38 protein-coding genes and 7 pseudogenes (1 of these 45 running past the window's edge) are annotated in these 57,671 nt (G+C 63.5%); 25 read left to right on the top strand and 20 right to left on the bottom strand.

The window, feature by feature from the left end; translation table 11 throughout:
* From ACQVLG_RS29960 to ACQVLG_RS29975, 4 genes are all read right to left on the bottom strand, one after another.
* Position 1, bottom strand: a 1-nt sliver of a protein-coding gene (locus ACQVLG_RS29960) for a TetR/AcrR family transcriptional regulator (protein WP_474292176.1). Its footprint begins 614 nt before the window's first position; just 1 of its 615 coding nucleotides falls inside the window; only part of the start codon is in view: it crosses the left edge, with 1 base visible at position 1; the stop codon falls past the left edge of the window.
* Between the two features lie 69 nt (positions 2-70).
* Positions 71-1,519, bottom strand: coding sequence for an AdeC/AdeK/OprM family multidrug efflux complex outer membrane factor (gene adeC / locus ACQVLG_RS29965; RefSeq protein WP_230541036.1), 1,449 nt, complete (start codon positions 1,517-1,519; stop codon positions 71-73).
* Between the two features lies 1 nt (position 1,520).
* Positions 1,521-4,685, bottom strand: coding sequence for an efflux RND transporter permease subunit (locus ACQVLG_RS29970; protein WP_474292177.1), 3,165 nt, complete (start codon positions 4,683-4,685; stop codon positions 1,521-1,523).
* Between the two features lie 15 nt (positions 4,686-4,700).
* Positions 4,701-5,915: an efflux RND transporter periplasmic adaptor subunit gene (locus tag ACQVLG_RS29975; protein WP_474292178.1), complete on the bottom strand. Its 1,215-nt coding sequence runs from the start codon at positions 5,913-5,915 to the stop codon at positions 4,701-4,703.
* A gap of 421 nt (positions 5,916-6,336) precedes the next feature.
* Between ACQVLG_RS29975 and ACQVLG_RS29980 the strand changes: the two genes are divergently transcribed.
* Genes ACQVLG_RS29980 through ACQVLG_RS29990 form a run of 3 tightly spaced genes read left to right on the top strand, consistent with a single transcriptional unit; the run spans position 6,337 to position 9,388 of the window.
* Positions 6,337-7,851: an ATPase domain-containing protein gene (locus ACQVLG_RS29980; protein ID WP_474292180.1), complete on the top strand. Its 1,515-nt coding sequence runs from the start codon at positions 6,337-6,339 to the stop codon at positions 7,849-7,851.
* Between the two features lie 8 nt (positions 7,852-7,859).
* Positions 7,860-9,233, top strand: coding sequence for a hybrid sensor histidine kinase/response regulator (locus tag ACQVLG_RS29985; RefSeq protein WP_474292181.1), 1,374 nt, complete (start codon positions 7,860-7,862; stop codon positions 9,231-9,233).
* A complete protein-coding gene (locus ACQVLG_RS29990) occupies positions 9,227-9,388 on the top strand; it encodes a hypothetical protein (protein WP_474292183.1) in 162 nt (53 codons plus the stop codon). The genes ACQVLG_RS29985 and ACQVLG_RS29990 overlap by 7 nt, the downstream gene beginning before the upstream one ends.
* A 9-nt stretch (positions 9,389-9,397) precedes the next feature.
* On the opposite strand, the gene ACQVLG_RS29995 is transcribed toward ACQVLG_RS29990, so the two are convergent.
* A complete protein-coding gene (locus tag ACQVLG_RS29995; protein WP_474292185.1) occupies positions 9,398-11,284 on the bottom strand; it encodes an MFS transporter in 1,887 nt (628 codons plus the stop codon).
* Between the two features lie 254 nt (positions 11,285-11,538).
* On the opposite strand from ACQVLG_RS29995, the gene ACQVLG_RS30000 reads away from it, so the two are divergent.
* Both ACQVLG_RS30000 and ACQVLG_RS30005 read left to right on the top strand, forming a co-directional pair.
* A complete protein-coding gene (locus ACQVLG_RS30000) occupies positions 11,539-14,757 on the top strand; it encodes a DUF2339 domain-containing protein (protein WP_474292186.1) in 3,219 nt (1,072 codons plus the stop codon).
* Positions 14,754-16,379, top strand: coding sequence for a DUF3999 family protein (locus ACQVLG_RS30005; protein ID WP_474292188.1), 1,626 nt, complete (start codon positions 14,754-14,756; stop codon positions 16,377-16,379). Before ACQVLG_RS30000 ends, ACQVLG_RS30005 begins: the two co-directional genes overlap by 4 nt.
* Here the strand turns inward: ACQVLG_RS30005 and ACQVLG_RS30010 are convergent.
* Complete coding sequence (locus tag ACQVLG_RS30010) at positions 16,357-17,100, bottom strand: helix-turn-helix domain-containing protein (RefSeq protein WP_230541043.1); 744 nt, start codon at positions 17,098-17,100, stop codon at positions 16,357-16,359. The genes ACQVLG_RS30005 and ACQVLG_RS30010 overlap by 23 nt on opposite strands.
* Before the next feature lie 147 nt (positions 17,101-17,247).
* Between ACQVLG_RS30010 and ACQVLG_RS30015 the strand changes: the two genes are divergently transcribed.
* The 3 genes from ACQVLG_RS30015 to ACQVLG_RS30025 are packed head-to-tail and all read left to right on the top strand — an operon-like array spanning position 17,248 to position 18,894.
* Positions 17,248-17,670, top strand: coding sequence for a hypothetical protein (locus tag ACQVLG_RS30015; protein WP_474292190.1), 423 nt, complete (start codon positions 17,248-17,250; stop codon positions 17,668-17,670).
* 19 nt (positions 17,671-17,689) lie between these two features.
* Positions 17,690-18,103 carry a hypothetical protein gene (locus tag ACQVLG_RS30020; RefSeq protein ID WP_474292192.1) on the top strand — a complete coding sequence of 138 codons (414 nt, stop codon included), beginning with the start codon at positions 17,690-17,692 and terminating at the stop codon, positions 18,101-18,103.
* 5 nt (positions 18,104-18,108) lie between these two features.
* The gene (locus ACQVLG_RS30025; RefSeq protein ID WP_474292194.1) at positions 18,109-18,894 is read left to right on the top strand and encodes a DUF2145 domain-containing protein; all 786 of its coding nucleotides are present in this window, start codon (positions 18,109-18,111) and stop codon (positions 18,892-18,894) included.
* Positions 18,895-18,912: 18 nt separating this feature from the next.
* On the opposite strand, the gene ACQVLG_RS30030 is transcribed toward ACQVLG_RS30025, so the two are convergent.
* The 5 genes and pseudogenes from ACQVLG_RS30030 to ACQVLG_RS30050 all read right to left on the bottom strand — a co-directional run bounded on the left by ACQVLG_RS30030 (position 18,913) and on the right by ACQVLG_RS30050 (position 25,062).
* Positions 18,913-19,986: an ABC transporter ATP-binding protein gene (locus ACQVLG_RS30030; RefSeq protein ID WP_474292195.1), complete on the bottom strand. Its 1,074-nt coding sequence runs from the start codon at positions 19,984-19,986 to the stop codon at positions 18,913-18,915.
* 20 nt (positions 19,987-20,006) lie between these two features.
* Complete coding sequence (locus ACQVLG_RS30035) at positions 20,007-21,797, bottom strand: ABC transporter permease (protein WP_230541068.1); 1,791 nt, start codon at positions 21,795-21,797, stop codon at positions 20,007-20,009.
* Positions 21,798-21,866: 69 nt separating this feature from the next.
* Entirely contained in the window at positions 21,867-22,964 is a 1,098-nt protein-coding gene (locus ACQVLG_RS30040; RefSeq protein ID WP_230541069.1) for an ABC transporter substrate-binding protein, read from the bottom strand.
* Between the two features lie 45 nt (positions 22,965-23,009).
* Positions 23,010-23,997: pseudogene (locus ACQVLG_RS30045) on the bottom strand (Bug family tripartite tricarboxylate transporter substrate binding protein).
* Between the two features lie 3 nt (positions 23,998-24,000).
* Positions 24,001-25,062, bottom strand: coding sequence for a porin (locus tag ACQVLG_RS30050; RefSeq protein WP_230541071.1), 1,062 nt, complete (start codon positions 25,060-25,062; stop codon positions 24,001-24,003).
* Between the two features lie 214 nt (positions 25,063-25,276).
* Between ACQVLG_RS30050 and ACQVLG_RS30055 the strand changes: the two are divergent.
* The 3 genes and pseudogenes from ACQVLG_RS30055 to ACQVLG_RS30065 all read left to right on the top strand — a co-directional run bounded on the left by ACQVLG_RS30055 (position 25,277) and on the right by ACQVLG_RS30065 (position 27,923).
* A pseudogene (locus ACQVLG_RS30055) lies at positions 25,277-26,013 on the top strand (response regulator).
* Positions 26,010-27,534 (top strand): annotated as a pseudogene (locus tag ACQVLG_RS30060) (sensor histidine kinase). The pseudogenes ACQVLG_RS30055 and ACQVLG_RS30060 overlap by 4 nt, the downstream one beginning before the upstream one ends.
* A 23-nt stretch (positions 27,535-27,557) precedes the next feature.
* Positions 27,558-27,923, top strand: a complete 366-nt coding sequence (locus ACQVLG_RS30065) for a ribonuclease E inhibitor RraB (RefSeq protein ID WP_474292198.1) — start codon at positions 27,558-27,560, stop codon at positions 27,921-27,923.
* A 61-nt stretch (positions 27,924-27,984) separates the two neighbouring features.
* On the opposite strand, the pseudogene ACQVLG_RS30070 reads toward ACQVLG_RS30065, so the two are convergent.
* Both ACQVLG_RS30070 and ACQVLG_RS30075 read right to left on the bottom strand, forming a co-directional pair.
* Positions 27,985-29,309: pseudogene (locus ACQVLG_RS30070) on the bottom strand (homoserine dehydrogenase).
* 72 nt (positions 29,310-29,381) lie between these two features.
* Positions 29,382-30,611, bottom strand: coding sequence for a pyridoxal phosphate-dependent aminotransferase (locus ACQVLG_RS30075; protein ID WP_077407489.1), 1,230 nt, complete (start codon positions 30,609-30,611; stop codon positions 29,382-29,384).
* A 423-nt stretch (positions 30,612-31,034) separates the two neighbouring features.
* On the opposite strand from ACQVLG_RS30075, the gene ACQVLG_RS30080 reads away from it, so the two are divergent.
* The 14 genes and pseudogenes from ACQVLG_RS30080 (at position 31,035) to ACQVLG_RS30145 (ending at position 43,819) form a co-directional block, all read left to right on the top strand.
* Positions 31,035-31,427 carry an Mth938-like domain-containing protein gene (locus ACQVLG_RS30080; RefSeq protein ID WP_070311121.1) on the top strand — a complete coding sequence of 131 codons (393 nt, stop codon included), beginning with the start codon at positions 31,035-31,037 and terminating at the stop codon, positions 31,425-31,427.
* Positions 31,424-32,839 carry an ArnT family glycosyltransferase gene (locus ACQVLG_RS30085; RefSeq protein ID WP_474292199.1) on the top strand — a complete coding sequence of 472 codons (1,416 nt, stop codon included), beginning with the start codon at positions 31,424-31,426 and terminating at the stop codon, positions 32,837-32,839. Before ACQVLG_RS30080 ends, ACQVLG_RS30085 begins: the two co-directional genes overlap by 4 nt.
* Positions 32,775-33,101, top strand: a complete 327-nt coding sequence (locus ACQVLG_RS30090) for a hypothetical protein (RefSeq protein WP_474292200.1) — start codon at positions 32,775-32,777, stop codon at positions 33,099-33,101. Before ACQVLG_RS30085 ends, ACQVLG_RS30090 begins: the two co-directional genes overlap by 65 nt.
* 205 nt (positions 33,102-33,306) lie before the next feature.
* On the top strand, positions 33,307-34,446 hold the full coding sequence (locus tag ACQVLG_RS30095; RefSeq protein WP_474292201.1) for a DegT/DnrJ/EryC1/StrS family aminotransferase: 1,140 nt from the start codon (positions 33,307-33,309) through the stop codon (positions 34,444-34,446).
* 11 nt (positions 34,447-34,457) lie between these two features.
* Positions 34,458-35,453: a glycosyltransferase gene (locus ACQVLG_RS30100; protein WP_474292202.1), complete on the top strand. Its 996-nt coding sequence runs from the start codon at positions 34,458-34,460 to the stop codon at positions 35,451-35,453.
* Complete coding sequence (locus ACQVLG_RS30105; RefSeq protein WP_474292203.1) at positions 35,453-36,370, top strand: formyltransferase; 918 nt, start codon at positions 35,453-35,455, stop codon at positions 36,368-36,370. The genes ACQVLG_RS30100 and ACQVLG_RS30105 overlap by 1 nt, the downstream gene beginning before the upstream one ends.
* Before the next feature lie 21 nt (positions 36,371-36,391).
* Positions 36,392-37,442, top strand: a pseudogene (locus ACQVLG_RS30110) (bifunctional UDP-4-keto-pentose/UDP-xylose synthase).
* Positions 37,442-38,401, top strand: a complete 960-nt coding sequence (locus ACQVLG_RS30115; RefSeq protein ID WP_474292204.1) for a polysaccharide deacetylase family protein — start codon at positions 37,442-37,444, stop codon at positions 38,399-38,401. Before ACQVLG_RS30110 ends, ACQVLG_RS30115 begins: the two are co-directional and overlap by 1 nt.
* A 123-nt stretch (positions 38,402-38,524) precedes the next feature.
* Positions 38,525-38,946: pseudogene (locus tag ACQVLG_RS30120) on the top strand (peroxiredoxin).
* Between the two features lie 286 nt (positions 38,947-39,232).
* Complete coding sequence (locus ACQVLG_RS30125) at positions 39,233-41,038, top strand: PhoH family protein (RefSeq protein ID WP_474292206.1); 1,806 nt, start codon at positions 39,233-39,235, stop codon at positions 41,036-41,038.
* A 139-nt stretch (positions 41,039-41,177) separates the two neighbouring features.
* Entirely contained in the window at positions 41,178-41,852 is a 675-nt protein-coding gene (locus ACQVLG_RS30130) for a site-2 protease family protein (protein ID WP_474292208.1), read from the top strand.
* Positions 41,853-41,912: 60 nt separating this feature from the next.
* Entirely contained in the window at positions 41,913-42,326 is a 414-nt protein-coding gene (gene yidD, locus ACQVLG_RS30135; protein WP_474292209.1) for a membrane protein insertion efficiency factor YidD, read from the top strand.
* Between the two features lie 268 nt (positions 42,327-42,594).
* Entirely contained in the window at positions 42,595-43,536 is a 942-nt protein-coding gene (locus ACQVLG_RS30140; RefSeq protein ID WP_230541084.1) for a bestrophin family protein, read from the top strand.
* Positions 43,537-43,618: 82 nt separating this feature from the next.
* Positions 43,619-43,819, top strand: coding sequence for a heavy-metal-associated domain-containing protein (locus ACQVLG_RS30145; RefSeq protein ID WP_230541085.1), 201 nt, complete (start codon positions 43,619-43,621; stop codon positions 43,817-43,819).
* Positions 43,820-43,868: 49 nt separating this feature from the next.
* Here ACQVLG_RS30145 and ACQVLG_RS30150 read toward each other — a convergent pair whose 3' ends face one another.
* The 7 genes and pseudogenes from ACQVLG_RS30150 to ACQVLG_RS30180 all read right to left on the bottom strand — a co-directional run.
* Positions 43,869-44,597, bottom strand: coding sequence for a glutathione S-transferase (locus ACQVLG_RS30150; protein WP_474292210.1), 729 nt, complete (start codon positions 44,595-44,597; stop codon positions 43,869-43,871).
* 21 nt (positions 44,598-44,618) lie between these two features.
* The gene (gene cueR, locus ACQVLG_RS30155) at positions 44,619-45,038 is read right to left on the bottom strand and encodes a Cu(I)-responsive transcriptional regulator (RefSeq protein WP_474292212.1); all 420 of its coding nucleotides are present in this window, start codon (positions 45,036-45,038) and stop codon (positions 44,619-44,621) included.
* A 1-nt stretch (position 45,039) separates the two neighbouring features.
* A complete protein-coding gene (locus ACQVLG_RS30160; protein ID WP_474292214.1) occupies positions 45,040-47,475 on the bottom strand; it encodes a heavy metal translocating P-type ATPase in 2,436 nt (811 codons plus the stop codon).
* A gap of 91 nt (positions 47,476-47,566) precedes the next feature.
* Positions 47,567-48,289, bottom strand: a complete 723-nt coding sequence (locus tag ACQVLG_RS30165) for a FecR family protein (protein WP_474292216.1) — start codon at positions 48,287-48,289, stop codon at positions 47,567-47,569.
* Positions 48,290-48,296: 7 nt separating this feature from the next.
* Entirely contained in the window at positions 48,297-55,907 is a 7,611-nt protein-coding gene (locus ACQVLG_RS30170) for a YDG domain-containing protein (RefSeq protein ID WP_474292217.1), read from the bottom strand.
* Positions 55,908-55,923: 16 nt separating this feature from the next.
* Positions 55,924-56,673 (bottom strand): ShlB/FhaC/HecB family hemolysin secretion/activation protein, encoded by a 750-nt coding sequence (locus ACQVLG_RS30175; RefSeq protein ID WP_474292219.1) that lies wholly within the window; start codon positions 56,671-56,673, stop codon positions 55,924-55,926.
* A gap of 158 nt (positions 56,674-56,831) precedes the next feature.
* Positions 56,832-57,536: pseudogene (locus ACQVLG_RS30180) on the bottom strand (POTRA domain-containing protein); the annotation flags it as partial.
* Positions 57,537-57,671 lie beyond the last annotated feature (135 nt).

Genomic DNA, 57,671 nt, shown 5'->3' on the forward strand with positions numbered 1-57,671 from the left:
TGACTTTTCCAGTAGCGCGCCGGCCCTGCCCCTGCGGACAAGGGCAAGGCCGGCGTCGGCGTCCCCGTGATTATTGGACGCCGCCAGCCGCCGCGACGGCTGTCTGCTCAGGCTGCCAACCGCCGCCCAGCACCTTGTACAAAGTGACCAGGTTGGTCGACTTGGCCAGGCGCGCCGTGATCAGGCTTTGCTGCGCCGTGTACAGCGCGCGCTGGGCCACCAGGGCGTTCAGGTAGGACTCGGCGCCCTGCTTGTAGCGCGCGTCGTGGATGGTATAGCTCTTCGTCGACGCCTCGACCAGCGAGACCTGCGATTGCAGGCGCTCGTCGATGGTGCCGCGCTGGGCCAGCGCATCGGACACTTCACGGAAGGCGACCTGGATCGCCTTTTCGTATTGCGCCACGGAAATTTCACGCTGCACCTTGGCGATATCGAGGTTGGCGCGGTTCACGCCGCCATCGAAGATCGGCAAGCTGATCTGCGGAATGAAGCTCCACGTGCCGCTGCCCGCCTTGAACAGGCCCGACAGGTTGTCGCTGACCGAACCGGCCGTGGCCGTCAGCGAAATGCGCGGGAAGAAGGCCGCGCGCGCCGCGCCGATGTTGGCGTTGGCGGCACGCAAAGTGCGCTCCGCCGCCAGCACGTCGGGACGGCGTTGCAGCACGTCCGACGGCACGCCGGACGGAATGTCCGCCAGGGCCGTCACGGTGCCGAACTCGGCTGGCGGCAGCAGGTCGGCCGGCACGGGGCCGCCCACCAGCAAGACCAGCGCGTTTTGATCCAGCGCAACCTGGCTCGTGAAGACCGCCACGTCGGAACGGGCCGATTCGACGCTGGTCTGGGCATCGTACTTGTCCAGGCCGGAAGTAGCACCGGCACTGAAGCGGCGCACGGCCAGGTCATACGACGACTGCTGGCTCTTCAGGGTGTCCTGCGCCACGCGCAGGCGCTGCTGGTCGGCCACCAGGTTCAGATAGGTGCTGGCCACTTCGGCCACCAGACTGATCTGCTGTGCGCGGCGTGCTTCTTCCGTGCCCAGGTATTGCTCCAGCGCGCTGTCGGACAGGCTGCGCACGCGGCCGAAGAAGTCCAGCTCGTAGGCCGACACGCCCAGGTTCGCCGTGTACTGGCGGTTGATCGACGCTTCGCCCGTCGGGCTGGCGTTCTTCGAGATGCGCGTGGCCGACTGGCCGCCCGAGGCCGACAGGGTCGGGATCAGGGCGGCGCGTTCGATGCCGTACGTGGCGCGCGCCTTCTCGATGTTCAGGATCGAGACGCGCAGGTCGCGGTTGTTGGCCAGCGCCAGTTCCAGTACCTGGCGCAGGCGCGCATCGGCAAAGAACTCGCGCCAGGCGACGTCCGCCACCGGCTTGGCGTCGGCGGCGGCCGTGTCGGCCTTGTAGGACGGGCCCGTCGGCCACGCCGTGGGCGCCGGCGCGGCCGGACGCTCATACGTGGGAGCCAGGCTGCAACCGGCCAGCAAGGCCAGTGCCGCCATGGAGAGTAGTGATTTTTTCATATTAATGTGCATCCTTGGAAAGCGTGACGGCTGGCGAACCAGGCGTCGCCGACGTGGCGGGCGCGTCCGGCTTCGAGAAGAAGCCGCGCACCAGCACGAAGAACACCGGCACGAAGAAGATACCGAGGAAGGTGGCCGTCAACATACCGCCCAGCACGCCGATACCGATGGCGTTCTGGCTGCCGGAACCGGCGCCGCTGGAAATAGCCAATGGCAACACGCCCAGGCCGAAGGCAATCGAGGTCATCAGAATCGGACGCAGACGCAGACGCACCGCATGCAAGGTCGCGTCCAGCAGCGACATGCCCGATTCCTGCATTTCCTTGGCAAATTCCACAATCAGAATCGCATTCTTCGCCGACAGGCCCACCACCGTGAGCAAGCCCACCTGGAAGTACACGTCGTTCGACAGGCCGAACAGCCACGTACCGAGCACGGCGCCGATCACGCCCAGCGGCACGACCAGCAGCACGGAGAATGGAATCGACCAGCTTTCATACAGCGCGGCCAGGCACAGGAAGACGATCAGCAGCGACAGCGCGTACAGCTGCGGCGTCTGCGAACCGGATTCGCGCTCTTCCAGCGACACGCCGGTCCAGCTGAAACCGATGCCAGGCGGCAACTTGGCGACCATTTCTTCCATCGCGTTCATGGCGGCGCCCGTGCTTTGGCCCGGCGCCGGCGTACCCAGGATCTCTACGGACGGCAAGCCGTTGTAGCGTTCCAGGCGTGGCGACGCGTAAATCCACTTGCCGGTGGCGAAGGCCGAGAATGGCACCATCTGGCCAGCCGTGTTGCGCACGAACCACTTGTTCAAGTCTTCCGGCAGCATGCGCGAACTGGCATCGCCCTGGATGAACACTTTCTTCACGCGGCCACGGTCGAGGAAGTCGTTCACATATGAACTACCCCAGCCCACGCTCAGCACACGGTTGATTTCCGAGATCTGCAAGCCCAGCGCCGTTGCCTTCTGCTGGTCGATGTCGATCTTGTACTGCGGCGTATCTTCCTGGCCGTTCGGGCGCACGCCGACCATGGCCGGATTCTGCGACGCCATGCCCAGCAACTGATTACGCGCCGCCATCAGGGCGTCATGGCCGACACCGCCGATATCCTGCAGCTGCATGTCGAAACCGGTGGCGTTACCCAGTTCCAGCACGGCAGGCGGTGCAAACGTAAACACCATCGCATCCTTGATCTGCAACAACTTGCCCATGGCGCGACCGGCCACGGCCGGCGCTTTTTGCGCCACGTCCTTGCGCAGCGACCAGTCTTTCAGGCGCACGAAGGCGATACCCGTATTCTGGCCGTTACCGCCGAAGCTGAAACCGGCGACGGCAAACACGGAAGCGACGTTGTCTTTCTCGCTGTTCATGAAGTGGTCTTCGACCTGTTCGATCACTTTCAGGGTGCGCTCTTGCGTGGCGCCCGTCGGCAATTGAATCTGCGTAAACAGGATGCCCTGGTCTTCTTCCGGCAGGAAGGAGGTCGGCAGGCGCATGAAGACGAATACCAGGCCAGCCAGGAGGATGACGTACAACAGCATCGAACGGCCGCGGTGGCGGATCATGCTGCCAACCCAGCCCTGGTAGGTGTTGCTGCTGCTATCGAAGCTGCGGTTGAACCAGCCGAAGAAACCCTTGTTCGACGCGTGATGGCCCTTCTCTACCGGTTTCAGCAGCGTGGCGCACAGGGCTGGCGTAAATACCAGCGCGACGACGACGGACAGCACCATCGACGAGACGATCGTGATCGAGAACTGGCGGTAAATCACGCCCGTCGAACCGCCGAAGAAAGCCATCGGCACGAACACGGCCGACAGCACCATGGCGATACCGACCAGCGCGCCCGTGATCTGCGTCATGGACTTGCGCGTCGCTTCCAGCGGCGACAAGCCCTCTTCGCTCATCACGCGCTCGACGTTTTCCACCACCACGATCGCATCATCGACCAGCAGACCGATGGCCAGCACCATGGCGAACATGGTCAGCGTATTGATCGAATAGCCGAAGGCATTCAGGATACCGAAAGTACCGAGCAGCACGACCGGCACGGCCATGGTCGGGATCAGCGTGGCGCGGAAGTTCTGCAGGAACAGGTACATCACCAGGAACACCAGGATGACCGCTTCGACCAGCGTTTTGACCACTTCTTCGATGGACAGTTTCACGAACGGGGTCGTGTCGAACGCCACCTGGTAGCTCATGCCTTCAGGAAATTGCTTGCTCAGGTTGCCCAGCATGGCTTTCGCCGCATTGGCCGTGTCGAGCGCGTTGGCGCCCGTCGCCAGCTTGATCGCCACGCCGGTGGCCGCATGGCCGTTGTAACGGGCCACGGTGTTGTAGTTCTCGCGGCCCAGTTCCATGGTGGCCACGTCCTTCAGGTACACCATGGCACCGTTGGTCGTGGTTTTCAGCAAGATGGCGCCGAACTGCTCCACCGTTTGCAAGCGGCTTTGCGCCGACACGGTCGCGTTCAGCTGCTGGCCCTTGATGGACGGCGTGCCGCCCAGCTCACCGGCCGACACTTCCGCATTCTGCGCCTGCACGGCCGTGATCACGTCCGCCGGTGTCAGGTTAAAACTTTGCAGCTTGGCCGGATTGAGCCAGATACGCATGGCGTACTGCGAACCGAACAGGGTCACGTCGCCCACGCCCGCTACGCGGCTGAGCGGATCGACGACGTTGGCGGCCACATAGTCGCTCAAGTCGGTCTGGTCCATCTTGCCGTTTTCGGAAATGAAGCCGAACACCATCAAGAAGTTCTTCGTCGCTTTCGACACGACGAGGCCCTGCTGCGTGACAGCCGTCGGCAGCAGTGGCGTGGCCAGCTGCAGCTTGTTCTGTACTTGCACCTGGGCAATATCAGGATTGGTGCCGCTGGTGAACGTCAAGGTGATGCTGATGCCGCCAGTGGCATCGCTCGACGAGGCCATGTAGCGCAAGCCGTCGATCCCCTTCATCTTTTGTTCGATGACCTGGGTGACCGCATCTTCCACGGTCTTGGCGGAGGCGCCAGGGTAGGAGCCGCTGATCGAAATCGACGGCGGAGCGATGCTCGGGTACTGCGCGATCGGCAGGCTGAGGATCGAAATCACGCCGGCAAGCATGATGACGATCGCGACCACCCAGGCAAAAATCGGGCGGTCAATGAAAAAACGGGCCATTAATATTCTCCTGAATTAGTGGGCGCTGGCAGCCGATGCGGCGGCAGAAGCGGCAGCGGCGGGCACAGGAGCAGCTTCGGCCTTGGCCGGCACGGCAACGGCTGGGGCGCCTGGCTTGACTTTTTGCAAGCCTTCCACGATCACGCGGTCGCCTGCGGCCAGGCCGGACGTCACCAGCCAGTTGGTGCCGACCGTGCCGCTGGTGGTCAGCACGCGTTGCTCGACCTTGTTTTCCTTGTTCAGGATCAAGGCGGTTGCCTGGCCCTTCTGGTTGCGCGTCACGCCCACTTGCGGCACGGTGATGGCTTTTTCATCGACGCCCGTTTCCAGCTGGGCACGTACGTACATGCCTGGCAGCAATTCGCCTTTCGGGTTCGGGAACAGCGCGCGCAAGACCACGTTGCCGGTGGTCGGATCGACCGTCACGCCGGCGAACTGCAGCTTGCCCGGTTCGCTGTACTTGCTGCCGTCCGGCAAGATCAGATCGACCTTGGCCTGGCCTTCGCCGACTTTTTTCAGCGAACCGTCGGCCATCTGGCGCTTCAGGCGCAGCAGGTCGGTGCTCGACTGGGTCACGTCGACATACATCGGATCGAGTTGCTGCACGGTGGTCAGCGCCTCTGCCTGGCCGGCCGTGACCAGCGCGCCGGCCGTCACGGTCGAACGGCTGGTGCGGCCGCTGATCGGCGCCGTCACGGTGCTGTAGCGCAGGTTGATGTTCGCCGATTCCAGCGCCGCGGTGGCGGACTCGACGTCTGCCTTGGCTTGCTCGAAGGCAGCGACGGCGTCATCGTATTCCTGGCGGCTCACGCCTTCGATGGCGACCAGTTCCTTGTAGCGCGAGGCTTTCGGGCCGGCCGTCAGCAGGTTGGCCTTGGCTTTCGACAGGGCAGCCTTGGCGGAATTATAAGCAGCCTGGTAGGTGGCCGAGTCGATCTGATACAGGGCCGTGCCCGCTTTCACATCGCTACCCTCGACGAACAGGCGCTTCTGGATCAAACCGCCCACTTGCGGGCGCACATCGGCGACCTGGTAGGCATTCGTGCGGCCGGGCAATTCGGCGCTCATCGGCAACGCGGCCGGATTAACAGTAAACACGACCACCTGCGGCGCTTGCTGCGCGTGAGGTGCTTCCTGTTTTTTACTGCAGCCGGCCATGATTACAGTGGCGCACAGAACGGCAATAGCGCCGCTCGTACGCGGCGACGTCAAGGAAAAGGTTGGTTGCATCTTGGACTTTCTGAAAAAGAAGCTGGCTAGTGTCGTTAGAAATGACTAAATTTATTAACGCAGATCAAAGAATGAACGATCATTCTAAAATCGTCAAGCATCGTTACAATTGAAACAAAGTAACCTTTAAGCGTTTTTTATTGCTAATGATGCAATTAAATGGCGACAACAACAGCAACGGCGCACCAGCAGGATCGATCGGAATACGGGCTGGCGGCGGCAAAACGGCAAAGCGGGAGAGTTGGATTGAGTGAATACTTTAGCAGGGTCAAGATTTCTTTGCTGAACCTGCCAACAAGTGTGCAACACTGCCGGCCCCGGCTTGCATGGCGGCCGTGATTATTTACTAATGGTATCGAAAAGACATGCCCCCGGCGGACGCGCTAATATATTAGCCACAGCGTGGCGAAGCGAGGACGCGATGACGACAGCACAGGCGCAAGGAGCGGCGCAAGACGATGGCGCGGGCGGCCGGGACGCGCCGCCGCTGCTGTCGACGGGCGTCGCTGGCCTCGACACCATACTGAGTGGCGGCTTGCTGGCCGAGCGCCTGTACCTGATAGAAGGCGAACCGGGCACGGGCAAGACCACGCTGGCGCTGCAATTTCTGGCCGAAGGCGCGCGCAATGGCGCGCCCGTGCTGTATATCGCTCTGGCCGAATCGGAAATCGAACTGCGCGCCGCCGCCCGCTCGCATGACTGGGACCTGGCCGGCATCGCCATCGAAGAAGTGGCGCCAAGCGACGACATGCTCGACCCCGAGCGCCACTACACCATCTTCCACCCGTCGGAAATCGAACTGGCATCGACCAACCGGCGCATCCTCGCGGCCATCGAGAAGCACCACCCTGCCCGCCTGGTGCTCGACTCGCTGTCCGAACTGCAGTTACTGGCGGAAAACCCGCTACGCTACCGGCGCCAGGTTCTCGCCTTGAAACAATACCTGGCCAGCCGTCACTGCACCACCATGCTGATCGATGACCGCTCCGCGCTCGATGACGGCTTGCAAGTACGCAGCGTGGCCCATTGCGTCATTTCGCTGGAGCTGCAAAACCAGGACTATGGCAATGACCGGCGCCGCGTGCGCGTGGTGAAATACCGGGGCGTGCCGTTTCGCAGCGGCACGCACGACTACAAGATCGCCCAGGATGGCCTGGTCGTCTATCCGCGCCTGGTGGCGGCCGACACGCGCCGCGACGGCGACCACCGGCGCCTGTCGAGCGGCGTGCATGAACTCGATGCCATGACGGGCGGCGGCCTGGAAGAAGGCATGAGCACCCTCATTTCCGGCCCCGCCGGCAGCGGCAAGTCAACCTTGGCGGCGCAGTTCGTGCATGCGGCAACAAAGCGCGGCGAATCGTGCGCCATGTTCCTGTTCGAGGAAGCGCGCAGCAAGCTGCTGCACCGGACGGACGAGCTGGGCATGCGCCTGAAGGAAGCGCTCGATACCGGCTTGCTGAGCGTGCAGCAAGTCGACCCGGCCGAACTGACGCCGGGCGAATTCGCCCAGGCCGTGGTCGACGCGGCCGAACGGGGCGCCAGGATGATCGTCATCGACAGCCTGAACGGCTACATGCACGCCGTGCCCGACGAGCGCTTCCAGAGCACCTACCTGCACGAACTGCTCAATTACCTGAGCCAGCGCGGCGTGGCCACCCTGCTTGTCGGCGTGCAGCAAAACATGCTGGGCATGTCGATGACGACCTCGGCCGACGCCAGCTACCTGGCCGACAGCGTCATCATGTTGCGCTACTACGAAACGGAAGGCGAAGTGCGGCAAGCCATTTCCGTCTTCAAGAAGCGCGGCAGCGCGCATGAGCGCAGCATCCGCCGCTTCGAGATCGGCCCGCAGGGCTTGCGCATCGGCCCGACACTGGCCGGTTTCCACGGCATCCTGTCGGGCATGCCCACCGTCGGCGGCACGCCATTTCCCTAGGGCAAGCCATGGAACAGCGCATCCTGATCTACGCGCCGGCCGGCCAGGACGCCGCCCTGGCCAGCCAGGTGCTCGCCGGCAGCGCCATTGCCAGCCACGCCTGCCGCAGCGCAGGCGAGCTGGCCGAGCAGCTGGCGCTGGGCGCGGGTGGCGTGCTGACGGTGGACGAGGCACTGCATGCGGGCGCCTACCAGGTGCTCGACGAGTACGGGCGGCGGCAGCCGGACTGGTCCGACCTGCCCATCATCCTGCTGACGCATGCGGGACTCGATTCCCTGCCCTTGCGGCAAGCCATCGCCACCCTGGGCAACCTGACCCTGCTGGAACGCCCCGTGCACATGCTGACCCTGATCACCTCGGCGCACGCCATGCTGCGCGCGCGCCAGCGCCAGTACCAGGTGCGCGAAACGCAACGGCGCAAGGATGAATTCCTCGCCAGCCTGGGCCATGAGTTGCGCAATCCGCTGGCGCCCATCAAGACATCGATCGCCCTGCTCAGCCATTTATATCCGGAATCGGAACAGGTAAACAAGGTCAAGGGCGTGATCGAGCGCCAGGTCACGCACCTGACGCGGCTGGTCGATGACCTGCTCGACGTGGCGCGCATCACCAGCGGTAAAGTGGTGCTCCAACGCAAGGACATTGCGCTACAACAAGTCCTCAGCCATGTGATCGAGCTGTGCCAGCCGACCGCCAGCAGCCGCAACATCAGCATCGCGCTGGACTTGCCGCCGCACACGGTGATGCTGCACGCCGACTATGCGCGCCTGGTGCAGATCTTTGCGAATATCGTCTCGAACGCCGTCAAATTCACGCCGAGCGGCGGGCACATCCACATTACGGCCCGGCTGGCCGACGGCCAGCTGCAGGTGGCCGTGGAAGACAATGGCATCGGCATCGACCCGGACGCCATCCCGCGCATCTTTTCCATGTTCGAACAGGGCCGCACGGTGGCGGGCCAGATGGCCAGCGGCCTGGGCATCGGCCTGAGCCTGGCGCGCCAGTTTGCTGAAATGCACGATGGCAAGATCGAAGCGCATAGCGCCGGACCCGGGCAAGGCAGCCGCTTCGTCGTCACCCTGCCCGCCAGCATGCCCGCAGGGCCGGCCGCCACGCCGGCCAGCGATGTGCCGGCCGGGCCGGGCCAGGCCGTGCAAGTGCTGGTGGTGGACGACAACCGCGATGCGGCCGATTCGCTGCAGACGCTGCTCCAGCTGGAAGGCCACGCCGTGCGGGTCGCCTACGACGGCGCGCAGGCGCTGGCCGCCGTCGATGCCCTGTGGCCGCAACTGATCGTGATGGACCTGGGCATGCCGGGCATGGACGGCTACGAAACGGCGCGCCAGATCCGCCTGAAAAAGCACAGGGGCGCGACGTGCTGATGCTCGCGTTGACGGGCTGGGGCGATACAGGAGGGCGCACTGCGCAAGCGGGGTTCGACCATCACCTGACCAAACCCGTCGATTTCGACGCCATCGCCGCCCTGCTGCAGCAACACCTGGCGCAGCGGGCGGCGGCCACTACGTCGGCGGAGTGACTGATTTCCTTACTTCCACTTGCCGCGCAATTCCTGCACCTTTTGCTGCAGTAATTCCGGCGTGGCGGCCTCGGGCGCCACGGGCATGCCCACGGCCAGCGACAGACGCGAGCGCAAGCCCGCCTTGAAGGCGCGCTCGAACAAATGGCCATTGCGATGGCTCAACAGATGGCCCCACAAGCCGCGCAGCGCCAGCGGAATCACGGGCACCTTGCTGCGCTCGACGATCTTGGCAATGCCGCCCTTGAATTCGCTGATCTGGCCCGTGCGCGTCAGCTTGCCTTCGGGGAAGATGCACACCAGCTCGCCCTCGTGCAGCGCTTGCGCAATGTCAATGAAGGCCTTTTCCATGAGGAAAGGATCTTCCTTGGCCGGCGCGATGGGGATCGCCTTGGCCGTGCGGAAGATCCAGCCCATCAGCGGCATCTTGAAGATGCGGTGGTCCATGACGAAGCGGATGGGACGGGGACTGGCCGCCATGATGACGATGGCGTCCACATAGCTGACGTGGTTGCATACCAGCACGGCCGCCCCTTCCGTGGGGATGCGCTCGCCATCGACGACTTTGACGCGGTGCACGGTCTGGATGAGTATCCACGCGAGGAAGCGCATGAGGAATTCCGGCACCAGCGAAAAGATGTAGGCGGCCACCAGCGCATTCAGAATGGCCGTGACGAGGAACAGCTGGGGTATGGTGAAACCCTTTCCCAGCAGCACGATGGCCACGCCGGCGGCCGCCACCATGAACAGGGCGTTCAAAATATTCATGCCGGCGATCGTGCGCGAAATGTGCTTCGGATCGCAGCGCGTCTGGATCAGGGCAAACAGGGGCACGATGAAGAAGCCGCCGAACACGCCGATCATGACGATGTCGAGCAAGATGCGCGGCACGCCCGCCTGGCCCACAAACGCCAGCGCGTCGACCACTTGCGTATTCGCATACGCATTGCTGGCGAAATACAGGTCGATGCCGAACAGCGACAGGCCGATGGAGCCGAACGGCACCAGGCCGATCTCGATCTTGTGGCCGGACAAGCGTTCGCACAGCAAGGAACCCGTGCCGATGCCGACGGAAAACACGGTCAGCAGCAGCACGAACACGCTGTGGTCGCCGTGCAGGAAATCCTTCGAATACACGGGGAACTGGGCCAGGATCAGGGCGCCGTAGAACCAGAACCAGGAATTGCCCAGCATGGCGAGGAAGACGGGACGGTTCTTGCGCGAAAAATTCAGGTTGCGGAACGATTCGGCGACGAAATTCAGGCTCACCTTCAAGTCCGGCTCGGGCGCGGGCGTGCGTGGCACGCGGTAGCTGGCGACCAGGCCGAAGACGGCCACGGCAATCGTCGCGCCGGCCACCAGTTCCACGCCCAGCGGCTTGTGCACGATCAACACGGCACCGAGGATTTCGCCCAATAAAATGCCGACAAAGGTGCCCATCTCGATCAGGCCATTGCCGCCGACCAATTCCTCGGGTTTCAGTTGTTGCGGCAGGTACGCATACTTGACGGGGCCGAACAGGGTCGAATGCACGCCCATGCCCACCACGGCGGCCACCAGCAGCCACAGGGTATGCGTCATCCAGCCGGCGGCAGCCACGGCCATGATGGCCAGCTCCATCCATTTGACGAAGCGGGCCAGGCCAGCCTTTTCGAACTTGTCGGCCAGCTGGCCGGCCGTGGCCGAGAACACGACATAGGGCAGGATGAACAGGCCGGGGATCAGGTTGGTGATGGTGGACGGGTCGAGCGTGGTCCAGCTCAGCGCATCGTAGGCGAGGATCACCATCAGGGCCGTCTTGAACAGATTGTCGTTGAAGGCGCCAAAGAACTGGGTCCAGAAGAAGGGCCCGAAACGGCGCTGCGACAATAAGGAAAACTGGCTGCTTTGACTCATGGCATGGGGAACCGGCAATTAAGGAATTGCTAAAATACAGCACTATCCTGCGCACGACAATCTGAATGTCGTCATCTTGCTCGGCATCAATACAGAAAACCGCCTGCCGCGCCATGCTGGCCTTGCCGCCGCACGCACTGCCTCGCACTTGCCCTGACACAACAGAAATCGCCTGTTTCTTGATAATAAGGTAATGTGCGCATACCGCTGGCATCCCTGCCCGCCCCTCCCGGAAAGCTGCCTACATGTTTGGAATGACATCATTGACCATCCTGGCCTTGCTGGTCACCGGCTTCGTGCTGGTGCTGCAGCACCGCCGCAAGGTGGCGGATCTGGAATTGCTGACGGCGCGCTTGCGCAAGGAAGTCGACGGCATGCAGCAGCGCCTGCGAGCGCTGGAAGGCCAGGCCGAAGCGCCTGCGGCCACGCCCGTCGTGTCCATCGCACCCACCGTGTCCGATAGCGTGGCGCCAATGCCCGCGCCGCCTCCAGTGCCCGCGCCGCCGCCCGCGCCCGTGCCGCAGGCGGCCACGGTCAAGGTGGCCGAGCTGGCGAAGGTCGCGCCGGCAGCAGTTCCCGCACCTGCCGCACCCGTGCCACCGAAACCAGCGCCACCGGCCCCCTCCAGGCCCGCTCCCCCCGCCGCCAGTACCCCGTCCTGGATCGCGCGTCCGGATGGCTTGCTTGCAAAGGCGAAAAATTGGTTATTTACCGGCAACCTGGTCGCCAAGCTGGGTTTATTGATCCTCTTCCTCGGCGTCAGCTTCCTGCTCAAGTATGTGTCGGCCCAGGTGACGCTGCCCATCGAGCTGCGCCTGGCCGGCATCGCGCTGGCCGACATCGCCCTGCTGGCCTGGGCCTGGCGCATCCGTCTCAGCCGCCCCGGCATCAGCTTGCCGCTGCAGGGCACGGCCCTGGCGATATTGATGCTGGTCACGTTCGGCGCCTTCCGCCTGTATGAACTGATCCCGGCGGGCCTGGCGTTTGCCGTGCTGTTCGTGCTGACGGCATTTACGTGCCTGCTGGCCGTGCTGCAGAACGCCGTCTGGCTGGCCGTCTTCGGCATCGTCGGCGGCTTTGCCGTGCCCCTGCTCGTCTCGACGGGCAGCGGCAACCATATCGGCCTGTTCAGCTATTACGCGCTGCTCAATGCGGGCGTCTTCGCCATCGCCCTGAAACGCGCCTGGCGCGTGCTGAATGTGCTGAGCTTTGGCTTCACCTTCGTCGTCGCCACCACCTGGGGCCTGCTGCGCTATACGCCCGAGCACTACCTGTCGACGCAACTGTTTTTGATCCTGTTCGTGCTGTTCTATATCGGCATCGCGATTGCCTACTGCGCGCGCCAGGCGCCGCGCCTCAAGCATTACGTGGATGGCACGCTCGTCTTCGGCACGCCGCTGGCGGCCATGGGCCTGCAATACGGGCTGGTCCGGCACTTTGAATTTGGCCTGGCGTTTTCTGCCCTGGTCGCCGGTTTGACGTACACGGGGCTGGCCGTGGCACTGTGGCGCAGAAACGGTTTCAAACTGCTGGCCGAAGCCTTCCTCGCGCTGGGCATTGTCTTCGGCACCCTGGCCATCCCGTTTGCCCTCGACGGCCGCTGGACGTCCGCCGCCTGGGCACTGGAAGGCGCGGGCATCGTCTGGGTCGGCTTGCGCCAGCGCCAGACCCTGGCCTGGGTCTTCGGCCTGCTGGTGCAGGCGGCCGCCTGGCTTGCCTTCCTCGGTACCATCCAGGAACTCAATACGGCAGCTGCCCTGCAAGCCAATATCTGGCTCGGCTGCACGCTGCTGGCCGCGGCCGCGCTGGTGATGGCGATCAACTTCCGCCGCCAGCGAGGCGTGGCGCATGCCAAATTGCCCGCGGAACTGATGCAAGGCCTGTCGGTGGTGTTCCTGAGCGGTGCCACCGCCTGGCTGCTTGGCGGCTTGTGGACCGAAATCATGCTGCGCACCGACGCCATCACACAGCTGAACCTGCTGACCATCAGTGCGCTGGCAGTTGCCGCTGGCCTGTTCTGGCTGGCGCAGCGATTGCAGTGGACCGCGCCGCGCCTGCTGCTGCTGCTGGTGCAACTGCTGGCCGGTGTCGTATTGTTGCTGCGCATGGGCATGGACTGGAATGAGCACTCGGCCAAGCTGTTCGACGGTACCTTTATCAGCGCGCTGCTGCTGGCCGCCGCGGCGCTGGCCAGCGCCTGGTTCACGCAGCGCCAGGCGCGCGTGGAAGCCGATGCGAAGCTGTCGCTGGCCGCGCTGCCGCTGCTGCAGTGGAGCGGGCTGCTGTGGTTTATCGGCGTCCTGTTCCCGCTCTCCATCTCGCTGCTGCACCTGGTCGATGGCGACGAGCGCATGCATCCGCAAGCGGGCGAACACTTGCTGGCGCTGTATTTGATTGCGGTGAGCCTCACCACGCCGCTGTTCGCGCTGCTGGCGCGCCGCCTGGCCTGGCCGCAGCTGCGCTGGTTCACGGTGGCCGTCTGGCTCGGCCTGGGCTTGTGGAGCGCCAACATGCTGCTGGTGCTGTACCTGAGCGTGTCCGTGCCTACCGGCTTGTCCTGGCTGGCGCTGGCCTGCGCGCTGGCCTGCGGCGAGTTCATGTTGCATACCTGGCCGCGTGCCGGGTGGAACCTGAGCCTGCGCGTGCTGCGCCTGCTGCATACCGTGCGCACGGCCGGGCCATGGCTGATGCTGTGGCCGGTCGGAGCCATCCAGCTCGACGCCTGGCTGGCCGAGGCGGGGCGGGCCGGCGCCGTCAGCCCGGCCTGGTCGCGTTATCTGCCGGCCTGGGCCATGATGCTGGCACTGGCCTTGCTGATCCGCCGCTGCCGCGCGGGCGGCTGGCCGGTGGCGCCGATTGCCAGCTGGTATCAGCGCACCCTGATCCCGCTGGGAGCACTGGGTTCGCTGCTACTGATTGCGGTCTGGAATTTCATCGACAACGGCGCCATGCAGCCCCTGCCCTATCTGCCCCTGCTCAACCCGCTGGACCTGAGCAGCGGCTTTGCGATCCTGCTGGGCTTTGCCGCGTACCGCCTGCTGCGTGCCGGCCAGCCGCTGTGGCTGGACCGATTCCAGGCACGCGTGCCGGTCATCGCCGCCTGCTGCGTGTATGGCTGGTTCAACCTGATGCTGCTGCGCACGGTGTCGAACTACCTGGGCGTGCCTTATACGGTGGAGGACATGATGGCCTCGCAATTCGTGCAAGCCATGCTCTCGCTGGTGTGGAGCGTCACGGCCCTGCTGCTGATGCGCCACGCGGCGCGCCACCAACGGCGCCAGCAATGGAGCCTGGGCGCCGTGCTGCTGGTACTGGTGGTCGCGAAACTGTTCCTCATCGACCTGTCGAACGTGGGCGGCATCGCCCGCATCGTGTCGTTTGTCGGCGTGGGCCTGCTGATGCTCCTGATCGGCTACCTGGCGCCGTTCCCCAGGGCAGAAACCGTAACCGAACCGACACCGGAGAACGCATGAAATTTCCCTTGCTGATCTGCGCCGGCCTGGCGTCCGCTGTGGCGGCCAGCATGGCGCTGGCGCAAAATGCGCCTGACCACCCGTCCAGCTATGGCTGGAGCATGCCGGTGAGCGTGCCAGCCGGCGCGGGCGTGGTGCGCCTGCCGCTGCCGAAGGAAGTCTATCTGCATGCGCGCACCGGCAACCTGGCCGACATGCGGCTGCTTGACCGCGACGGCCAGCGCCTCTCGTTTGCCATCAGTACGCCGCCAGCCCAGTCCAGCACGCAGCGCAGCAGCGTTGCCGCGCGCATTTTCCCCGTGACGGGCAGCGCAGTGGAGAAAGGCGGCTCGCAACATGTGGAAATCCGCACCGGCAGCGATGGCCAGCTGCTGTCGGTCAGCGCCGGCGCAGGCAACGGTGCTGTCGGCAAGGCCCTGCAGGCGCTGATCCTCGACCTCGGCCAGCAAGCACCGGGCAGCCGCATCGGCGCGCTGCGTTTGACGCCGCCGGCCGACGCCGGCGATTACAGCGCCCGGGTGCTGCTGGAGGCAAGCGACGACCTGAAGCAATGGGACGCGGTCGGCACCACCACCGTGAACTGGCTGCGCAGCAGCGATACGCAAACCTTGAGCAACGACAGCATCGCCTTTGCGCCGCGCGCTTTCCGCTACGCGCGCCTGAGCTGGCAGGAAGGCCAGCCGCTGGTGTTTGCGGCGATTGCCGCGCAAGCCGTCAGCGAAACCGAGGTAGCGCCGCCACGCGCAAGCATCGTGCTGCGAGGTGCTCCAGACAAACTGACCTCCGATTGGGTGTATGCCACGCCGATCGCGATTCCCGCCGACAGCATTGCGCTGCAATTCAAGGAGAGCAACGTGGTGCTGCCCGCCACGCTGGGCGTGTATCGCCAGAATAATTATGTGCCGCAGCGCCGGCTGTCCCTGCACCGGCAAACGCGCGCGGCCAATGGCGAATATTTTGACCCGCTGCTGACCACCAGCTTTTACCGCATCAGCGAGGCGGGCAAGGAACGCGTCTCCGGCGACCTGTCCATGCCGGTGGTGCGGACGACGCAATGGGTGCTGCGGCCCGAGTCGCAAAGTACGGCCATGCCGACCAGCGCGCCGCTGTTGCGCCTGGGCTGGACGCCGGAAACGCTGGTATTCCTGGCCGGCGGCAAGGGGCCATATCGCCTGGTGTTCGGAAAAGCCGGCGCGCAGCCGGTGGCGCAACCGCTGTCACAGGTGGCGCCAGGCTATCGTGACGGCGAATTGCAGGCGCTGCCGATTGCCACATTGGGCGCCTTGACGGCGCACGCTGGCGCAAGCGATGCCGCACCGGCACCGGCAGGCATGAGCGCGCCATGGCGCCTGGCCGCGCTGTGGGCGGCCCTGCTGCTGGGCGTGGGCGTACTGGGCTTTTTTGCCTGGCGCTTGCTAACGCAGATGAAACAGGAGCAGATGAAACAGGAGAAACGACGGAACAAACGGGCCAGCAGCAAACGGATGGCGAAAAACAGCGCGACTAGCGGCGCGGCTAACGGCCAAGGGAAACCTTGCCAGCAGCTTACCGGCTGCTGGCTTGCTGGCTTGCTGGCTTGCTGGCTTACCGACTTCTGGCTCACTGCCGCAGCAGCGCCTTGAACGTCTGCGGCATCCAGGGACGCGCCGCCAGCATGAAGCTGATGGCCAGGCGCTCGTCGCCAGGCAGGCGTGCGTCTTCCTGATGCTGTTGCGAAAACTCCACCGCCACTTGCTTCAGGCGCTCCAGCAAGGCCGCCGTGGATTTCTTCGACAGCATCACGTTCACCAGGCGCAGCAATTCCGTCTCGCCATCGAATTGCGAATTCAAATAGTCGCCATAGGCTTCCTTTTTGAAATACGTGTGGATGGGACCATTCGGTATCCACGCAAACGTGCGCGCCACCAGCAGTTTGACCCGGTTATTCGGCAGCAGTTCCAGGAAACCGATCTTGTCGAGTCGCAGCAGGTATTTCACGGCTTGCGCCTCGCTGATGTCATAGATGGCGACGATCTGTTCCAGCGGCAGCAGGTTCAGGGCGGAGACGGCCACCACGAACAGCCGGGTGTCGTCGATGATTTCCTTTTCCTGCGCATATGTCAGTCCCGTGATCAGGGTGGGTGCCGCCTGGGCCGACTGCACGGCCAGCGCCAGCTGCTGGAAGTCGCTGCCGATGGCCACCAGGATCTGGTCCAGCCGCTGCAAGGAGAATTGTTTCAGGGAGAACATGCGCTTGACGCTGGCTTCGGACATGCCGATGCGCTGCGCCAGTTCGGCATACGTGACGGAACGCGCTTTCAACAGGCGTTTCAAGGCTTCGATCAAGGCGTGGGTTTGCGGCATTACTATCCTTTACACATGGCAGAGCAGCATAGTATCAAATAGTAATACTAAGAGTATGGCCCGCCACTACGAGTAGCGTTCTGATTGACTGCGGCGCTGCGTTCGACAATCATACCCTTGCCAATCAGGCACATAAAGGAGATACCCATGAAACGCTTGCTGCCCCTCTGCTTGTCCCTGTCGCTGTTGACGCTCTCCGTGGCCGCTCCTGGCCTGGTCCACGCCGCCGCCTCGGAGAACCTGTCGAAAGGCTCGCAAAACCTCAGCCAGGGCTCCGCCATCGTCGTCGCCGGTTCCATGTCGATGCTGGTCGCCTCCGGCCAGGTGATCGTTGCCAGCGTGGAAACGGTGGGCGAAGGCATCGTCATCGTGCTGAAAGGCGCGTCCGAAGCGGGCGGCGCGTCCATCCAGATGAGCACGCAAGCGGCCAAGGGCCTGTCGCTGGCGGCCGGCACCGTGGTCAACGTGGTGGCGCTGTCCACCGGCCACATGCTGGTCCTGTCCGGCAAGGCAATCGCCTTCATCCCGAACGAACTGGGCAAGGCACTGCTGCACCACTCCAAAGCGTAATACCGACAACAGGACATCCATGAAACACATACTCGCCATGACCCTGCTATGCGCCGCCAGCGTGGCGCCGCTGGCCCAGGCCAACTCCGATACCACCAACGCGTCCGACAACGCCAGCATGGCCTCGGCCATCGTGCTGATCGGCTCCATGTCCGTGCTGGCCGTCGCCGGCGACATCGTCATCGACAAGGTGGAAGATGTGGCCGACGGCAGCGTGCTCGTGCTCAAGAGCGCGGCCAACGGCGCCTCGCAGGCGGCCACGGCCTCCGTCAAGCTGAGCCAGAAGGCCATGCAAGGCCTGTCGCTGGCGGCCGGCACGGCCGTCAAGGTAGTGGCCGTCTCGACGGGCCACATGCTGATGCTGTCGGGCAAGGCCATCGCCTATGTGCCGAACGCGGCCGGCAATGCCATCCTCCACCATTCGAAAGCGTGAACCCCATGAAACGTCTGACCGTGATTGCCATCAGCCTGCTTCTGGCCGGCGCCGCCCATGCGGGGCGCTCGTGCGAGGAAAAGCCAACGGATGCGACTACCCTCGTCAAATCGATGGACCTGGCGCAAAAGACCCTGCAGGCGCTCGATGCCTCGGGCGCGCAGGTGGCGCTGCTGGCGCGTGCCGGGCAAGACCTGTCGAAGTACAATTTGCGCTACTCGCACATGGCGCTGGCCTGGCGCGACCACCCGAAGGGCCGCTGGCTGTTGGTGCATGAACTCAATGAATGCGGCACGGCGCAATCGTCGCTGTACAACGAAGGCCTGGGCAATTTCTTCATGGACGATGTGTTCATGTATGAAAGCATGATCCTGATTCCGGGCCAGGATATGCAGCAGCAACTGGCGCGCCTGTTGACGTCGAACACGCCCAAGCGCCTGCATGAAGCGCACTACAACATGCTGGCCTACCCGTTTTCCACCAAATACCAGAACTCGAACCAGTGGGTGCTGGAAACCCTGGCCGCCGCCAGCAACGAGCCTGGCAAGATCGAAACGCGCGCCGAAGCGCAAGGCTGGCTGCGCAGCGCCAGCTACGCGCCGCAGACGCTGAGCATACCCGCCGCCACGCGCCTGGGCGCGCGCATGTTCCGCGCCAATATCGCCTTCGACGACCACCCGTTCGAGCGCCGCATGACGCGCCAGATCGACGTCGTCACCGTCGATTCCATCGTGCGCTTCATGCGCCAGCGCGAACCGCAGGTGCAGGAAATCGTCGTGCGGGGGAATTGATCCCCCGCCGGCACGCCCTTAAAACACCCAGAGCTTGTCGGCCGGCATGTGCAGCCAGTACTTGCCCGCCTCAAGCTTGTGGCGCGAATACGCGCGCAGGCTGATGTTGTCCGCGCCGCCCCGTTCGAACAGGCACTCCCAGCGGTCGCCCAGGTACATGCAGGTCAGCAGTGGCAATTCGATGGCGTTGTCCACCTGCGTGGCGCTGATCTTGACTTCCTCGACGCGTATCATCGTCGTCACTTCCGTGCCCACGTTGGCGCCGCGCGCCACGCCCTGCAGGGAAGCGCCATCGACCAGCAGGCGCACCTGCTTGCCATCGCGCTGCACCACCTTGCCCGGCAGACGGTTATTGCTGCCCATGAATTCGGCCGTAAACAGGGTGTCCGGCGTTTCATACATGCTTTGCGGCGTGCCTTGCTGCTCGATCTTGCCGTTATTGAGCAGCAAGATGCGGTCGGAAATGGCCATCGCCTCGCCCTGGTCATGCGTCACCATCAGCGCGGACAGGCCCAGGCGCACGATCAGTTCGCGCAGGAAGGCGCGCGCTTCCTCGCGCAGCTTGGCATCGAGGTTCGACAGCGGCTCGTCGAGCAGGATCACGGGCGGGTTGTACACCAGCGCGCGGGCGATCGCCACGCGCTGCTGCTGGCCGCCGGACAGCTGGTGCGGATAGCGCTCGCCCAGGTGCCCCAGGCCCAGCTGCGTCAGCACTTCCTTGATGCGCGCGGCGATCTCCGTGCTGCCCATCTTGCGCAACTTGAGGCCGTAGGCGACGTTGTCGAAGACGGTCTTGTGCGGCCACAGCGCGTACGACTGGAACACCAGGCCCAGGTTGCGCTGCTCGGCCGGCATCTCGAAGTGCTTCGCGCCGTCGAAGACGTTGCGCTCGCCGATCTGGATGGTGCCCGCCTTCGGGCTTTCCAGCCCGGCCACGGCGCGCAGCAAGGTGGTCTTGCCGCTGCCCGAAGGCCCCAGCAGGGCAACCACTTCGCCTTTTTGCAGGTGCATCGAGACTCCCTTCAGGATCTGGTTGGCGGAGGCGCCGGTGCCATAGTCCAGGTGCAATTCATTGACGGTCAATTCATTCATGATGTGGTCTCAGTCTTCTATTAATTATGGAGTTTCACGCCAAAACGCAAGGCGATGCCCAGGCCGATGGCCACCAGGGTGATATTGATGAAGGACAGGGCCGCCACCAGGTCGGTCGAACCGCCCGCCCACAGCGATACCAGCATGGCGCCGATCACTTCCGTGCCTGGCGAGAGCAGGTACACGCCCGTCGAGTATTCGCGCTCGAAAATCAGGAACACCATCAGCCAGGCGCCCAGCAAGCCGTATTTGATCAGCGGCAGCGTGACGTCGCGCGTCACCTGGCCGCGGCTGGCGCCGACGGCGCGCGCCGCCTCTTCCAGCTCCGGGCCCACCTGCAGCAGCGCGGTGGAAATGAGGCGCATGCCGTAGGCCATCCACACCACCGAGTACGCCAGCCACAGGGCGAAAATCGTCGAGCGCACTTCGCGCAGCACGGGGATCACATGACCACTGAGCCACAGGGCCACGCCGTTGTCCATGCCCTTCAATATGCCGTCGAGCCAGGCCGGCACGAACAGGAACACCCACAGGAACGACAGGCCGGCCAAGAGGCCCGGCACGGCGCGCGGCACCAGCACGCTGTAATCGAGCAGGCGCGTGATGCCGTCCTGCTTGCGGTGCATGGCCAGCGCGATGAAGCTGTAGCAGCCCACGGCCAGCGCGCCGCCGACGACGCCGATCAGGATGGTGTTGACGATGCCGCGCACCAGCGAAGGCTGGTCGAAAATGTCGCGGAAATGCTGCAAGGTCAAGACGTCGGCCAAGTGCACGCCCTCGCCCCAGTACTGCACGAAGGAGCGCAGCACGATGCCCGTCAACGGCAGGATGATGGTGAAGATCAGCCAGCCCGCCAGCAGGGCGAACGCCAGCCACTTCCAGCGGCCCAGCGGCATGGCCTTGCTGCGCGCGCCCTTGCCCTTGATCGATACATACTTGTTGGCGGATTTCAGCAGCCAGCGCTGTATCATCACCAGCGGCATGGTCACCATCACCAGGCACACGGCGACGGCGGCCATCAGGTGGTACGACGGCGTACCGAGCTTGTTCGTCAGCTTGTACAGATAGGTCGGCAGCACCAGGTGGCCTTCCGGATCGCCGAGCACCAGCACCAGCCCGAACACCTCGAAGCCGAGGAAGAACACCAGCACGCCCGCATACGCCAGCGCCGGCATGATCATCGGCAGCGACACGTTCAGCATCACCTGGATCGGCGAGGCGCCGGCCACGCGGGCCGCTTCTTCCACGTCCGAGCCCAGGCTTTTCAGCGCCGACGAGGCGTACAGGTAGACGTGCGGCACGTGCGTCAGGCCGGCGATGATGACGATGCTGGTAAAGGAATATATATTCCAGGGCACGAAACCGAGCAACTCCTTGGCCCAGGTCGAGTAAAAGCCCACGGGCCCCATCGAGACGACGTAGCCAAAGCCCATCACCATGGGCGAAACAAAAATCGGCACCAGCAGCATGGGCGCTACCCAGCCGCGGCCCGGCAAGTCCGTGCGCACCATCAGGAAGGCCAGCATGCCGCCCAGCGGCACGGCGATGACGGTCAGGCCGAAGGCCAGCATCAGGCCATTCTTGAAGGCCATGGCGAAATCGGGATCATCGAAGATGAAACGGTAGGAGTCAAAGCCGAATTCGCGCATCGGCATGAAGAACGGCGCGTTCAGAAAGCTCTGGTAAAAAATCAGGAACAGCGGCAGGAAGATGGCGACCAGCGTGATCGCCACGACCACGCCGCGCGGCCAGTTCAGGCGTGACAAGGGAGAGCGCGACCGTGCAGGCAGCGGCAAGATAGCAGTTTGCATGATGAATCCAATGAATGAAGGGTACGGCATCCGTCCGCGGGCACGCGCCTGCGGACGGCCAGGACGGCTTTACTTCTTGCCGGCTGTTTCTTTCCATTGCTTCAGGAAGGCCATGCGCTTGGCTGGTCCCAAAAATTGCAGGATGATCGGATGCACGGGAATCGGCTTGACGTTGGCCGCGCCGATTTCCTTGATCAGTTCCGCCGACGTGGTTTCGCCCGTGACGTCAGCGCGGATGGCGAACAGCTTGGCGCCGTTGGCGATGATGGTCTGGCCGCGGTGCGACAGGATGTAATCGAGCCACAGCTTGCTGGCGTTGACGTTCTTCGCGTTCTTGTTGATGAACTGCACGCGCGACAGGATCAGCGTGTAATCCTTGGGCAGCACCACGCCGATCGACGGATCGGTCTTGGCGCGCACCAGGGCATACGAACCCAGCACGTTGTAGCCGATCAGGTTTTCACCGGACGAGATGCGCTCCATCATGGTGCCCGTCGACGACTGCACGCGCACCTTGGCCGCGCCAAACGCATTTTCCAGCGCCAGGAATTGCGGATATTCCTTCGCGTCCTGCGCCATGAACATGAAGCCGACGCCCGACTTTTCGATGTCGTAGGTGGTGACCTTGTCCTTGAATTTCGGCGTGGCGATCAGCTTGACGAAGTCGTCGTGATTCTTCGGCACTTCCTTCGGATCGAGCAATCGCTTGTTGTAGACGATGGCGGCCGGCTCGAACGTGGTGCCGTAGGCCTGGTCATCCCACATGGCCCAGCCGGGAATCTTCGCCGCTTCGACCGACTTGTATTTCAGGGCGTAGCCATCGGAGGCCAGGCGCATCTGCAGGTCCATCGCGGACGACCACATCACGTCGGCCGTGTTGCCGCCGGCGGCCACTTCGGAAATGAAGCGGTTGTACACTTCGGTGGAATTCATGTCGTTGTATTCGACGGAAATGCCCGGATACAGGGCGCTGAAATCCTTGATCAGCGGAGCGGCGGCCTTGCTGTCGGTGGCGCTGTAGATCACCACCTTGCCTTCCTTCTTGGCCGCGTCGATGATCTTCTGGTAGTCGGCCGGATAGCCGGCTGGCACTTGCGCGAAGGCGGCGCCGGCCAGGCTGGCAAACGCGGTGGCTATGGCGGCTTGAAGCAGGGTCTTGGTTTGCATGGGGTTGTCTCCGTCTATGAATAGGTTTTTTAAATGTGATGCCGTTCAGCGCATTAATCCGAGTTCGGTGGCTTGCCGCGCATACTCGTCGACCGCTTTCCTGACGTACGCGGTCAGCTTCGGCCCCGTCAGGGCGAATGGATACAGGCCGGCCTGCGCGCGCCATCCGGCGAACTGCGGCGTGGCCATGGCGCGCTCGAACGTGGCCACCCAGCGCTGGTAGTCCGCATCCGGCACCTGCGGGGCCCATCCAGACGCCGCGGATGATGGGCCAGACCACGTCGACGCCCTGCTCGCGCGCCGTCGGCACGCCGGCCAGCACGCCGGGCAGGCGCTTTTCCGACAGCACCGCCAGCACGCGCGCGTGATTGGCGCTGGCGTTCAGGGTCGCTTCGGACGTATCGCCCGAGACCACCTGCACGTAATCGGCCTGCATCGCCGTAAATACTTCGCCGCCGCCTTCGAGGGCGACGAAGCGCAGCACTTTCGGGTCGATGCCGGCCTGGCGCGCCACCAGCGCCATCTTCAGCCAATCCTGGCTGCCGATGGTGCCGGAGACGCCGATCAGCACTTTGTCAGGATGCTGGCGCAACGCGGCGATCAGGTCGGCCAGGTTCTTGTAGGGCGAATCGCTGCGCACGGCGATCATGCCGTAATCGGCGCCCAGCGCCGCCACCCAGCGCACGTCGCCCGCCTTCGCATTGCCGAACTTGCCTTGCGCCAGATTGAGCAGCGAACCGCCCGAAAACGCCACCAGGGTATTCGGCTCCGCGCGGCGGCGCTGCGAGCCCATCGAATGCCAGGCGACGGCGCCGATGCCACCGGGCAGATAGCTGATGCGCATGGCCGCTCCCGCAGCCGCGGCGGCCACGCCCTCCTGCGCCAGGCCCTTTTTCGCCAGCTTGCAGGTCAGGTCCATGGCGCCGCCCGGTTTGGACGGCACCACGCACTCGGCCGACACCTGCGCCTGCGCCGCCGCGAGGGCGGGCAGCAGGCACAGCAGCGACAGGAACAGGGAGCGCGGCATCGTCATGGCTTAGAAGCGGTGCTGGATGCCGGCGATCAGGCCGCGCTGTGTGTCGCCGAAACCGGCATCGTCGCGCGACAGGCTGACCAGTTGGTTGTGCTTGGCCTTGGCATACGCGCCGGCCACGTACAGGTCGGTGCGCTTGGACAGGGCATAGCGCACGCGCGCCACGTACATGATCGGATCGGCATTGAGGTTGGTGGCCACGTTTTTCACGTCCTGATAGTAGATCACGCCCGTCAGGGTGATCACCGGCGTGGTCTTGTAGCTGACGCCGCCCCAGTACAGGGTGCCGCGCACGTCGGCCTTGCCGGAGGCAGCCGGATCGAGCTTGTAGTCGCGCGCCGCCGCCTGCACCTTCCACGGGCCGTCGTCGTACATGGCGCCCAGGTGGTACACGGTGGTCTTGTCGCGCGCGCCGCCGGCGATGGTGTTGCCGTTCACCTGTTCATACGTGGCCAGCAGGCTGACAGGACCCGTCTTGTAGGTGACGGCCGTGGACAGCTTGGCGCTGTCCGAGTTGCCCGTCGACTGTTCGCCGAAGCCGTACGATGCGCCGTAGCTGAAGTCGCCCGTCTTGCCCGAGTACTTGACCATGTTGTCGAAAGCGGTCGTCATGCCGTATTTGCTCGGGCCCGTCGCATTGGCCGAAGTGGCCCACGAGTAGAACGGCGCATAGGCCATCGGGTCGAACGGCAGCACGAAGTCGTACACGGTGGTGAACGAGCGTCCCAGCACGACGCGGCCAAACGCGCCTTCCAGGCCCACGTTGGCCTGGCGCTTGAACAGCGCGCCGTCGGCCGCGCCCGTATCGACCAGGATGCCGCCTTCCAGATTGAAAACGGCTTTCAGGCCGCCGCCCAGGTCTTCGCTGCCCAGGATGCCCCAGCGCGAGGTGTTCATGCCGCCGGAGCTCACCTGCGTCATCGAGCTTTTGTTCGGGCCGGCGTTGCTGGTGTTGCTGATGCCCGCGTCCAGGCGGCCATACAGGGTGACGTTCGACTGGGCTTGGGCGCTGCCGGCAGCAGCGAGTACCGCCAGGGCGGCCAGCGAGAATGCAGTTTTTTTCATGTAAAGTATCTCCCTTAGATATAGTTATTGGTGATATGCCTGATCAATTTCATGAATCAGGATCACACTATATGAGCGCGATCCTTTCAATTGGCTTTCAGCATGACAGGTGTCGCCGGACAGCCACAAGGGGAACACACATATTCATCGCCGCCCCTGTTGGCGCGGCGCCGGCAGGCTTACACTGCACCAATTCAAACGAATGGCGGAGACCATGCGCATATTATTAGTGGAAGATCATCTGGAGCTGTCGCACTGGCTGGCCAAGGCCCTGCGCGACGCGCACCTGACGGTGGAGACAGCCCACAACGGCGCCGATGCCGACGCCCTGCTGCACACGCAGGAATATTCTTTGGTGCTGCTCGACCTCTCCCTGCCGAAGATGGACGGCCTGGACGTGCTGCGCCGCCTGCGCGCGCGCGGCGGCACGCGCGGCAAGACTCCTGTCATGATACTCACACGGCGCGCGGCGGCCTCGATGACAAGGTACAGGGCCTGAACCTGGGCGCCGACGACTACATGGCCAAGCCGTTCGAGCTGGCCGAGCTGGAAGCGCGCGTAAAAGCCCTGCTGCGCCGCAGCCAGGGCAACGAAGCCCTCGTGCACAGCTGCGGCGCCCTCAGTTTCGACACAGTCACGCGCATGTTCAGCTATGGCGGCGCGGCGCTGGCCCTGACGCCGCGCGAGCATGCCGTGCTCGAAGCGCTGATCACGCGCTCGGGGCGCGCCGTATCGAAGGAAAAGCTGTTCGATGAAGTCTTCGCGCTGGCCGACGACGCCAACCTGGACGCCATCGAACTGTATATCCACCGCGTGCGCAAGAAGCTGGAAAGCAATGTTGAAGGCGGCGTGGAAACCGGTTCGCCCGACGGCGCCGTCATCACCACCCTGCGCGGCATCGGCTACCTGCTGCAGCCGCGCAGCGCGATGGCACCCGCCGCCTCAAAATGACCGTGCGCGCGCCACGCCGGCCCCTGTTCGAGCGCCTGCGCCGGCGCTGGGCGCCGGGCCGGCCGCTGGGCAGCCTGCGCAGCCAGCTGCTGCGCTGGCTGCTCATCCCGCTGGTGATGCTGGTGCTGCTCGATGCCGTTTTTGTGTACCGCAACGCGCTCGACGCGGCCGACATGGCCTACGACCGCTCCCTGCTGGCGTCGACCCGGGCGCTGGCCGAGCGGGTCTCCATCGTCAACGGCAAGGTCGTGGCCGAAGTGCCCTACGTGGCGCTCGACAGCTTCGAGACCGATACCCTGGGCCGCATCTACTACAAGGTCACGGGCATCAACGGCGAACTGGTATCGGGCTATGGCGACTTGCCGCCCGTGCCGAAAAACGTGCCCCGCTCGCAGAACTACCCCGCCCTGGTGCGCTTCTACCACGCCGACTACCACGGCAAGCCGATACGCATTGCCGCGCTGCTGCAACCCGTGTATGACGACTCGATGCGCGGCATCGCCCTGATCCAGGTGGCCGAAACGCTCGATGCGCGGCGCGGCCTGTCGAACCAGATCCTGTTCGACACCCTGAGCTGGCAGGCGGCGATGATACTGGTGATGGGCGCCCTCGTGTGGTTTGCCGTGCGCCTGGTGCTGCAGCCGCTGATGCGCCTGAAGATGGAGGTCGAGACGCGCGCGCTGTCCGACCTGTCGGCGTCGATCCCGCGCTGGTGCACAAGGAAATGCGCCCGCTGGTGAGCGCCATGAACGGCGCCATGTCGCGCCTGCAGCAGCTGATCGCCAGCCAGCGCCGCTTCATCGCCGATGCCTCGCACCAGCTGCGCACGCCACTGACGGTGCTGAAAACCCAGGCCGAACTGGCCTTGCGCGAATGCGACCGCCAGGGTGCGGCGCCGCAGGACATGGCCGCCCTGCGCGACATCGTGCGCTCGATTGCCGCCACCACCGATTCGACCGTGCTGCTGGCCAACCGCCTGCTGACGCTGGCGCGCATCGAGCATGGCGGCGACAGCCTGGCCATGGACAGCGTGCCGCTGCGCGACGTGGCGCAGCAGGTGGGACTGGAAATGGCCATGGCTGCCGTCGGCAAGCATATCGACCTGTCGCTGGAAGCGCCCGACGAAGCGCCCGTGCATGGCCAGGCCCTGCTGCTGCACGAACTGGTGGCGAACCTGGTCGACAACGCCCTGCGCTTACCCCGCAAGGCGGCAGCGTCGTCTTGCGCGTACGCGCGGCGCAGGCAGGGAACGGCCACGAACATGGCGCCGTGCTGGAGGTGGAGGACAGCGGCAAGGGCATCCCGCCGGCCGAGCGCGAACGCGTATTTACGCCGTTCTACCGCGTCGGCGCGGCGCTCGAGAGCAACCCGGGCGGCGCCGGGCTGGGCCTGGCCATCGTGCGCGACATAGCCGCTCTGCACGGCGCCAGGCTGGAACTGGCCACGGCGGCGAATGGGCACGGTCTGAAAGTCAGCGTGCATTTCAGCGCAGCGCCAGTCGATGCTAAGATCGCGTCCTGAGATTTTAATGAAGGCCCATTGCCATGATGACCAAAGAAGATGTGACCGAACTGTTTGCCAATATCGCCGAGAACGCGCCCTGGGATTTGTCCCAGCCGCTGCTGTGGGGCTATTACTTCACCAACCCCACGTCCGAACCGCTGGAACAGGCCGCCACCTTGCTGGCGCTGCAGGGCTACCGCCCCGTGGAACTGTACCAGCCGGAACTCGACGATCCGGCGGCACCGCCCGTGTGGGTGCTGCACGTGGAAAAAGCCGAAGTGCATGGCGTCGACAGCCTGCACGCGCGCAATGGCGAACTGATGGCGTTTGCGCAGGACAACCAACTGGCCAGCTATGACGGCATGGACGTGGGCCCCGTCGGCGCGCCCGACGTGCCGCAACTGTAAGACAGTCATCGGATGAAAAAACGGCGCCCGCGGGCGCCGTTTCGCATGGGTCGCTGAAAACTTAGCTGAGGTTTTCCAGGCGGATCTTGGTGACCGTGCCCACCACGCTGTTGAGGGCTTCCATCTTCTCGATGGCGGCCGTGACGTTCTTTTCCTGCGTCTGGTGCGTCAGCATGATGATGTCCGTGTGCGTCTCGCCCTCGGCCGGCTCTTTTTGCAGCATGGCGTCGATCGAGATGCCGCGTTCGGCCAGGATGCGCGTCAGGTCGGCCAGCACGCCCGGCTGGTCGGCCACGTGCATGCGCAGGTAGTAGCTGGTGGTGATTTCCGACATCGGCAAGATGGCGATATCGGTCATCGCGTTCGGCTGGAACGCCAGGTGCGGCACGCGGTGTTCCGGATCCGCCGTGGCCAGGCGCGTGATGTCGACCAGGTCGGCGATCACCGACGAAGCGGTCGGCTCGGCGCCCGCGCCGCGGCCCGAGTACAGGCTGGCGCCGACGGCGTCGCCATGCACCAGCACCGCGTTCATGGCGCCTTCCACGTTGGCGATCAGGCGCTTGGCCGGGATCAGGGTCGGATGCACGCGCAGCTCGATGCCTTCCACGCCGTTGACGGTGGCGCGCTTGGTGATGCCCAGCAGCTTGATGCGGTAGCCCAGCTGCTCGGCGTAGCGGATGTCGACGGCATTGAGGTTGCTGATGCCTTCCACGTAGGCCTTGTCGAACTGCACCGGGATGCCGAAGGCGATGGCCGACATGATGGTGGCCTTGTGCGCGGCGTCGACGCCTTCGATGTCGAAGGTGGGGTCCGCTTCCGCGTAGCCGAGTTCCTGCGCCTGCTTCAGCACGGTGGCGAAATCGAGGCCCTTGTCGCGCATTTCGGACAGGATGAAATTGGTGGTGCCGTTGATGATACCGGCGATCCATTCGATGCGGTTGGCCGTCAAGCCTTCGCGCAGCGCCTTGATGATGGGGATGCCGCCGGCGACGGCCGCCTCGAAAGCCACCATCACGCCCTTGTCCTGGGCGGCGGCGAAGATTTCGTTGCCGTGCACGGCCAGCAGAGCCTTGTTGGCCGTGACCACGTGCTTGCCGTTGGCGATGGCCTGCATCACCAGGGTTCTCGACAGGTCGTAGCCGCCGATCAGTTCGACGACGATGTCGATCTCGGGATCGTTGACGATCAGATAAGGGTCATTGACGACCTTGCAGCCGCCGGCGACGAGCGCTTCGGCGCGCGCCACGTCGCGCACGGCGACGGCGACGACGTCAATGCCGCGGCCAGCGCGCGGCGCTTGATTTCTTCCTGGTTGCGTTTCAGGACGCTGAACGTGCCGTAACCGACGTTGCCCAGGCCCAGCAGGCCGATCTTGATGGATTTCATAGTTGTGCTTGACTGCTCATAAGTGGCGCCCCCTTGGGCGGCGCCAGGTTGATCGGTATTGCTACTGCCGGTTCAGCCCCGGCTATGGCGCTTGCGGTAACCTTCGAGGAAGCGCGCAATGCGGCCCATGGCCTCGGTCAGGTCATCGGAGTTGGGCAGGAAGACGACGCGAAAATGATCGGGCGCAATCCAGTTGAACCCCGTGCCCTGCACGATCAGGACCTTGGCTTCGGCCAGTAATTCATAGGCAAACTGCTGGTCGTCGGCGATCGGGTAGATCTCCGGGTCCAGGCGCGGGAACATGTACAGCGCAGCCTTCGGCTTGACACAGGTGACGCCCGGAATATCGGTCAGCAGCTTGTGCGCCAGGTCGCGCTGTTTCAACAGGCGCCCGCCGGGCCCCACCAGGTCTTGTATGCTCTGGTAGCCGCCAAGCGCCGTCTGGATGGCAAACTGCCCCGGCGCGTTGGCGCATAGCCGCATCGAGGCCAGCATGTTGAGGCCCTCGATGTAATCTTTTGCGTGGCGCTTTTCGCCCGAGACCACCATCCAGCCGGAACGGTAGCCGCAGGAGCGGTAATTCTTCGACAGGCCGTTCATGGTAATGAACAGCACGTCGTCGGCCAGCGAGGCGATCGACACGTGCTCGGCTTCGTCGTACAGCACCTTGTCGTAGATCTCGTCGGCGAAAATGATCAATTGGTGCTGGCGCGCCAGTTCGACGATCTGCAGCAGCACGGAAACCGGATACAGCGCGCCCGTCGGATTGTTCGGGTTGATGACGACGATCGCCTTGGTCTGCGGCGTGATCTTGCGGCGCATGTCCTCGATGTCGGGATACCACTCGTTCTGCTCGTCGCACACATAATGCACGGGATTGCCGCCCGACAGGCTGACGGCAGCCGTCCATAGCGGATAGTCGGGCGCCGGCACCAGCACTTCGTCGCCACTGTTGAGCAGCGCGTTCATCGACATGACGATCAGTTCGGAAGCGCCATTGCCCAGATAAATGTCATCGATGGTCACGCCGGCGATATTCTTGCCTTGCGTGTAGTGCATGACGGCCTTGCGCGGCGCGAACATGCCTTTCGAATCCGTATAGCCGGCCGCGTTCTGCAGATTGAGCATCATGTCGCGCACGATCTCGTCGGGCGGATCGAAGCCGAATACGGCCAGGTTGCCGATATTGAGCTTGGTGATCTTGTGGCCTTCTTCTTCCATTTGCCTGGATTTTTCCAGGACCGGGCCGCGGATGTCGTAGCAGACGTCCGCCAATTTATTCGATTTCTGAATCGGTCGCAAAATAAATCCCTGTCGTGATGCGGCGCGGTGACCAGAACTTGCAGCATGATAGCCGCGCCAGAACTATGAACCCGTGAAACTGCAATGCGAAAGACTGCAAGGCGAAAACAACCATTCTCGCCGAAAACAGGCCATTTTATCAAATTAAACATGGCCAACCCCAGCATTTGACGCCGATTCTGCCACGCCGGCGCCTCCGGAGGACAATCGGACTGGCGCCATCTTCATCTTCCCTTAATCTTGCAGCACTACCATGGCGCAAGCAGGCATTGCCACTGTGGCGCCGAACATTGCAATTTGGAAAGGATGTTGCTTTTCAGTCGCTCTTTTCTGTCATTTATGGCATGCTTACGCCCTTGGCCGCGGCACCCAGTTTGGCCGCGCGCGCACCGATCAACCGACACGACCAGCCCCGATATCGCCATGAAACTCCACGCCAGCAGCACCCAACAATACCAGACTGTCACCGGCTATGACGAAAACGGCGTCGAGATCAATGCCCAGCCGTACAACTACAGCCTGATCGTCATGCCGGAAACACCGCCGCGGGCGTGGGAAGTGGACAGTTTCGAACAATTGAACGAGGCGCATTTCGCGCAAATCCTGGCCGATGCGCCCGACGTGGTCATCCTCGGCACGGGCGAGCGCCAGCGCTTCGTGCACCCGAAGCTGACGGCCGCGCTGACCATGCGCCGCATCGGCGTCGAATGTATGGATAGCCAGGCCGCTTGCCGCACTTACAATATCCTGATGGGCGAAGGCCGCAAGGTCACTCTGGCCTTGATCCTGGCCCCGGCCGCAGGCAAGGCCGCATGAAAATCAATGTCAACGAGCTGCACTCTTCCCGGGTACTGATGTGGTCCCTGCTGGGCATCTTCATCGTTGTCACCCTGTATGCGCTGGGCGTGCGCACCCTGGTGCCGCCCGACGAAGGCCGCTACGCCGAGATGGCGCGCGAAATGTTCGTCACGGGCGACTGGATCACCACGCGCCTGAACGGCATCAAGTACTTTGAAAAGCCGCCGCTGCAAACCTGGATGAATGCGCTGACCTTCGCCGCCTTCGGTCTGGGCGAATGGCAGGCACGCTTGTGGACTGGCCTGTGCGGCATCATCGGCGTATGCATGACGGCGTATGCCGGCAAGCGCGTCTTCGGTCCGCGCGTGGGCCTGTACGCGGGCCTGGTACTGGCATCGAGCCTGTTCTGGCTCGCTTCCGGCCAGATCAATTCGCTGGACATGGGCCTGTCGGGCATGATGACGATTACCCTGGCCAGCCTGCTGATCGCCCAGCGCGACGAGGCGACCCAAGCCGAGCGGCGCAACTGGATGCTGGTGTGCTGGGCAGGCATGGCGCTGGCCGTGCTGGCCAAGGGCCTGATCGGCATCGTGCTGCCGGGCGCCGTGCTGGTGCTGTATTCGCTGTGTGCGCGCGACTGGCGCATCTGGACGCGTCTGCACCTGGTCAAGGGCTTGCTGGTGTTCTTTGCCATCGCCACGCCCTGGTTCGTGCTGGTGGCGCTGCGCAATCCGGAACAGCCGCATTTCTTCTTCATTCACGAGCATTTCCAGCGCTTCCTGATGAAGGGGCACAAGCGCGAAGGCGCCTGGTACTACTTCCTCGTGCTCTTGATTCCCGGCATCCTGCCATGGATAGGCGTGCTGCCGCAAAGCCTGGCCGCCGCCTTCCAGCGCCAGGACGGCGCCTTCCAGCCCCGTTTGATGCTGCTGGTCTGGGCCGTCTTCATTTTCTTCTTCTTCAGCTATTCAACCTCGAAGCTGCCCGGCTATATCGTGCCCATCTTCCCGGCGCTGGCACTGCTGGTGGCGCTGTACCTGGAATCGGCCTCGCGCCGCCAGCGCCTGTTCGCCGCAGGCCTGCTGTGCGTGCTGGGCGCGGCCATCCTGATCGGCGGACCGATCGCCTTCGGCAAGGCCAGCGCGCGCGACGCGGAAGCCTTGATCGCGCTCAAGGGCTATCAGCCATGGCTGATGGCGGCCGGCTTCTTCGCTCTCGCTGGCGGCGCCCTGGCGTTGCTGCATGCGCGCCAGTTGCGCCGCGACATGACCGTGCTGACGATCGCCGGCGCCGGCTTCCTGGCTGGCCACGCACTGCATCCTGGCCGGCTCCGAACTGTACGGACAGAACCGCGCCGGCACCGACATGCTGCCGCAGATCCAGGCCGAACTGAAGGCCGATACCAAGCTCTATTCGGTCGGCATCTATGAACAGTCGCTGACGTATTACCTGCAGCGGCCCGTGATCCTCGTCGATTACTGGGATGAATTCACGTTTGGCCTGAAACAGCAGCCCGAACTGTCCATCCCGAGCATCGAACCTTTCATCACGCAGTGGACGAACGATGCCAATGCCGGCGTGCACGACATGGCCATTATCAGCCTGAACCGTTACAAGGAATTGCAACAACGTGGCGTGCCCATGCGTATCGTTGCCGAGGATGCGCGCCGCATGGTCATTGCCAACAAATAAATGTTTACAGGGACGCGAGGCAGTACGGCTCGCGTCCCCGGCCAGCTTGCCCCGCCCCCGCATCGGCAGGATTTTTCACCGCCGAACCGGCTGCGCCGCCATACTGACGATATAAAATAGCCATGCCTGCCGGCGGTATTGACCGAACTGGCAGCCTCGGCGACACCGATACCCTGACACCATACAGACCCAAGAACCGCGCCCCATGACCTCTACCCTGCCCTTTTTGCCTTTTTCCAAACCCACCATCGATGAAGCGACCATCGCCGCCGTCGGCGAGGTGCTGCGCTCGGGCTGGATCACCAGCGGCCCGAAAGTGCAAGCCTTCGAAGCCCAGCTGTCCGAGTATTTCGGCGGGCGTCCCGTGCGCACCTTCAATTCGGGTACCTGCACCATGGAAATCGCGCTGCGCATCGCCGGCATCGGCCCGGGCGACGAAGTCATCACCACGCCGGTGTCGTGGGTCGCGACGGCCAACGTCATCATCGAAGTGGGCGCCACGCCCGTGTTTGCCGATATCGACCCCGTCACGCGGAATATCGACCTCGACAAGCTGGAAGCGGCCATCACCCCGCGCACGAAAGCCATCATCCCCGTCTACCTGTCCGGCTTGCCCGTCGACATGGACCGCCTGTACGCGATTGCCGAAAAGTACAATCTGCGCGTGGTGGAAGACGCGGCGCAAGCCTTCGGCTCCACCTGGAAAGGCAAGCGCATCGGCGCATTTGGCGACTTTGTCTCGTTCAGCTTCCAGGCCAACAAGAACATCACCACGGGCGAAGGCGGCTGCCTCGTCCTCAACAACCTGGAAGAAGCGAAGCTGGCCGAGAAATACCGGCTGCAAGGCGTCACGCGCAGCGGCGTCGACGGCATCGATGTTGATGTGCTGGGCGGCAAATACAACATGAGCGATATCATGGCCGCCATCGGCCTGGGCCAGTTTGCTAATATCGACACGATCACGGCCCACCGCCGCGCGCTGGCACGCCACTATTTCGCGCAATTCGGCAGCGACTTCGAAGCGCAGAGCGGCGCCCAGTTGCCCGTGCAGGACTTTGAAAATAGCAACTGGCATTTGTTCCAGATCATCCTGCCCGACAATGGCCCCGGCACCCCGCGCGCCGCCTTCATGCAGGCCATGGCGCAGCAAAACGTGGGAACGGGCTATCATTACGCACCGATCCACCTGTTTACCATGTACCGCGAACGCGGCTTTACCGAGGGCATGTTCCCCGTCTCGGAAAAGATCGGCCGCCTGACCGTGACCCTGCCGATGTTCTATGCCATGACGAAACAGGATGTGGAACGTGCCGTCGCCACCGTCAAATCCATTCTCATCAAATGAGCAGCGCGCCGATGAAACCTGAACTGTCCATTATCATTCCGATCTACAACGAGCAGGATGGCCTGGCCAGCCTGTTCGCCCGCCTGTATCCGGCCCTCGACGCCCTACAGACGAGCTACGAGATCATCTTCGTCAATGATGGCAGCCGCGACAATTCGGTGTCCATCCTGGCGGAACAGTTCCGCCAGCGCCCGGACGTTACGCGCGTGATCTTGTTCAACGGCAATTATGGCCAGCATATGGCCATCCTGGCCGGTTTTGAAGCCTCGCGCGGGCAGATCATGATCACGCTCGATGCCGACCTGCAGAACCCGCCAGAAGAAATCGGCAACCTGGTGGCAAAGATGCGCGAAGGCTACGATTACGTGGGCTCGATCCGGCGCAAGCGGCAAGATTCCGCCTGGCGCACCCTGGCCTCGAAGATGATGAACCGCCTGCGCGAGCGCATCACCAACATCAAGATCACGGACCAGGGCAATATGCTGCGCGCGTATGGCCGCAATGTGATCGACCTGGTCAACCAGTGCGCCGAAGTCAACACCTTCGTGCCCGCCCTGGCCTACACGTTTGCCCGCAAGCCCACGGAAATCACCGTCGAGCACGAGGAACGGGCCGCCGGCGAGTCGAAATACTCGCTGTACAGCCTGATCCGCCTCAATTTCGACCTGGTCACGGGCTTTTCGCTGATTCCCCTGCAAATCTTTTCCATGCTGGGCATGCTGCTGTCGGTCAGCTCCGCCCTGCTGGTGATCTATTTGCTGGTGCGCCGCTTCCTGCTGGGCGCCGAGGCGCAAGGCGTGTTCACCCTGTTCGCCATCGCCTTCTTCCTGATGGGCGTGATCCTGTTCGGCATCGGCCTGGTGGGCGAATACGTGGGCCGCATCTTCCAGCAAGTGCGCGCCCGTCCCCGCTACGTGGTGCAAACCATCTTGCAGGACGGCATGACCCAGGCGGAAGCCGAGGCGCCATCGTATGTGCGCCTGGAAAAACGCCAGGTGGGCCGCTGATGGGCGCCCCGCGCGCCGTCGTCTTCGGCTACCACAACGTAGGCGTGCGCTGCATCAAGGTGCTGCTGGCCGGCGGCGTCGATATCGCCCTCGTCGTCACGCACGAAGACAGTCCCACGGAAAACCTGTGGTTCGAATCCGTCGCCAGCCTGTGCCAGGCCGAAGGCATCCCGTACATCACGCCATCGGATGCGCGCGCGCCCGAACTGCTGGCGCAGGTGCAGGCAGCCAGGCCGGACATGCTGTTCAGCTTTTACTACCGCCACATGTTGCCGGCCAGCATCTTGGAAGTCGCGCCCGCCTACAATATGCACGGTTCGCTGCTGCCGCAGTTCCGCGGCCGCGCGCCCGTCAACTGGGCCGTGCTGCATGGCGCCACGCAGACGGGCGCCACCCTGCATGAAATGACGGTCAAGCCCGATGCGGGCGCCATCGTCGCGCAAACGGCCGTGCCCATCCTGCCCGACGACACGGCCTTCGAAGTCTTCGGCAAGGTCACCGTGGCGGCGGAACAAACGCTGTGGGGGGTGCTGCCGGCCTTGCTGGACGGCACGGCGCCGCGCCAGCTCAACGATTTGCGCCAGGGCGGCTATTTTGGCGGCCGCACGCCGGAAGACGGCCGCATCGACTGGAAGTTACCTGCGCAGCAGGTGTACAACCTGCACCGGGCCGTCGCGCCGCCCTATCCCGGCGCCTTCGCCGAAGTCAACAATGTTATTTACACCATCGAAAAAGCCCGTTTAAGCAAGCATTCAGCAGGAAGTTTGCCAGCGGGCTTGACGGTAGTGGATAATTGCATCTTTGGCGTCTGCGGAGACGGCCGCATGCTGGCCATTTCCGCGCTGAGGGCTGCCGGGGAGCCGATTTCGGCTCAGCAATTGCAAGCAAGTCTGACCGCCCGCGTCAGCACACATTGATATCACTCAAGAGAATCTCACATGAAAAAAGTCCTCATCTTAGGCGTCAACGGCTTCATCGGTCACCACCTGTCCAAGCGCATCCTGGAAACCACCGACTGGCATGTCTACGGCATGGACATGAACACGGACCGCATCACGGAATTGCTGGAAGATGACAACTACAAGTCGCGCATGCACTTCTTCGAAGGCGACATCACGATCAACAAGGAATGGGTCGAGTACCACATCAAGAAATGCGACGTGATCCTGCCCCTGGTCGCCATCGCCACGCCGTCGACCTACGTCAAGCAGCCGCTGCGCGTCTTCGAACTGGATTTCGAAGCCAACCTGCCTATCGTCCTCGGCCGCCAAGTACGGCAAGCACCTGGTCTTCCCGTCGACCTCGGAAGTGTACGGCATGTGCCATGACGAGGAATTCGATCCGGAAAACTCGGAACTGATCTGCGGCCCGATCAACAAGCCGCGCTGGATCTATTCGAACGCCAAGCAGCTGATGGACCGCGTAATCTGGGGCTACGGCATGGAAGGCTTGAACTTCACCCTGTTCCGTCCATTCAACTGGATCGGCGCCGGCCTCGATTCGATCCACACGCCGAAAGAAGGTTCCTCGCGCGTCGTGACGCAGTTCTTCGGCCACATCGTGCGCGGCGAGAACATTTCGCTGGTCGACGGCGGCGCGCAGAAACGCGCGTTCACCTACATCGACGACGGCATCGATGCATTGATCCGCATCATCGCCAACAAGAATGGCATCGCCAGCGGCAAGATCTACAACATTGGCAATCCGACCAATAACTACTCGATCCGCGACCTGGCCGGCATGATGCTGACCCTGGCCGCCGAGTACCCGGAATACGCCGAAGGCGCGAAACACGTGAAGATCGTGGAAACGACCTCGGGCGCCTACTACGGTGCCGGCTACCAGGACGTGCAGAACCGCGTGCCGAAAATCACGAATACCTGCGAAGAGCTGGGATGGGCGCCGATCACCACCATGGCCGATTCCCTGCGCAATATTTTCGATGCCTACCGCAGCCAGGTAGCCCAAGCCAAAGCCTTGATGGATTAATGTTGAGCAAGCCGTTCCTGACCCTGAAAATCGACGTCGATACCTATCGCGGCACCCGTGAAGGCATGGGCAATCTGGTGCGCATGCTGAGCGCGCACCAGGCCAAGGCCACCTTTCTGTTCTCGCTGGGCCCCGACCACACGGGCTGGGCCCTGCGGCGCGCCTTGAAGCCCGGTTTTTTCAGCAAGGTGTCGCGCACCTCGGTGGTCGAGCACTACGGCTTGAAAACATTGATGTACGGCACCTTACTGCCGGGACCCGATATCGGCAAGCAATGCGCGGCGCAACTGCGCGCCGTGCGCGATGCCGGTTTCGAGTGCGGCATCCACACCTGGGATCACACCCTGTGGCAAGACAACGTGGCCAAGCGCAACGCCGCCTGGACCATCAACATGATGCGCAAGGCCGCCAACCGCTATGAACAGGTGTTTGGCATAGCGCCGCACACGCACGGCGCGGCCGGCTGGCAAATGAATGTCAGCGCCTTTGCCGAACACGACACGGCCGGCTACCGCTTTGCGTCCGATGGCCGCGCCATGCTCGACGCGCGCGGCGCCATGTTGCATCCGGGCAATGGCCCGCACCGCGTGCGCAACGGCAACACCATCCTGCAATGCGTGCAATTGCCCACCACCCTGCCCACCCTGGATGAATTGCTCGGCTGCGAAATCGACGGCAAGCTGATCACGACCGGCAATGTTGCCGCGCATATATTGTCGCTGACGGCGGACAATCCGCGCGACCACGTCTATACCTTGCATGCCGAACTTGAAGGACAGAAACTCGCCCCCATTTTCGAACAACTGCTGGCTGGCTGGAAAGCCCAGGGCTACCAGTTTGCAGCGATGGGCGATTATTATGAAAAGATAAAAGATACGGACTTGCCCGTTTGCCCCATCACCTGGGATGAGTTGCCCGGGCGTTCGGGACGCCTGATTGTGCAGGGCAAAGCGGCCTGAATGCTGTATTGTTGCACCTGGATGCGTTGCCAGATTAAAAAACAGCGCTGATGATCACCGTTCAGGAGAGAACCTGTGGCTGATAGCCAATCCCTCGTTAGCATACCCGACTTTAGTGCCGCGATGACCAGCGGCAAAACTTTTCAGTTGCTGGGCCGCCCGGCCAAGGCCACGGTGCTGTTTTTCTATCCGAAGGACAACACTCCTGGCTGCACCACGGAAAATATCGCCTTCCGCGACGCGTATCCGCAATTCGTCGCCGCCGGCGTGGAAATCTACGGCATCAGCCGCGACTCCCTGCGCTCGCACGAAGCTTCAAAGCCAAGCTGGAACTGCCGTTCGAGCTCATTTCCGACCCCGACGAAGCCGTTTGCCTGCTGTTTAACGTCATGAAGATGAAACAGATGTACGGCAAGACGGTCCGCGGCGTCGAGCGCAGTACGTTTGTGATTGACGCCCAGGGCCGATTGGTGAAAGAATGGAGAGGCGTGAAGGTCGCAACTCACGTGGAAGAAGTGCTGGAATTCGTAGCGCATCTGAATTGATCGTCCATTTTGATCCAATGCGCGTTGTCGGCTTCCAGCGAGCCTGGTTCAACCGCAGTTCAGTTCACGGTACCTATCGCCATTTTGAGTCAACGAAGCGCCTCCATCCACTGCGTCAGGCGGGCCTGCAGCCCGCCGATGGCGTCCATGACCGGCCATGCTGCCGGCCCTCCGGCAGTTTCTCGTCTTGTAGCATTGTTGTTCCCCCGCATCCACCCCATGAGTAGTGCCGCCAGAAGCTGGCAGCCCATGGGCGATTCATTCCTTTTTTTTGATTGAGATCCTGATGCCACTGCCAAAATTACCGAGCAAGCCAGCCACCATCCTGGCCACCCAAGATTACCCAACCGCAGGCGCGGCGCGCCCGGCCACCAAAACCCCGGCAGCCAAGAAAGTGGCTGCACCTGTCATTGAAGCGGCGCTCGCCGAAGTTGCCAAGCCGGTCCGCAATGCGGCCACGAAGATCAAGCAAGTGGCGGCCCTGATGGTCGCCAAGCCGACGCCCGCACCGGTTGCGGCCGCGCCTGCCGCCGTTGCCGCGCCTGCGGCAAAAGCCAAGCCGGCGGCAAAAGGCAAGGTCACGCCGATCAAGCCCGTCAAGCAGGCCGAGCAGCCGCATCCGGCCAAGCACAAGCCCGTCGAAGTGCAGCTCAAGTCATCCGCCAGCCGCGCCGCCGACCAGCGCGGCATCAGCAAGCTGTTCGTGCTCGACACGAACGTGCTGATGCACGATCCATCGTCGCTGTTCCGCTTCGAGGAACACGATGTGTACCTGCCGATGATGACCCTGGAAGAGCTGGACAACCATAAAAAAGGCATGACGGAAGTGGCGCGCAATGCACGCCAGGTGTCGCGCACCCTGGACGCCCTGATCAGCAACACGGATGACGATGCCATCGAACACGGCATCCTGCTGTCCAAGCTGGGCAACAAGGATGCCAAGGGCCGTCTGTTCTTCCAGACGCGCCTGCAGAGCGCCGACCTGCCGGCTGGCTTGCCAGTGGGTAAGGCCGACAACCAGATCCTCGCCGTCGTGCGTTCGCTGGAGTCGGAACAGGAAGGCCGCCCCGTCGTGCTGGTGTCGAAAGACATCAACATGCGCATCAAGGCGCGCGCCCTGGGCCTGCCGGCCGAAGATTACTTCAACGACCATGTGCTGGAAGACACGGACTTGCTGTACTCGGGCATCGTGCAATTGCCGGACGACTTCTGGAACAAGCACGGCAAGGACATGGAATCGTGGCAGGAAAGCAAGAACGGCTACAGCTCGACGTTCTACCGCGTGACGGGCCCGTTCATCCCATCGCTGCTGGTCAACCAGTTCATCTACCTGGAACCGAAAAACGGCGAAACGCCGTTCTACGGCCAGGTGAAACAGATCAACGGCAAGACGGCCGTGCTGCAAACCCTGCGCGACTTCAGCCACACGAAGAACAATGTGTGGGGCGTGACGGCGCGCAACCGCGAGCAGAACTTCGCGCTGAACCTGCTGATGAATCCGGAATGCGACTTCGTCACCCTGCTGGGCCAGGCCGGTACCGGCAAGACCCTGCTGGCCCTGGCCGCCGGCCTGGCACAAGTGCTGGAAACCAAGCTCTACAATGAGATCATCGTCACCCGCGTGACGGTGCCGGTCGGCGAAGATATCGGTTTCCTGCCGGGCACGGAAGAAGAAAAGATGTCGCCATGGATGGGCGCCTTCGACGACAACCTGGAAGTGCTGAACAAGTCCGACTCCGATGGCGGCGAATGGGGCCGTGCCGCAACGCAAGACCTGATCCGCTCGCGCATCAAGATCAAGTCGCTCAACTTCATGCGCGGCCGCACCTTCGTCAACAAGTTCCTGATCATTGATGAAGCGCAAAACTTGACGCCGAAACAGGTCAAGACCCTGGTCACGCGCGCCGGTCCCGGCACGAAGATCCTGTGCCTGGGCAACATCGCCCAGATCGACACGCCATACCTGACGGAAGGCTCGAGCGGCCTGACCTACGTGGTCGACCGTTTCAAGGGCTGGACCCACAGCGGCCACGTCACCCTGGCCCGCGGCGAGCGTTCGCGCCTGGCCGATCACGCCAGCGAAGTGCTGTAAATTGTAGCGGGCGGCGTCAGCCGTCCCAGTCATGCAAAAGCCCCGGCTGCAGCGATGCAGGCGGGGCTTTTTTCATGTGCGCAACTTTTTCCTGCGACATGTTCTAATACCGCTCCTTTCTTCCTGGACAACCCGCCCCATGCATCCCGCCCTGCAGTTGCTGCTCTGCTTCATTGTCTTCATGTTCCTCCACATTTCCGTCATGGCAGCCTGCGCCAGGCTGTTCGGCATCACGGTGCGCAGCATCCGCTACGGCGTCGGTCCCACCTTGCTGACCAGAGGAAAAGTCCACATCAAGCTTCTGCCGCTGGCCGGCAATCTGGTACTGAAAGATACGCGCGAGGAAACCTTGTATGACGACGATCCCTGTCTTGACGCCTACAATTTCCAGCCGCTGTGGAAGCAGGTGCTGCTGCCCCTGAGCGGCGTGGCCGTGCTGCTGGCCTTGTCGCTGGGCATCATGGGAGCCTCGGGCTGGGAGCGCTTTATCGCCGCCTTCGGGCAAATCATTGACGGTGCGCTGGCACCATTGTCGACGGCGCAGCAATTGCTGGCTGACGGAGAAATCTTTGCTCGCACGCACGGCTTTGCGCTGGTATTCGCCCTGTTTTCCTTGAAGCTGTGCGCGTTCAACCTGCTGCCGTTTGCCGGCTTGAACGGCGGACAGGCGCTGCTGGCCATCGCACGCGGCGGCCAGCCCTACGTGGCGTGGGAAGAGAGCGTGACGAAATGGTTGCTGCTGCCGGGACTGGCGATCATGCTGGCATGGCTGGCGGCATTCGGCTGGTATGGCTGGAAAAGCATGGGCGCCTAGGCCGCTGGTGCTGTTATTTTTTTCATACCTATCGTATGCTGACAACACTGCCCTAATCCAATGAACGCGACCGGCCAAGGAGATCGCATTTTCTCACTCGACACCTGCGGCAAGCACCTGGCCCTGTGGGCCATCCGCATCTACCAGCGCTACCTGTCGCCCCGCAAAGGCTTTCGCTGCGCCTACCGCGTGCTGACGGGGCGCGACAGTTGCTCCGCCTATGGCTACAAAGTCATCGCGCGGCATGGCTTGCGCGCAGGCTTGCCCTTGTTGCAACGACGCTTGCGCGCGTGCGGCGAGCGCCATCGCCAGTATCGGGAACTGCATCCGCAGCAGCGACGTCACGGCAGGCACCTGGCCCAGGCGGGCTTTTGCGACTGCGACATTCCCTCGCCGGACTGCCAGCATTGTTCCTGCGATCCATGCGACTTGCTCGATTGCGACTGGCCCAGACGAAAAAAAAAAAGGCAGTAACGTCAGCGAACACGGGAATTTATGTTATAAACGAAATATTCATTCATAAAATGAATAACGCCTATCGCCACTGTGAATTGGCTGGAAGCGGGCCTGCGGCCTATACTCATGCCGTCTCCCCTACACTGCTTCCCATGCACACCCAGCTCAGCCCGCACGCACTGCGGGCTTTTTGTTCCCGGCACTTGCCACTTCGCATTTCCCCATTTTTAATCACTCGCCGGGCCAGCGTTTCGCCGCTTGTCCGGCACCCGGCAGGGAGACCAGCATGATCGTGCGCGAGCGTCCTTCGGCGCTGCGGCTGTTCCTCGTGGTACGCGGCTCCGTTCTGCCGCGCATCCGCACCACGCTCATCGTCAATACCCTGATCGCCACCCTCGTCACCTGGTGTCACGGCACCTTGTTCGACCACAAGGTCATCCTCACCACCATCCCGTTTACGCTGATCGGCTTGCCGCTGGCTATCTTCCTGGGCTTTCGCAACACGGCCGCCTACGACCGCTACTGGGAAGCGCGCAAGCTGTGGGGCGAACTGGTCTTGCGTAGCCGTAATTTCTCGCGCCAGTGCCAGACCATGATCCGCAGCGACACGCCGGCCCACGCCAGGCTGGGCCTGGAAGACGTGCGCGTGCGCATGATTTACCGCACCATTGCCTTTTGCCATGCGCTGCGCCACCAGCTGCGCGACACGCGCGGACCGGCCGACTTGCAGCCGCTGCTGCGCCCGGCAGAATGGGAAGCGGCTTGCCAGGCATCGAATCCATCCGACTACCTGATGCTGCAGATGGGCCACGACCTGGCCGACTGCGTCGGGCAAGGCCGCATCGACAGCATCCTCACGGCACAGATCGATAACACGATCTCGGCCATGGTAGCGGCGGGCGCTTCGTGCGAACGCATCCGCAGCACGCCGATTCCGTTTTCGTATTCGCTGCTGCTGCACCGCACGGCCTATCTGTACTGTTTCCTGCTGCCCTTCGGCCTGGTCGACTCGCTCGGTTTCATGACGCCGTTCGTCGTCGCCATCGTCGCCTACACCTTCTTCGGCCTCGATGCCTTGGGCGACGAGATCGAGGAGCCGTTCGGCGAAGATGCCAACGATCTGCCGCTGTCGGCCATGTGCCGCGCCATCGACATCAGCTTGCGCGAATCTGTGCAGGATGACAAGGTGCCGCCGCCCATGCAAGCCGTCGACTTCCTCCTCCATTAATACGCGACAACGCTTCCGCTTGACCTTCCCACCGGGGCAAGGATTACAGTGGAGGCACTTAATCATTCAAGGAGTGCTTGCCATGTATCAGTTACAAGTTGAAAACATGAGCTGCGGCCATTGCGTCGGCTCGGTCACGAAAGCGGTGCAAGCCATCGATCCGCAAGCTCAGGTGCAGATCGACCTGGCCAGCAAGCGTGTCACGGTGGAATCTCCCGCCGACTTGGGCGCCATCAGCGCCGCCATCGTGGAAGCGGGCTACCCCGTTACCAGCGCGCAATAACAACCACAGCAGTATCGAGACAGCCGGCCTTTGCGCCGGCTGTTTTCATTTACCCGTCCAGTTCGGGGTAATGGCGGAAGATGCCTTCCTCATTGAAGGCGATTCTGCGCTTCGACCGCAGGTAGCGGGCGATGTTCGGCCGCGCCGCCACCGTATCGTGCAACTCGGACAGGAAGGGATATTCGGGTGCCAGGCGCGCCATGGCTTGCGGAAACGCATAACGCAAGCCGGCCAGCATCTGGAACAGCGACAGGTCGCCGTACGTGAGCCGCGCGCCCACCAGATACTGGCCCCGGCTGCGATTATTCAGCAGGACCTGGGTGAAATAATCGAGAAATTTTGGCAGGCGCGTGGAACGGAAATCCGCGCTGCGCAACAGGGCCGCCTGTTTCTGTTCCTCATAATATTGATTCATCGACAGCGGGTGATGCGTATCGTGCACTTCCGTCAGCCAGTCGGCCATCGTCAGTTGCAGCTGGTTCAGCCACAAACGCCCGCTTTCCGCGCGCGGCGCCAGGCCCAGGCGCCGGCCCAGGTACAGCAGGATATTGCTGGTCTGGCCGATCAGCAAGTCGCCGTCGCGCAACACGGGCGGCGCGTAGGCGGCCCGTGGCGTGCCGTCGCCATCGAGGCAGGCCAGCATGGCGGGAACGCCTTGGCCCTTGCGTTCAGGCAAACGGGCGATGTCGCGGTAGTCGGCGCCCGCCTCTTCCAGGGCCAGGCGGATGAATTCGCCGCGCCCCTGTATCGTAGGCCAGTAGTACAGTTCGTAAGCCATACCCACCTCCGTTGATTTACCTCAATGGCAGCAAGCCTTCGCTTCCGTGTCGCTGGCCAACCCCAGGCTTTGCAGGATAGGGCAATCGGGCTTGTCGTCGCCGTGGCACGATTGCGCCAAATGGGCCAGGGTGTCGCGCATTTCCGTCAGTTCGGCGATGCGCTGGTTCAGGTCCGCGACATGGGCCAGGGCGATGCCTTTCACGTCCGCGCTGGCGCGCTGGTCGTTTTGCCACAGCGACAGCAGCTCGCGGATCTGTTCCAGCGAAAACCCCAGCCCCCGCCCGCGCTTGATGAAGCGCAAGGCGTGCAAGTCGTTCGGCGTGTAGATGCGGTAGCCGGCGTCGCTGCGCGCGCTGGGTTTTAATAAGGCAATACTCTCGTAGTAGCGTATCATTTTTGCCGATACGCCCGTTTCACTGGCTGCCTGACCGATATTCATCCTATGACTCCTTGGTATGCGCGCTGCCTGCATGACTGCGGGCTTTCCAGCGGCGCAGCAACAGGGCATTGCTGATCACGCTGACGGAACTGAAGGCCATCGCCGCGCCCGCCACCATGGGGTTGAGCAAACCGAAGGCGGCCAGCGGAATGCCGATCAGGTTATAAATGAAGGCCCAGAACAGATTCTGCCGTATCTTGCTGTAGGTGCGGCGCGAGATATCGATGGCGTCCGCCACCAGGGCCGGATCGCCGCGCATCAGCGTGATGCCGGCCGCGTGCATGGCCACGTCCGTGCCCGTCGACATGGCGATGCCCACGTCGGCAGCGGCCAGCGCGGGCGCATCGTTGATGCCGTCGCCCACCATGGCCACTTTCGCGCCTTCGCCTTTCAGCGCAACAATTTTAGCGGTTTTATCGGCCGGCAGCATTTTCGCCGCCACCGTGTCGATGCCCAGGGCCTTGCCGACGGCGTCGGCGCTGCCCTGGTTGTCCCCCGTCAACATCACCGTGCGGATGCCTAAACTGTGCAAATGGGCAATGGCCGCCTGCGCATTCGGCTTGACCTGGTCGCTAAAGGCGAACAGTCCCAGCAATTGTGTTCCCGAGGCCAGCCACGAAATCGTGTTGCCCGTGTTTTCCAGCGACAAGGCCTGTGCCGCCAGCGGCGCCATATCCACGTGCAACTCCTGCATCAGGCGCGTGCTGCCCAGTTTCAGGTCCAGGCCATCGACCTGGGCCGCCAGGCCGCGGCCCGGCAAGGCCGACAAGGCCGTGGCCGGCAAGGGTTCGATGTGGCGCGCGCCAGCTGCATCCAGCACGGCCGTCGCCAGGCTGTGTTCGCTGCCGCGCTGGATGCTGGCCGCCAGCTGCAACAGCCGGGCATCGTCGATGCCGTGCGCATGCAGGGCCGCCAGGGCAGGCTTGCCTACCGTCAGGGTGCCCGTCTTGTCGAACACGACGGTATTGACGGCGTGCGCCACTTCCAGCGCTTCCGCATCCTTGATCAAAATGCCGTAACGGGCGGCCACGCCCGTACCGGCCATGATGGCCGTCGGCGTGGCCAGGCCCAGCGCACATGGGCAGGCAATGACCAGCACGGCCACGGCATTGATGATGGCGTTTTCCAGTTCGCCGGTCGCGAACCACCAGCCCAGCATGGTCAGCAGCGCCAGCACCAGCACCACGGGCACGAAGATGGCGCTGACCTTGTCGACCAGGTGCTGAATCGGCGCCTTGGCCGCCTGCGCATCTTCCACCAGGCGGATGATGCGCGACAAGGTCGTCTCGCCACCCACGGCTTGCGTGCGCACCAGCAACAAGCCATCGGCATTGATGGCGCCGCCCGTCACCTTGTCGCCCGGATGCTTATCGACTGGCAAGCTTTCACCCGTGATCAGCGACTCGTTGACCTGGCTGGCGCCTTCCACCACCACGCCATCGACGGCCACCCGCTCGCCGGGGCGGATGACCACCAGGTCGCCCACTTTCACCTGTTCCACTGGCAAATCGATCTCGACGCCGTCGCGGCGCACGCGCGCCGATTCCGGACGCAAGACCTGCAGCGCGCGGATGGCCGAGGCCGTCTGGCGCTTGGCGCGGCTTTCCAGCCATTTGCCCAGCAACACCAAGGTGATGACGACGGCCGACGCCTCGAAGTACAGGTGCGGCAGCATTTCGCCCGCCGTCAGCCATTGATAGACGGACAAGCCATACGCGGCGCTCGTCCCCAGTGCCACCAGCAAGTCCATGTTGCCGCTGCCGGCACGGGCCGCCTTCCAGCCCGCCTTGTAGAAACGCGCGCCAAAGTAAAACTGCACGGGCGTGGCCAGGACGAATTGCAGAGCGCCGGGCAGCATCAGATGGATGCCGGCCCATTCCAGCAGCATGGGCAGCATCAGGGGGAAGGCCAGCACGGCCGCGAACGCCACTTTCAGGCCGTCGCGGTTCGGTGCGGCAATGGGCGCGCTGGCCTGGCTGGCGGCGGGCACCGTGGCGGCATAGCCGGCCTTGTCGATGGCGGCGATCAGGGTACCCGCTTCCACGCCGCCCGTCACCTTGATGCGCGCGCTTTCCGTGGCCAGGTTGACGCTGGCAAGCAGCACGCCCGGCACTTTCAGCAAGGCTTTTTCCACCCGGCCCACGCAAGAGGCGCACGTCATGCCGGCGATATTGAGGTCGATCTCGCGCTGCGCCACCGTGTAGCCGGCCTTTTCCACGGCCGCCTGCAAGGTGGCCAGGGGAATCGGCGTATCGGAACTGATTTTGGCCACTTCAGTGGCCAGGTTGACGCTGGCCTGGGTCACGCCCGGCACGGCGGCCAGGGCCTTTTCCACGCGGCCCACGCAGGAGGCGCAGCTCATGCCTTCGATGGCCAGCGCCTGCGCGTGCGCGGCGGCGGGAGGGGAAGCGGCGGGAGCGAGTGCACTCTGGTTCATGGCATATCCTGTACGAAAGATTAACTAATATGTACAGGATCTGCTATCCCATGATGGGAAGGTCAAGCCCTATTTCAGCCTGCAGCACACCTTAGCGCACCACGCAGTCGATGGTGGCAGGCTTGCTGCCGCCTGCCGCGCTGCCTGGGCCCGGTGACGACGATGAAAAGACCGGCGGCGGCGTGAATGGGATGCCGGGGTTGACGGGCAAGGGGGGGGCGGGCGGCTGCCTGAAGTTGGGCGTAAAACCAAATTGCCCGGCAGCAAAATTACTTGTACCCGCTGGATTCGTCACATGAATCAGGCCATCGAGCACCTGCACATACAAACCGGGTGGCAGCGCCACGGGCGCCGGTGCATTGGGCAGTGCTGGCCCGCCAGGTGCCGCCGGCGGCACATAGCTGGCAATGAAAGTCGTGCCGCGAATGCCGATGGTGGCGGCCGGCGTCTTCATCTCGAAGCGCTCCTTGTTGCGCTTGCCCAGCAAGCCCGTGACGGAACGCAAGCCGCCCTTGAGCAGGCTGAAGACGGCGTGGTCGCCATCGGGCTGCTCGGCCGTGTAGCTGAATTGCTCGATCACGAAACTGGTATTCGGTTTCAGGGTGATTTCGCTATTGTCGATCAGCTTGATCAAGGCATAGGTCTCTTTTTCCGTCAGCAAGGTGTCGCCCTGCTCGACTTCGGACCTGATGGCCAGTAATTTCACCTTTCCATCAGCCTTTTTCGCCATCAGCGGACCGCTCAATTGCATGACGGTACCGGCCACCTGGCCGGCCCAGGCGTGGGCGCCCACGCACATCAGGGCCAGCCACAAGAAGGCCTTAATTGCAGTACATTTTTTTAGCGGCATCATCGTATTTGTATCCTGTCGGTTTATCTGTGGCATCGATAACATCCTTGTCATCCGTCACCTTGTCAGCAGGCTTGGCTGGCAGTTTGGAAGCGAGCGGGGCGTTGGCATGGTCGGCCTGCTTGATAATGCGCAAGGCGTCATTGATGGCCAGGCTCGTGGCGGCGTCGATCACGGGCTGCTCGACGGTCGTGGCGGGCAGGAAGATGGCGTCCGCCATATTTACCGTGCCGGTCGGCGCCAGCAGGGTCACGCCGCTGCGCTGGCGGTTGATGCGCACACCCGAGTCGCCCGTGATGCTGCCCGTTCTTGCCAGCACGCTCATGCTGGCCGCTACCGGCAAAATGAAACTTGCCGTGTCCGCAAAGCGCACATTGCCTTGCGCGCTGGCGATAAAATTGCCGCCGCTGACCACGCGGGAGTTGCCTTTGATACTGATGTCGCGTCCCGCCGCCAGGCTGATGTCGCGTACCGCCAGCAACTGCGCGCCATCGCCCAGCAGCACGTCCGTGCTGGCATCGAGCGCGATGTCATTGCCCGCGATCTTGCCGTCGACAGTGACGGGGCTGTGCGCCTTCACGCTCACATTGCCGCCATTCGCATCGATATTTCCGGCCATGACGCCGCCCGTGTTGTCGATGGCGATATTGCCCGCACCAGTGGTCAGTGTTCCCAAGGTCAAGATGCCCGGCGCCGAGGTATTGTTCAGCGCAATGCCGCCCCCTGCACTATTGCTAGCGGTAAAACTGCTTACCTGATTGCCCGCATTACTCAACACGATGCCGTCGCGCGCCTGCGCAGTCAGGTTGCTGGCAAGCAGCGCACCGTCCTGGCCGATGGCGCCGTTCAGGGCGCTCAAGCGTACTTCCTTCGCCGCCAGGCTGGCGAAGCGCAAATCGCCAGCCGCCTGCGTGATGGCCAGCTGGCCGGCCAGCCGGATGGCGCCGGCAGTCTGATTAAAACTGTTCGCGACGAGCAAGTTACCGTTGCCACTCAGCACACCGCCGCCTTGCGCGTAGCGGTCCGCCGACAGGCTGCCGTTCAGCAGCAAGCTGCCGCCGTCGATTTCCAGTCCGGCCAGTCCGCTCAGCACGGAGAGGTCCAGCGCGCTGTCTCCAAGGGTCAGGCTGCCGCCCGTCAACAGCAAACCCGTCGCGGAAGTCAGGTTTTTCAGGATGGTGCTGCCGGCCGCCGCGCTGTAGGTGACGATGCCGTTGCTGCGGGAAAAGTCTACTGCCAGCACGTTCGCGCCTTCCGGCACCACGCCGCCATCCCAGTTGGCGGCATCGCTCCACAAACCGTTGCCGCTGCCGATCCAGGTCGACAATTGCTTTTGCGCAATCGTTGCCTGCGTCGTGCCGCCCGTTGTTTCCAAAGTGTAGTTGCCCGCGTCGGCGCCCGCCAGGCGGAAGCCGCTGGCCGTTACCAGCTTGCCCGCACCCGCGTTCTTGTCGGCAAAACTGCCGCTGCCGCCCACCACGCTGACCATGTCCTGGCCCAGCACGCCGTTCGCCGACGCGCTGACCGTCGCGGAAGTCGTGCCGTCATACACCTTGCCGGCAGCACTCAAACCTGCCAGGGTCAGGCTGGCGGGCGTGATGCTGGCCAGCAAACCTGTCGGCAAGACGATAAAGTAATTGCCTGCATCGGCGCCCGTCAGCGCTACGCCGCTCAGTTGCACTGCCTTGCCCGCACCCGCGTTCTTGTCCGCAAAGTTGGCCACTGCGGAGGCCGTCAAGCTGTCGCCGCCGATACGGTCATCGCCCAGGCTCAGCTGCGCACCCGTCGTGCCATCGTAGACTTTGTTGCTCGCCACGCCGGACAGGTTGAGTGCGCGTGCGCCGATGTCGGCCGTGGTGCTGCCCGCATTGCTGCTCAGCACATAGTTGCCCGCGTCATCGCCGCCCAGCGCCACGCTCGTCACCGTGACAGTCTTGCCGACACCCGCATTCTTGTTGCCAAACGCGGCATTGCCGCTCACGCTCAAGGCGTCGCCCTGCAGGCGGTCGTCGCCAAAGTTCACTTGCGCGCCCGTCGTGCCGTCATAGGTCTTGTTGATGCCGTTAAAACTCACATTCAGGGTGCGCGCCGTGATGTCCGCCGTGGTGCTGCCAGCATTTCCGTTGAGCACATAGTTGCCCGCGTCATCGCCGCCCAACGCCACGTTCGTCACCGTGACAGCCTTGCCGACACCCGCATTCTTGTTGCCAAACGCGGCATTGCCGCTCACGCTCAAGGCGTCGCCCTGCAGGCGGTCGTCGCCAAAGTTCACTTGCGCGCCCGTCGTGCCGTCATAGGTCTTGTTGATGCCGTTAAAACTCACATTCAGGGTGCGCGCCGTGATGTCCGCCGTGGTACTGCCAGCATTTCCGTTGAGCACATAGTTGCCCGCATCGGCGCCGCCCAGCGCCACGCTCGTCACCGTGACAGTCTTGCCGACACCCGCATTCTTGTTGCCAAACGCGGCATTGCCGCTCACGCTCAAGGCGTCGCCCTGCAGGCGGTCGTCGCCAAAGTTCACTTGCGCGCCCGTCGTGCCGTCATAGGTCTTGTTGATGCCGTTAAAACTCACATTCAGGGTGCGCGCCGTGATGTCCGCCGTGGTGCTGCCAGCATTTCCGTTGAGCACATAGTTGCCCGCGTCATCGCCGCCCAACGCCACGTTCGTCACCGTGACAGCCTTGCCGACACCCGCATTCTTGTTGCCAAACGCGGCATTGCCGCTCACGCTCAAGGCGTCGCCCTGCAGGCGGTCGTCGCCAAAGTTCACTTGCGCGCCCGTCGTGCCGTCATAGGTCTTGTTGATGCCGTTAAAACTCACATTCAGGGTGCGCGCCGTGATGTCCGCCGTGGTACTGCCAGCATTTCCGTTGAGCACATAGTTGCCCGCATCGGCGCCGCCCAGCGCCACGCTCGTCACCGTGACAGTCTTGCCGGCACCCGCATTCTTGTTGCCAAACGCGGCATTGCCGCTCACGCTCAAGGCGTCGCCCTGCAGGCGGTCGTCGCCAAAGTTCACTTGCGCGCCCGTCGTGCCGTCATAGGTCTTGTTGATGCCGTTAAAACTCACATTCAGGGTGCGCGCCGTGATGTCCGCCGTGGTACTGCCAGCATTTCCGTTGAGCACATAGTTGCCCGCGTCGGCACCCGTGAGGTGGCCCGTCGCCACCTGATAATCGACCACTTTGCCAGTACCGGCATGCTTGTCGCGGAAACTGCCCAGCAAGCCGGCCATGGCGACCTGATCGCCCGTCACCAGGCCTTCGAAGTAGCCGTTCAGGCCGGTTTGCAAGCTGCCGTCATAGACACGGCTCTGCGCGCCCGTGACGCCATAGTTCAGCAAGCGCGCCGTGATGTCCGCCGTGCCCTCCAGCGTGGTCGCGGCCAGACTGTAGTTGCCAAGTTCATTGCCGCCCAGGACCAGGCCACTGGCATGCACGGCCTTGCCGCTGCCCGCATTCTTGTCGAGGAAGGCGGCGCTGCCACTGATACTGAGGTTGTCGCCTGCCACCACATTGCCCAGCACAAAACTGGCGCCATCGTAGCCCAGGGTGCCGTCATAGACCTTGCCATTGCCGCCGAGACTCACCGTCAGCGCGCGCGGCGTGATGGCGAAGGTGGTCGTACCGCCCATGGTGATGTCGTACTTGGTCGACCACAGGCCCGTCGCCGCATAGCTGCCCACGTTGCGCGCGTTACCGTAGCCGAGGCTGCCATTCACGCCCGTATCTCCGTCGAGCAACCCGACATAGCCGATCGAACCGAGGAAGGCTGCCAGCTGGCCATCGTAGACCTTGCCTGCGGCATTGCCCGAGAGGTTCACCTGCAGCGGCTTCAGGAAAGCCTTCAGCATCGGCGTCGTGTAGCCTTCGTAGATACGCCATACGCTGTTGAAATTGTAGTCGTTGAAGCTGCCTTGCTGCTGCATCTGCGCCGTGCTGCGGCCGCTGGAGCCGCCGCCATCGCTCAGTACCAGCGACGTTTCATAATTGAAAAAGCCATAGGCGAACGGCGAACCGGTTGCCACGTGGCCGGCCACCGCGCCCACGGCCGCATAGCCGCTGCCGGTCACGGCGCCGCTGCTGAAGACATGGCTGACGCTGCCCGTGCTTTCACCGACCAGCCCGCCCATGTTTTCCCAGGGCAAGATGGAATCGGCATTGGCGGCCCGGCCCACGGCGCCGCTGGCATACGCATCATTGATACTGCCGCCGTTCAGGCCCACCAGGCCGCCGATGCTGCGCGCGCCGCTGACCTTGCCGGTGGCATAAGATTGACTCAGCGCGCCCTGGTTGTTGCCGACGAGGCCGCCGATCATCTCGCGCGCGCCCGTCACCACTCCGGTGGCATACGACGTCGCGATGCTGGCGCCGGATGCATTCCATCCGGCCAGGCCGCCGATGGCGCCGCCGCCATCGGCATTCACGCCGGTGACGGCGCCGCTGCTGGCGGATCTCGTGATGGCGCCGCCATTGCTGCCCACCAGGCCGCCGACATTGCTCTGGCCGCTGACGGCCATGCTGCTGTTCACGCCGTCGATAGTACCGCTGACAACATTGCCCGCCAGCGCACCCACGTTTGCCCTGCCGGCGACGCTGCCGCCGCTCAGGGTCAGATTGCGCAAGGTGCCGCCCTGGACGGTGCCAAACAGGCCAGCCGCCGAACCGGGCAGCTGGCTGCGGTCGATCGTCAAATTGCTGAGGGTAAATCCGGCGCCATCGAATACGCCGGAAAAACCGCTGCCGCTGCCGCCAATCGGCACAAAACCCTGGCCACTGTTCCAGTTCACGGTGCCGCTGGCGTCGATATTGCCGGCCAGGCGATAGCTGTCTCCGAGGCCAAGGCTGCCGATGCCTTGCAAGCCATACATATCGGCGATCAGATAGGGCGAGGACGAGCCGCCGTCGCCACCGCTCGCGCGCAGGAAACTCCCCTGCGCAATGCTGAAGCCGCGCGCGGAAAACCCGGGCAGGCTGGCGCCGTTCTGCACCCAGCGGCCGCCATCGAGCAGGAAGTCGCCCCCCACGCTGACGGCGCCGCTCGCGCTGACGTTGCCGCCGGAAGCCAGGGTCAGGCCCTGCGCCACGCTGAGGGGGCCGTTCAGGTTGATATTCCCGCCTGTGCGCAGCACAAGTTGGTTCAGCTCGCCTTGCGACGCCAGGTCCAGCGCGCCCATGAGATTCACGACCCCGGCAAAACTGCCGCCGCCCACCTGGACGGTACCGGCGCTGATGGTTTTCAATTCCGCTTCGCTCAGGCCCAGGCTGTTGGCACTGTCCGCCGCCCCCGCACCCAGGGTGATCGTGCCCATGCTGGAAAGGCGGTTCAGGCTGACGCTGCCGCCCGCCGTGGCCGCTATCGATTGCGCGCCACCGTCCAGACTCATATTGTCGGCGACCAGCTTGACTGCTCCGGCGGACAGGCCGCCGCCGCTGGCGACCGACAGCAAGCCAGCAGCCGTGGCGGCGATGCTGCCGCCGTCCTGGCGCAGCGCCAGCGTGTTCGATACGAGCACATTGCCGCCGCTTTCAAGCACCAGGTTTTTCACGCCGCCGCCCGCCGCGACAATCGCCAGGTCGATCGCCTGCTCCACCGTCAGGTCGCCGCCGGTGGCGTTGCCGATATGCACGCTGCCGGCAGCGATGCGGTTCAGTTCGGCATTTGTCAGGCGCAGGCCGCTGCCGGCCTTGTCGCCCAGCACGATCTGCCGTCCCGCGCTGAACGCCTGCACGGTCACGCCGGCATTGCCAGCGGCGCCGCCAACATTGATGGCGCCGTTGATGCTGATGTTGTCCGCCTCCAGCAGCACCGTCTGGCCGGTGACGCCGCTGCCCAGCAGTTGATCGCCGCTACCCGTCAGGTCGATGGAACCACCGGCGACATTCGCGCGCAAGACCAGGTTGCCGTTACCGACATTGACCGAGCCGACGCCGAAAGTGACGCCGGCGCCGGACAGCCTGACGTCGCCATTGCCGCTGCCCAGCGCCGCGTTCAGGTTCACGTTCGAGCCGACGCCATAGGCCAGGCCCGCAGCCGCATCGTTGGCCGACAGCGTGATATGGCCGCCATTGGTGGTAATGGGCGCGTTGACATTGATGATCTCGCCCGCCTGCGCCGTCAAGCCCACCCCTTGCTGCGTGATGTTGATGGCGCTGTTGAAATTGATGCGACGCAGGGCCTGCAAGGTGACGTCGCTGCTGGCACCGGAAATCAGGTCGGCGCCGATGTTGGCGTTGCCGGTCGACGGCGCGTCGGCGAACTGGTCGAAGTTGCTCAGCTGGCCGCCCGAACCGGCGACGATGGTGATATCGTAAGGATCGAGCAGCCAGTTGCCGCGCTTGCCGCGCGCCGCGCTGGTATTGACGCGGATGCCGTCGACGGCCAGGTAATGGCCGGACGTTTCCACGAAGCCGCCGTTGCCGCCCTGCGCCCCGCCGCGCGCGGAAATGCTGCCGTGCACCTGGGCCGATTCATTGCCCCAGGCGATGACCTTGCCGCCGTTGCCACTGACAATCGCATCCGCATTGACGCTGGCATCCTTGCCGACGAGTACTTGCCGCGCATTCTGCACGGCCGCGTTCTTGCCCTGGTAGTCGCCACCCAGCAAGACCGTACCGCCGCCCGCGGCGCCGCTGGCGTCGACTTTCGCATTGCCCAGCAGCCCCACCTGTTCACCGAGTACCCGGATGTCGCCGCCCTTGCCGGCCGCGCCCGTGGCGCTGGTGACGCTGCCCGCTTCGAGCAGCGCCTTGCCGCTGGCCTTGAGCACGATCCTGCCGTTCTCGCCGACGACGGCGCTGTTGGCGTTGAGTACGCCGCGCTGGCTGACCAGCGCGCCGGCCATGCCGATGCTGCCGCCCTGGGCGATGATCTGGCCCAGGTTCAGCGCCTGGTCGCTCGGTGCCGAGACCAGCACGCGCAATTGCGGATTGCCGGGATCGGCCAGCTGCACGCTGCGCCCGGCCGCCAGGATCACTTCGCCATTCGGCGCCGTGATGATGCCCGTGTTTTCCACGTTCGGCGCGATCAGCAGCACTTGCCCGCCCTTGCCGGCGTTGATCGTGCCCGCATTGGCGACGCCGCCGGCGATGGCCCCCGCCGTGAACTGGCGCTTGCTGGACAGAAAATCCTCGTTCGTCATGCCCAGGCTCGATGCCACCAGGCCATTCACGTCCACTTTCGCGCCCTGGCCGAAGACGATGCCGTTCGGGTTGATCAGGAAGACCTTGCCGTTCGATTCGAGGCTGCCGAGGATCTTGCTGGGGTCTTGTCCCGTGATGCGGTTGAGCACGGCGCTATTGCCGTTTTGCTGGATGAAGCGCGTGATTTCGCCCGCATGAATGGAAAAGCTCTGCCAGTTGATGATGGTGTTGGGCGTGTTCGTGATCGAGAAGATATTGCCCTGCTGGTTGAACGTCGCCTGTCCGTTGACCACCTGCGGCAAGGCGGGGTTGGCCTGCGCGGCGCCGAAACAGCCGGCCAGCAGCAGCGCCAGCGCCGTGCGGCGCAGCGGTAGCGCATGGGGTAATGAAAAGGATGGCGTCAGGATGAAAGCGGAGGCGTGCTGGACGTGGTTGTGCATGGTGTTCATCCTGATGCTAGTAGGCCAAGGCGAGGCGGAAATGCAGGCGGTTGGCGCCCCGCTGCCCCGTGTCGCCGCCATTGACGACATGGGCGTAATCGAGTTGCAGATTGGCGTAGCGGCTCAACAGCAAACGCAAGCCGAGTCCGCCGCTGCTGATGCCTTGCGACGCGCTTTCGCCGGGCAGCGCATGGTTGCGCCGCAGCCAGGCCGTGTCATAGAAGGCCAGCGCGCGGCACTGGTAACCGAGCGCCTGGCCGCACCAGTTCGGCGTGTACAGTTCCAGGTTCAGGCTGGCGCCGGAATCATTCGATACCTCGCGCTCGGCAAAGCCGCGCACGGACGCGGCGCCGCCGGCGCCGAACTGCTCGCCCGGCACCAGCGCGTCCGGCGTGAGTTGCGCATTGACGAGCGTGCGCCATTGCCAGTCGCCATCCAGCACGCGCCCCAAGCTGGCACTCAGGCGCACCGTGTTATAGGCCGCCTTGGCATGCGCGCGCACGCGGTCGAAATCGGCTTGCGCGCCATGCTTGCCACCGGGAATATTGTGCGCGAAGGTGACGGCCACGCTGGTCTCGCCCGTGGGCACGGTCCAGCTGCCGATGTAGCTGACGCTGAGCGGATGCACGGTGACGTCGGCGCCGCCAATTTTAAGACCAGACCAATGCATGCTGTTGCGGTACGCCTTGTAATCGACGCCGTACACGAGCTTGGGTTCGAAATCGCCGCTGCGGGCAAAGTTCTGGTTGTAGCGGATGCCGGCCATGCTGCCCTGGCCACTGACGGCAGATCCTCAATGCCTGCCACAATATTGCCAGAGTCGACGTTCGAATAGCTGGCAAAAAAATCCATCGAGTCGCCCAGCGCATACAGCGGCAAGTGATAGCCGGCGCCATACACGCCCACCTTGTCCGGCTTTTCCAGGCTGCTCGTGTATTGCAGGCTGGCGACGTGGTCGCGGCCGAACAGGTTGGCATGCTGCAGCACCACGCCCACGTGCGTCTTGCCCGTCTGCGCATTGCCCGTATTGTCCACGTTGAGCATGGCCTTCCACGGCTTTTCATCGGCCACCGTGACGATGGCATCGATGGCGCCCGCCGGCTCGTCGGCCTGCAGGCGCACTTCGATCTTGCGCGCCGGGTTTTCATTGGCCAGCTTCAGGCTTTGCGACAGGGCCGGCAAGTTCGGCGTCTCGCCTTCGCGCATGGACGGCAAGGCGCGCCGCACGTTGGCCTCGTCAACGTAGATGTTGCCGCTGATGGCGAGCTTGCCAAGCGGCGTTTGCAGCACGCTCAGGCGCACCACACCCCGTTCCAGTTCCTGTTCCGGCAGTTGCACCTGCACGGCGCTGTAGCCACGCCCGCGGTAAGCCGCCTCCAGCGCCTCGACGGCGCGGGCGATGTCGGAAAAATCGCGCCGTACTCCCGTAAAAGGCGCCAGCAAGGCTTGCACCTGCGCGGACGTGAGCAGGGTATTGCCCTGGACGTCGAAGCGGCGGATCTCGAAGCGCGGCACGCCGTCCTCCTGCGTGGCAGGAGCAGCTTCATCCATGGAAACGGCAGCACCGGCGGCGCCGACGGCGAACAGCAGCGCGGAACCCGCAAGCAGGTGCACCAAACGATATGTCATGTGAAGGATTTCTTGTGTAACCGGACAAGCGCGCGGCCCGCAGGCGCCAGCGTGTCCGGCAATGGATTGAAGACAAATTTTAGACGGCTTTTAGTTTCCAGTCAGAAATTTCTAACATTTCTCCCTGATTTTTAT

The organism is Janthinobacterium sp. TPC_1 (assembly GCF_056037845.1).

What these genes read in the sequence shown, in the direction of transcription:
- ACQVLG_RS30010 (WP_230541043.1), bottom strand. Translation starts at nt 17,100, where the DNA reads ATGCCGCAAACCCACGCCTTGATCGAAGCCTTGAAACGCCTGTTGAAA.
- ACQVLG_RS30065 (WP_474292198.1), top strand. Translation starts at nt 27,558, where the DNA reads ATGATGACCAAAGAAGATGTGACCGAACTGTTTGCCAATATCGCCGAG.
- ACQVLG_RS30025 (WP_474292194.1), top strand. Translation starts at nt 18,109, where the DNA reads ATGAAACGTCTGACCGTGATTGCCATCAGCCTGCTTCTGGCCGGCGCC.
- ACQVLG_RS30170 (WP_474292217.1), bottom strand. Translation starts at nt 55,907, where the DNA reads ATGCACAACCACGTCCAGCACGCCTCCGCTTTCATCCTGACGCCATCC.
- adeC (WP_230541036.1), bottom strand. Translation starts at nt 1,519, where the DNA reads ATGAAAAAATCACTACTCTCCATGGCGGCACTGGCCTTGCTGGCCGGT.
- ACQVLG_RS29970 (WP_474292177.1), bottom strand. Translation starts at nt 4,685, where the DNA reads ATGGCCCGTTTTTTCATTGACCGCCCGATTTTTGCCTGGGTGGTCGCG.
- ACQVLG_RS30150 (WP_474292210.1), bottom strand. Translation starts at nt 44,597, where the DNA reads ATGGCTTACGAACTGTACTACTGGCCTACGATACAGGGGCGCGGCGAA.
- ACQVLG_RS30050 (WP_230541071.1), bottom strand. Translation starts at nt 25,062, where the DNA reads ATGAAAAAAACTGCATTCTCGCTGGCCGCCCTGGCGGTACTCGCTGCT.
- ACQVLG_RS30130 (WP_474292208.1), top strand. Translation starts at nt 41,178, where the DNA reads ATGCATCCCGCCCTGCAGTTGCTGCTCTGCTTCATTGTCTTCATGTTC.
- ACQVLG_RS30145 (WP_230541085.1), top strand. Translation starts at nt 43,619, where the DNA reads ATGTATCAGTTACAAGTTGAAAACATGAGCTGCGGCCATTGCGTCGGC.
- ACQVLG_RS30095 (WP_474292201.1), top strand. Translation starts at nt 33,307, where the DNA reads ATGACCTCTACCCTGCCCTTTTTGCCTTTTTCCAAACCCACCATCGAT.
- ACQVLG_RS30125 (WP_474292206.1), top strand. Translation starts at nt 39,233, where the DNA reads ATGCCACTGCCAAAATTACCGAGCAAGCCAGCCACCATCCTGGCCACC.
- ACQVLG_RS30000 (WP_474292186.1), top strand. Translation starts at nt 11,539, where the DNA reads ATGACATCATTGACCATCCTGGCCTTGCTGGTCACCGGCTTCGTGCTG.
- ACQVLG_RS30140 (WP_230541084.1), top strand. Translation starts at nt 42,595, where the DNA reads ATGATCGTGCGCGAGCGTCCTTCGGCGCTGCGGCTGTTCCTCGTGGTA.
- ACQVLG_RS29995 (WP_474292185.1), bottom strand. Translation starts at nt 11,284, where the DNA reads ATGAGTCAAAGCAGCCAGTTTTCCTTATTGTCGCAGCGCCGTTTCGGG.
- yidD (WP_474292209.1), top strand. Translation starts at nt 41,913, where the DNA reads ATGAACGCGACCGGCCAAGGAGATCGCATTTTCTCACTCGACACCTGC.
- ACQVLG_RS30020 (WP_474292192.1), top strand. Translation starts at nt 17,690, where the DNA reads ATGAAACACATACTCGCCATGACCCTGCTATGCGCCGCCAGCGTGGCG.
- ACQVLG_RS30115 (WP_474292204.1), top strand. Translation starts at nt 37,442, where the DNA reads ATGTTGAGCAAGCCGTTCCTGACCCTGAAAATCGACGTCGATACCTAT.
- ACQVLG_RS30160 (WP_474292214.1), bottom strand. Translation starts at nt 47,475, where the DNA reads ATGAACCAGAGTGCACTCGCTCCCGCCGCTTCCCCTCCCGCCGCCGCG.
- ACQVLG_RS30035 (WP_230541068.1), bottom strand. Translation starts at nt 21,797, where the DNA reads ATGCAAACTGCTATCTTGCCGCTGCCTGCACGGTCGCGCTCTCCCTTG.
- ACQVLG_RS30080 (WP_070311121.1), top strand. Translation starts at nt 31,035, where the DNA reads ATGAAACTCCACGCCAGCAGCACCCAACAATACCAGACTGTCACCGGC.
- ACQVLG_RS30040 (WP_230541069.1), bottom strand. Translation starts at nt 22,964, where the DNA reads ATGCAAACCAAGACCCTGCTTCAAGCCGCCATAGCCACCGCGTTTGCC.
- ACQVLG_RS30030 (WP_474292195.1), bottom strand. Translation starts at nt 19,986, where the DNA reads ATGAATGAATTGACCGTCAATGAATTGCACCTGGACTATGGCACCGGC.
- ACQVLG_RS29980 (WP_474292180.1), top strand. Translation starts at nt 6,337, where the DNA reads ATGACGACAGCACAGGCGCAAGGAGCGGCGCAAGACGATGGCGCGGGC.
- ACQVLG_RS30015 (WP_474292190.1), top strand. Translation starts at nt 17,248, where the DNA reads ATGAAACGCTTGCTGCCCCTCTGCTTGTCCCTGTCGCTGTTGACGCTC.
- ACQVLG_RS29985 (WP_474292181.1), top strand. Translation starts at nt 7,860, where the DNA reads ATGGAACAGCGCATCCTGATCTACGCGCCGGCCGGCCAGGACGCCGCC.
- ACQVLG_RS30005 (WP_474292188.1), top strand. Translation starts at nt 14,754, where the DNA reads ATGAAATTTCCCTTGCTGATCTGCGCCGGCCTGGCGTCCGCTGTGGCG.
- ACQVLG_RS30100 (WP_474292202.1), top strand. Translation starts at nt 34,458, where the DNA reads ATGAAACCTGAACTGTCCATTATCATTCCGATCTACAACGAGCAGGAT.
- ACQVLG_RS30175 (WP_474292219.1), bottom strand. Translation starts at nt 56,673, where the DNA reads ATGGCCGGCATCCGCTACAACCAGAACTTTGCCCGCAGCGGCGATTTC.
- ACQVLG_RS30105 (WP_474292203.1), top strand. Translation starts at nt 35,453, where the DNA reads ATGGGCGCCCCGCGCGCCGTCGTCTTCGGCTACCACAACGTAGGCGTG.
- cueR (WP_474292212.1), bottom strand. Translation starts at nt 45,038, where the DNA reads ATGAATATCGGTCAGGCAGCCAGTGAAACGGGCGTATCGGCAAAAATG.
- ACQVLG_RS30090 (WP_474292200.1), top strand. Translation starts at nt 32,775, where the DNA reads ATGCTGCCGCAGATCCAGGCCGAACTGAAGGCCGATACCAAGCTCTAT.
- ACQVLG_RS30085 (WP_474292199.1), top strand. Translation starts at nt 31,424, where the DNA reads ATGAAAATCAATGTCAACGAGCTGCACTCTTCCCGGGTACTGATGTGG.
- ACQVLG_RS29975 (WP_474292178.1), bottom strand. Translation starts at nt 5,915, where the DNA reads ATGCAACCAACCTTTTCCTTGACGTCGCCGCGTACGAGCGGCGCTATT.